The organism is Pseudomonas linyingensis, from assembly GCF_900109175.1.
In the GTDB taxonomy this organism is placed as follows: Bacteria; Pseudomonadota; Gammaproteobacteria; order Pseudomonadales; family Pseudomonadaceae; genus Geopseudomonas; species Geopseudomonas linyingensis.
This window is the reverse complement of the sequence record NZ_FNZE01000011.1, coordinates 1-52528: the sequence shown is the minus strand read 5'-3', so window position 1 is coordinate 52528 and position 52528 is coordinate 1. Positions and strand designations below refer to the sequence as shown.

Below are 52528 nucleotides of genomic sequence, written 5' to 3'. Positions count from 1 at the left end.
GGTGTCGATGCCGCCCATCAGCACGACGGCGCGGCCGGGTACTTCGCCCGGCCAGATTTCGCGGCGTCCGTGGAGGACTTCCCAGTCGAGTTTTTCGCCCTGGTCCTCCGCCCACACTTCGCCGAGGGTGGTGTTGGTGAAGGTGATCAGGCGCTCGCGGTCGCCCTTGACCTTGAGCCACTCGTCGACGATGGCGAGCCAGGTGGTGAACGGGCTGTAGGCAGTCCAGATGTGGAAGCTGAGGCTGCGTGGGGTGGCGATCGGCTCGCGATCGGCGCCGAACCACTCCATACCGTCGCGGGTCCAGATGCCAGTGCGCTCGCAGATCCAGCGGCCTTCTTTCGCCGCCTCGACGGCCTGGTAGTTCTCGATGACGCAGGCGGCGTGCTCGCACAGGTACCAGGCCTTGTCCGCTTCGCCGAGGGCATTGGTTTCGTACTTGATGCCGAACGCGCAGTCCTTGCCGCCCCACCGGAGGGTTTGCTCGCCGCCGCAGTTCGGGCACGGAATGTGGTAGCGCAGCAGGTGCGGCGATTCTTCGGCGGCCTTGCTGATCTGGCACTCGCCGGCCACGCCGAGCGTCGAGCCGCGGATCGATTTCTGGAAGGTCGCGCCTTCGAGTCGTTTGTCGCCTAGGAAGGTCGGCGAGCCCTCGCCCTCAATGTCGGCGTCAAACTTACTCAGCTCGTCATAGATGACTTCGTCGGGCGACTTCTCGCGGTAGTTCCTCGCGGCCTTGCCGCCAAGGCACCAGTACATCTTGCGGTTGGCGAAGCATTTGGCTTCGAGGGTGCTGTCGCGGTGTTTCTTGCCGTGCCAGGGCGCGAGTGCCAGCAGTACGGGCACGTCGCGGATGAAGGTCTCGATGTGCCGCTTCATGAAGCCTTCGGCGTCGCCATCGGTCGGCAGCCAGCTGAGCACATTGCGCTTCTTGTGCTGGAGCTTGTAGCCGATGTTCGCGCAGAGCAGCTTGGTGTAGCCCATTCGCGCGGACTTGAGGACGTTGACGACCCTGATCAGGTCGTTGCCCATGGCGTTGAGGATGGCCCGCTGGAACGGGGCGGTCTCCCACCTGCCTTCCTGGTAGCTCGATTCGCTCGACAGGTAGAAGTGCTTGTCGGCCCATTCGACAGCCGTCAGCGGCGGTTCCTTGTACAGGGCCTGCAGGCCGAGCGAGACCGCCCGGCGAAGTTCATTCATCCAGGTTTTCGAGGTACTCATCGAGCAGGCCCGGCAGTAGGTCGCCCAGTTCTGCGGCGGCGTTACGGGTAACAGCGATCTCGCGCTGCAGCGATTCGATGTGGCGAACATCGAGGTCTGGGTGCTTGCGCCGCAGCTTCAGAGGGATGGTGTCGAGCAGCGAGCCAACTTGCGCGGCCATGCGCGACAGGGCGAACACGGCGAATTCGACCGGAACCAGGCGCGCGCGCTTGACCTCGTTCTTCAGCTCTTGGGAGTCGGCCATGGCCGCTGTCAGGCGCAGCCGCTCCTGCGTGAGCTTCTGCTCGGCGAGCGGATCTATGCCCTCGCCGTCCGCGCCAGCAGGCGTGTACTTCTTGGCGGCCTGGGCGAGGCGGTTGTCGACCACCGAGCGCGCGTCGAACAAGGCCTCCCGACCGATGCGCGCGACCGGCTTCACCCCCCACTTGTCGAAGGCCTGCACGCTGATGCCGAGGCTGGCCGCCATGTCGCTCTTGTTGAGCCAGTGGGGCTGTTTGTCCATGGTCTGCCTCGGATTCAGGTGGCCTGGCTACCTCGCTGGGGCGACTGGTCGCGAAAAGGGGAGCAAGTTGATGTATTAGAAAGGCGAAAGTCCCGCACGGCGCGGCCTCCAACGATTCGACAAAACAACAACCAACCCCCGGAAAAAGTTCATACATAGGGAAGACGCGAGGCTCCAATCACCCTCAGGCCCCTACCCCCCTGGGAGGACCCGCAGACTTTTTCGAGTCTTTCGGCACCCAAAAACGCACCGCATTGGTGCATATCTCACCCAATCGCCTTGACGATGGCCTCGTCGAGGTTGAGCAGCAGGTAGCGGTTGGCGATCTTCTCGACGATCTCGTGGAACCGGAAGCGCTGCGTGTAATCCGTCTTGCGGATGAACACCAGCACGAGCTCCATCGTCTTGCCGCGCCGCTCGGCGATGCCGATGGCCGTCTTGCCGCGGCGGATCACGAAGAACGCCTTGGCGTTACCCTTGACCAGCGATCGCTTGTTCTCACTGGCGTTGGCTGTCAGACCAGCCTTCATCTCTGCGGCACCAAGACCGGAGAGCAGCTGCGACATATGCCCCTTGCTGAAGTTGCCGTAGGCATCGAGGCGCGCCCCCTTGCCAGGCATGACCATATGCCCAGGCGGCAGAATCCCGTAATACCTGAGCGCCTCCTCGAGCCGCTTGGATCTGCGCGGGCCGCCATATACCTCAGACTTCAACCACGCCTCTGGCGCGTTGTCCTTCGACGCCGCGTAGTCGCTGACGTAGATCGCCGCATCCTCGACCGTCTTGCCGCTGCCGACCTTGGCCTGCTTCACCTGCAGGCTCTTCAGCGTCCAGGGCGTCGGCCGGTCGAACACCTCGGTCATCTCCGACTGCAGCACCTTACGCACAGCGAACGCCGTGTGGTTGATCGCATCCACTACCGCACGCGGCCCGAAGTCCTTGGCCAGCAGTTCGTCCAGGTCGAGCGACTGGCGGAGGCGCTCAAGGCCCTTGATCTGGATCTTCACAGGCTCGGCCCCTCTCCAATCGCAGCCCAAAAACCAGTCATGACGCAACAATAAAAAACCCCGCCGAAGCGGGGTTATTGGTATCAATTTCAGGCGGCTGTGCTTTCCGCAATTGCATAAATAATTGATGCCGCTGCTCTACGCAACAAATCAGCCGCCTCATACATGTCCTGCCAACATCCATCATCGCCGAGCATTACTTCCTCTCTCCTTGAGACTCGCAACGCCCACACGGCCTTCCAGACAGTAGCATCGGCCTCGCTCAGATAAGCTTTCTCAACCACATACCGACCACAAACCTCATGTCCGTCAGAGATCAACTCCAGCCGGCAGCGTCCCTCACCGAAGGGCGTGGAGATCTTAAGAGATACTCTGTCATCACCCAGCGCACTCAATATCCCAGACTGTTCATCCTTCGGGTAGCGATCAAGCTCCATCTGAATACAGCGCATTACCTCAACGGCAGTAATTTTAATCTGCTGCGCTGCTCGCTGCATTGAAGAAACACTTGATAGCTGCTGGTCTGTAAAAGCCGAAAATTTCATGAAAAGTCCCTGTATAAACTCCAAGCACAGTCCGCGCCACCTCAGACGTCGAAGGGAGTGCGGAAACCTGGGCTATTGAATCACAGAGATTGAAACGTCTGCATCAGGGCGTGCGCGCCAATCTTGCAGTGGACTGCGCGTCGGCAGCAGGTGCGTCATACGCCCGATCATCTCAATCGAGCGCCAAGACGTCAGCGGCGACAGCGTCTCACCACACTGCTCGCGCCTGGGGCTTGTACTCAACGCCAGGCCGCGGCGGGATCGGCGAGTACCCGCCCCGTAAGACCCCGACCTGCGGAACCAGACGACCGAACAATCCGCGCCGAAAGCCAACGCGCCCTGTGAGCTGGCCGTTCATCAGCCATCCACCTTGCGCTGCGCCCACTTGCCGGCGAGGCTGCGCACCTGGTTGACGCCCATCGTCCCGACGAAGCCCGCCGCGACGTAGCTCCAGCCGCCTGACAGGCCCAGCTTCTCGCAGGCCAGGCCGATAACGAACGCGAGCACGCCGCCGAGGCTGGCCTCTATCAGCTGGCGGGCCGGGTCGGTCTCCTTGGCGTCGAAGCGAATTCGCAGCCAGGACAGCACAAAAGCCAGCAGGCCGGCGAAGCCGTGGTCGCGCAGCATGATCAGCGCAGCCGCCAAAAGCGCAGGGTCTTTCTCGGGCATGGTCTTCATCTCGATAGCCCTGCGGGCAGTGATAGGTGGCCCGCTACACGCGCCCGCCGGGGAGCAAAGGTGCGGAGGGGCCGAACTGGTGCGCTAGACCTTGTGCGTTCCTTCCATGCCGCGCGCCATACGCTGACGGGTGCGCTCAAGGAGGCGCTGCTGGGCGTACTTGATGTGCTCCAGCGCCTTTGAGTTGGCCTCGCAGGCATAGGGGCCAGCCTGGAAGCCCTCCAGGCGGTCGATCAGAATCGCCAGCAGCACCTCATGGGTGACGCCGTTCACGCCGGCCTCGGCGATGGGGCCATCCTGGAACAGGATCAGCGAGGAAGTGTCGCCGTCGGAGGCCTGCGCAAAGGCGGCGTCGACCTGGGCGTCCGATAGGTCAGAGCCCGCAAACTCGCGCACGGCCTGGCGCATGAAAGGGTGGCGGGCCATGTTGGCGCCAGAGACCTGGTATGCGTGGCAGGCGCCACCTCTGCCTGGCCTGTCGAGGACGGCGACGGTCAGGGTGTCATTGGCCGGGTTGACCTGATGACCGACAAGGATGCGGTGCTGATTGCTCATCGAATGCTCCAGAAACGACAAAGCCCCGCACGATGGCGAGGCTCTTTGGTGTGTTGCGCCACGTTTAGGCGAAGATCATTTTCGTGGATCCACGAAAAAGCCCCGGGCTGATCACTCAGCACCGGGGCTGTTGATGAGGCTCAAGCCTCAGATGGAGCGGGGCACTGCACCAGCAGCGATGCAGCTACACCAGATGGCGGAAATGGTCGAAGTTACCGGTTGAAGCAGAATCACACCAATTTCTTTCATCATCAAACTACCCTCGTTCGCAAATTGAGCCGTTGCGGTCAGCAGATCTGGAGTCATTGGAAGCGCGGTCATCAAGACCGCCGAGACGAACAGCACTGCCATTTGGGTAGCCGACATAGCTGCCGGAATCGAACCGTTTACTCCCCGAAGTCATCGCCGATCCTTAACGCGCAAGATCGGCAGGATGGACAAATGATCGCTCATGCGCTCACTGGTTTGCAAGCCCTTCCTGAACCAGCGTGATCGATGTGTGTGCCGGGCCTCTCACCAGGCTGGATTCAGGATAGTGATCGAGCTCTATGCAGCAACACAGCGAGCAGCACAATCCTCCGGCAGCAGGCCGCCATGCTTCCCGCGGAAGTGGTCGAGAATCTGGGGCATCATGTGCTCAATCCTGCGAGCGGAGCGTCTCGCCTCCTGGAAGTGCTCGAAGGCGTCGAGCCAGACCGGATAGTTCATAGCCTTCACGCCGGCAGCGATGCTGCTATCCCAGCGGTAGACGCACCAGATGGCGTGATGGACCAAGTGGCAGACCTCCTGGGCTTCGTAGAAGCCGAGCACGAACTCTTCCTCCTTCACCTTCGGCAGCCACTCCCCTTCCAGGGCGTAGGCGGCGACGAAGTTGCGGGCCGCGTCGAGTTGGGCAGCCGGGATGTCCTCGGCACGGCGCACGCTGAAGGCTGCATGGACCTGCGCCCACAGCTTGGCCTTAGCCTGGCGGCGCACCGGCGCCGGCAGGACGCGGGCCTTGCCTTCCACCACAGCCGCCAGGCAGCGGAAGCCATCGGTGCCGATGGTGGTATTGAGCACGGTATCGATGGTGCGGTCGTCGTTGCGAACCGCCCTACCCTCATTCCAGTAGGACCAGAGCACGTCGTCGCACTCGTTCTGGTAAGCGATGATGCCGTCGCGCAGCTCCGGCTTGACCTTGTTCGGGCTGATCGACATCAGCCAGCCGGTGAGCTTACGCAGCGGCAGGCAGGTCATGGCGCGCTGCTTGCTGTCGCCGGCAACTATCACGATTTCCTTGATGGTTGCCTGAAAGCGGCCCGACGACAGCTTCTCATGCTGCCCAGACCATGCCAGCCCCATACCCTCCACCACCGGCTTCATCGGCACGAACGGCTCGCCGACGTGATCGATCAGCAGGAGTTCGGCCTTGCGGAACGGAATGACTTGGGCTGCCGCTGTGATATTCTTGCTCATGACGTTCATTTCCTCTCCGATTTGACGTTCATCGAAGCCCTGGCGTCTGATCCACGCCGGGGCTTCTTCATTTCAGGCGCCTGCCTGCCTTCCCTGCTCATCCTGAACCCTCGACTGCTCCAGCCTGTAAACCACCTCGGCCGTCTGGCTGCGATGGTTCGCCTTTGCCTGCTCCGCCAGGTAGTCCCTGAGCGAAGCAGGAATCCTCATGTTGATCTGCGGGTCTTTCCTGCTCATCTCGCCTCCAATGCACCACCGTCATACACGGCGCGCAATGTAGAACCGTGATGCATTGCTGTCAATAGCACGGTGATGCATGCTCTGGTTCCGTTTATCGGAACCCGCTGAATGAGCAGGACAGACCCTCAGTTCAACCTCCGCATCCCGCATGAGTTACGCGATCGAGTCATGGAGGCTGCCCAAGCAAACAAGCGATCAGCGACTGCTGAGATTCTTGCTCGCCTGGAGGCCAGCTTTGCCGACACGTCAGAGCCGCGAATAACGACCAGGATTCGACGCGAAGCACTGTCTGGAGAAGATCTTGAAAGCTCACTGCCACTCCAGCTCATCAAGGCAACCGATGCGCTGCGCAAGCAACTCGCTGTGGTGGAAGAGATCAGTGAAAAGCTGAAGGCCGAAAAGGAATAACCCCAGTAGCCAAGGAGCGGCCATGACCTACGAATTCGACCGCAAGCAGGATGAGGTGCGCCTCAACGAACCGCCAATCCATGACTACAGCGACTACTACCACCCACTGGATGAGCTGATCGTCCCTGTCTTTGAGCAAGCTATCGAAGGTGGGTATATCGACCAGCCGCGCGCGGCTGCCCTCGCCGCCTGGCTCGACCAGCAACCGCGGATCTGCGCGCTGTACCCTTTCCGGCAGCTACGCCAGGCGCTGGCCAAGGCGACCGCCGAGGGCGGCTGGTCGGATGATGTAGAGCGCGGCCTGCTGCAGTTCTTCGCGGCACTGCCGGATGCGTTCGAGCTGGTGCAATTGCCAGAGGAGCTGTTCGGGGATATGTACGCGGCGATCTTCGACAATCCCGCGACACCACTGGATATGGCAGGCCGCTATGTCGAGGTGACTGGCCCGTGTGTAGTCGGCTCGCACAACGCTATGTACCGCATCTCCGAGCTGCTGGGTGGCAAGCGGAACAAGGCGCTCCTGCGTTTCGGCTATCTGTTCGTGGCGCGCTCACACGTCGATGCGCGGATTGTTTCAAGCAAAATCGCTGCAGCCGTGGCCTCGCGGATGAAGTTCGGCGGAGTGCAGATCCTCGCGGAAGAATTCTTCCCAGAATCCAAACGTGTCGAAGATGAGCCAGCCATCCCGCAGAAGCACACCCAGCTGCCAAGCACCCCTGGCGCCACCCTTCAAGGCTCTCCGGACACCATTGCCACGCTGCGCATTCGCTACCATGACGGCTTAGGCGAAACTACGGAGCGCGCTATCTCCGTTACGGGGTACAACCCATCAGGGCTGTCCGGCATGTGCCACCTGCGCGGACAGCAGCGCACATTTCGCTTCGACAAAATCATCGAATGCACCGATACGGCAACCGGCCTTGTGGTCGATGCACCTCACGCCTATCTGCGGGACATCTATCTCAAGTCGAGCCGCTACTCCCTGGCCCGTCTGACAGACCCGGAGTTCCCGATACTGGACATCCTGTTGTACGTCGCCAAGGCCGACGGGCAACTGCGGGCACCCGAGCGCAAGGTCATCACCGCTGCCTGCAAGGTATTCACCCATGATCTGCGGATCACCCAAGAACAGGTAGACGACCTGCTGGGCTACACGCCCGTGCCGAGCCTGCACAGCTTCAAGATCGCCGTCGGGCGGATCAACAAGCTCCGCGACGAGGTGAACAAGCGCAAGCTGCTGGCAGCCAGCCGCACCATCATCGCTACGCAGAAAATCGTCACCCCGAGCGAGCTGGAAGCGCTCGACTACATGGTCAAGCGCTTCGCCAAGGCTGAGTAGATTCCTATCCCCGCCAAGGAGCGGCCATGCTAGAAACCGTTCTGTCCCTGGACACGTGGATAACCGCAGCAATTGGTGCGGTTGTCAGCTATCTAATGAGCTGGCTTTACCGCTTGGTACACCGTCATTTCCCAGCGGTCCTCAACACCACTTGGAGCAGCGTTCGCGGATGGGCACGTGCCAGGGAAAAAGCGCATCTGCAGCGAATCAGGGCAATCCGCTTCGACAGCATGAGGATCAACAGGGAGATAGCACGGAGCTATGCCTTTCTCGTTTTGTTCTTGGTTGGAGCCATGCTCTACGCAGTCGGTTTACTGCTTGCACCTAAACCAGCAGCTGCAAACCACGCGTTGCTCGCACTCTGGGGATTCGGCTTTGGTATTCCGATGCTCAGTTTCGAGCTGGCATGGCTCCTCAGCTCGAGCAGGGTCGACGCCATATTGAAGTCGAGGGCAAAAATTACAAGTCGCGGCCGTCGACTTCGCTAGCCCAGGTACCAAAGGAGTAACCCCGCCCTGGGTGGGCCAGGGACGGGATCGGCGCCAAACGGCGCACAGTGACCAAGGAGGTCAGCAGCGATGAAAATCCAGGGCGCAGTCATCAAGGAGCAAGGGGTTATCTTTGCCGTTGCGGTCGTCAAGCATCACGTCACGAGCTCGAACTTAGAAGCCGATAAGGCTCGCGGATCGTTGCAAGGCTATTTTCCAGGACTGCCGCTTGTTCTGGCGTCACAGGACTCCCGAGGTACTTTCCGGTATCACGGTCGAACTGACTTGGCCAAACTCCTTGCAGCACTTCACCCTTCGCAGATTCCTTGGAAGGAATACACCATCTCGTAATCACTTTCATTGCATCGCCCTCTTATCGGCAACGCCCCGCCCCGCGCGGGGCTTTGTGTTTGCTGGTGCGGCGTCCAAGCCAAGGGGCAGCTGCAACTGCTCGCGCCAGTGCTCGACTTCGTGCACCAGCCCAGGCTTTCGCCAGCGCCACTGAGCCAGCTGCTGCCCGCTGATGCTGGCCACCTCCTGCCCGGCGGACAGGGCCTTGCAGGCGCGGTCTAAATGATGCAGCGCCGGCACGTCGCCGTGGATCAGCGCGTCGATCTGCAGGTCGGCCCAGACAGCGAACCTGGGCGAAAGCCAGCGGGCGAAGGCGACAGCCAGCTTGGGATGCAGCCAGGTGCCGCCTCCACGTCCGCGGCGAGCCCTGATCAATTCCCCGGAATCCCGGGCATTTATCGCCACGGCTAGGGCGTCGATGTACTGCCGGGTTTCGGTGTTCGCCAACCAGTGGTCGACGCGCTTGCCGAACTGCCCGGCCGCATCTGTGGCGTTGATCCAGCCATCGGTGTTAAAGCGCACTGGTTGGCCCTGGTAGCGGAACGGGACCACGTTGTCGTTCATCTTGTATGCCTCGCTCGTACATCGAGTTGGAGCGCAGCCTGGTCGGCGGATGAGCGAACACCTGCCGTTCGGGAGCGACGCTAGACTGCGTTGTTGGTTGCTGTGAATCCTGGCGTCAGGACCTGCCAGCTCAAAGCCCTACAGGGAGTAAGTCCTGTTGCCTGACTGTGCACGAACTATCCTCGACCTGTTCGCGAGTGTCTTTTTGCCCAGGCAAGAATTTAGGCCTGCCCTGCTGTTGCAGACCCCGCAAAGCCACGATCCATGGGCCGTGCATCCAGTCCGCGGATACAGTCGTACTGCTGGTGATGTGCGTCATCCGGCTGTCATCATTTGCCCCACTGCCAGGTAGAGGTATTGCCCATCTACGAATAGGGCGAAGCCAGGTAGAGGCATGAGCGGCCGCCCACCGATCGGGCGATCGGTTCTAGGCGGCAGAAACGAAACACCCCGCTCGCTGGCGGGGTCTCAGAAATCTGGATGTGGCTGGCCATCCCTAGCCAGCTCGATCAGGCCGCCTCCCCCACCAACACTCCCTCCGAGCAAAGGATCGTTTCCGCCTCCACCAGCGCCTCGCCGACCATCTCGTTGAGCACCTTGTGGATACCGAGCCTCCAGCGGCGGCGAGTCTGCTCCGGGCGGCCTTCGCTCTCCCAGGTGTTCATGTCGTAGAACGGGGCCGGCAGGATGAGCAAATCCTTGGTACTGCGCTTACCGTCTGCGCCCTTCAGCGCCGGGATAGCCCAGGTGGTGACGGCCTTGTAGAGAAACAGCGGACCAGCCGGTGTGGCCACCAGCGGCACCAACTTCCCGATCGCCTCGACCTTCCGCCCCTTGTGCGTGCTGAACTTCGCCACCAGCGCATGCCAGTGGCGCGGCTTCAGCCCGTGATGCAACCGGGCGAACACCCAGCAGTCGGCCGTCATGCGATCCTCTGGCGACACCGTCTGACCGCACGGTCGCAGCTCTCCGGACTGATACAGCTGCTGCCACTTCTGCTTGCTCGTGTTATCGATGCACTCCGCCGCCAGGGCCGATACCACCGCGCTCAACGTGCTGCTGTAAATCATCCCCACCACTCCTCAATCCCCGGTCCAATGCCCGCGCAGCCCATGCCGCCCGTTATCACCCTGATAGTCCCGCTCGGCGCCGCCTTGTACCGGCCTGGTCGCCGCCTTCTGCCGCTCCAGCCTGAGCGCCCTCCCCAGCTGCAGCACCAGCTCCTCCACCTCCAACCGCTCACCCGTTACCGCATCCACGAACCCCGAGCCGTGGCACCCATCGCAAGACATCTCATAGAACAGCCCCTTCACCACCCCGCGCCCCTGGCACTCCCCGCAAGGCGCCAGAGGCCGCGTCTGCTTCTGCAGATCAGGCCCGTGCCGGCGCTTCACTGCGCGCCCTCCGATCCAGCTCGACCTCCAGCGCCCGCAGCTGCCGCGTGATCTCGCGCATCGCCTCGCCAGCCTTCTCCAGCGCCACCCGATCGCGACGCCCCGGGTTGATGCGCACCTTCGACGGCCGGTGACCGGTCCCCTTGATCACCACCACCCCGCGCGCCCGCTGCTCACGCTTGCGCTCCACCTGGTGCTGCTCGAGCAGCTTTGCCTTCCGCTTCTCCAGCCCGGCAACCGTCATCTCCTGCAGATCAGCCACGCACCACCTCCGTCACTGGCTGAGCCAGGTAGTCATCGATCACCGCCATCGCCTCCTTCATCCCCCTGCAGATCACCGCCTTGTAGCCCTGCTCCACCAACGCCCCGATCCACTCTTTCTGGCTCACCGCCACCTCGGCGTCATGCGGCGGCGTCGCCTTGAACTCGATGTAGAGCCCATGGTGCCCGCCCCGTGGCAGCGCGAGCGTGATGTCCGGAACCCCAGCTTTCACCCCCTGAGCCTTCAGCTTCGCCGCGACTGCCTTGTGCCGGTGCCCACCGTTCGGGACGTGGTACGCCAGTCGCCATGCCAGCGGGTGACGAAGCCGCATCCAGTTGAACAATGCCGCCTGCTCGTTGCCCTCGTAGTCCACCGGCGCGCGCCGGCGGATAGTCCCCACTGCAAACTGCTTCACTCCAACCCCCTCAAGGCCTTCAGCTGTTCCTCGGTATCGCGGGCAAGCGCCCACAGCACCGCCATTCGCTCCTGCTCGCTCATGCCTTCACGGCTCCTTCAGCGATCAGGGTGTTCAAGGTCCGCACCATCCCCTCAAGGTGGTACAACCGAGCGTCCTCCATCGGAATGTGGCGGGTGCGCCGGTCGATTTCGTCGTGGCATGCCGAACAGGCCCAGGCGCCGAGCAGGTCGTGCGGCTTCATGCCGGTGCCGCTGATGCCGGCCATGCGGTAGTGGGCCAGCACAACGGTCTCCGGGTTTCCGTTGCAGATGCCCGGCAGACGTACCTGGCACTCCCGATCGCGGGCTGCCTTGGTCAGCTTGGTCTGCTTCATGCCGCGTCATCACCCAGGCTGCGCAACAGCGACTGCAACTGCTTCAGCTTCTGCAAGTTCGCTGCATTGGCCTCCTGTCCCTGCTCGATATGGATAGCCGCCTCCTCCACTCGGCTGGCCAGCTGCTGGAGCTGCTCGGCCATGCTCTTGCCCAGCGCCACGATGGAACCTGCGATGTCGCCAAGGATCTCAATGGGGCTGTCAGCAGGCTTCTCGCCCTTGGGGTGGGTCGGTTTGAGCTGCAGAGTAGTAACGGCTTTTGCGGCGGGCATTTCGGCTTCCTTCTGCTTGGTCTTTTCCTGCGCCTGGGCGCGGTGGAACTGGTCGTTGCGGCGGCGAATCAGGCCCGAGTCGGCCAGGTCGCGCAGGCAGCCGCGCGTCACCTTCAAATCCGGCGCGCTGCCGGTGACGCGGCGCATCTCGTTGGCGATCTGGAACTCGGTCCACTCCTCAGCAATGGGGACGAACTCGAACAGCTTGCGGGCCATGCTGGTCTGGCCCTGAAGCAGACCGGCGATCTTCGCTGGAGTCATACGACCACCCCGCGCACCCGCGCCCGCAACGCCGCCAGGGTCGAGCGACCAACCTCCGGCGTCGATACGCTCACGCTCGCCGGCAGCGCCTTCGGGATCTCCCGCAGCGGCTCGCCGGCCAGCAGCATGCGCACGGTCACCGCATAGGCCCTGTCGAACAGCGCGCGGCTCTTGGCTTCCGGCAGGTTGCGCAGCTCGCTGAACCCCGTCTCGCAGGCCGCGTGGTGCACGGCTGGGTGGCTCCAGCGCTGCCCGGCTGCCGGGTGGGCATTCGCGCAGGCCTCGCGGTAGGCCGCAGCAGCAGACGGCAGGCCCAGAGCCTCAGCACTCGGCTGGCACAGCTCCAGGAAGTCGCCGATGCTCGGCATGGACTTGAATTGCCGGCCCGCCTGCCACTCGGAACCGATCCGGCGCAGGCCGGCCTCGAACAGCGCTGCGGGAACCTTGTCCAGCTCCGGGCGGAACCAGCCGCGCTTCGCCGCCCGCAGCTTCTCCGGTTGATCGGCCGGGAACTCGAAGCGGAAGGCCGCGGCCAGACCGGTATCGATCTGCAGGGTCGAGAACACGAGATTCACGCGGCGCTCCAGCTCGGCACGATCACAGGACGTCGATGCCGGCCGACCATCCAGCGTCGGTGAGGTTCTCAGCGAGCGGGATGCCGACGGCAGCAGAGCGGACATTGGCTTGGCGGTTTGCATAGGGAACTCCTTGTCCGGCCAGCTGGCGGGCTTTGTGTTTTTTCAAGTTGACGACCAGGCGCTTGCACCAGCCGGCATGAGTGTCGTCGAGGGACTGGGTGGCCCAATGGGCGACGAACTCGGCCACGACCTCCGGGGTCAGCTCGGCAAGGGCAACGCCAGCGGTCACCAGGTGCAGGCGCAGAGTCACCTCGTCCGGCTCCCACTCCTCGAACATCGGGAAGCGGCGGCTGCGCGCATCCCAGGAGGAGCCCTTACGGTTCTTGTCTGAAGATTCATAACCGGCGAAATCTGCCGGTTGGTTTGTGCAGGATTTGCCGGTTGGTGCTACCGGCGAAATTTTCCGGTTGGTATGCTGTTCGCCGCTGGACGAATCCTCAGTGGCGCACGCATCAACCCCAGCAGGAGCGCAGGGTGCCGCCGGCGCAGAGCCACCGGAAGAATCTTCCGGTTGGCCGTTTCCACCTACCGGCGATTTTTTCCGGTTGGTCTTCGGCTCAGGAAAGTGACCAATCTGCAGCTGATACAGGTCAGTCCGGCGCTTCTTTGAATCCGCCCAACGGCGCTCAGTACGCACCAGCAGACCGTCAGCCTCCAGCTGCGCCAGGTGGTCGCGCACGCTACGGGCCGACAGCTCGGTGTGCGTGGCCAGCGTCTCCTGGCCTGGGTAGCAAACGCCATCCTCGTCAGCGAACTGCGCCAGCGCCATCAGCACAGCCTTTCGGCCAGCGTTGCCAGTGCGGACCTTCCAGGCCCAGTCGAGCGCAGCGAAGCTCATGCTGCACGCTCCATCTGGTACGACGCCCACAGCCCCGCCACCCACTGCAGCCCCTTCGGCGTGAAGCGGGCCTGCGTGTAAGCGTGCTGGTTATGCTCGTTGGTGCCGGTCTTCACATGGAAGCGCCCGGCGTCGATGTGGTGCTGGTACGGGGTCAGGGTTCCGCCCAGGTAGTACATCACCCCCTTGTCTAGCAGCAGTTGGCGGAATTGGCGCTCGTTGGCCTTCAGCAGCTTCGCGGCCTGGCGGAAGCTCATCGAGCCGGTGCTCTCGACGTACTGGTCGACGAAGGCCGCCTTCGGTGCGGCGATGGCCAGCGCAGCCTGCTGCTGCTCGATCTTCTCGGCCTGGTCGGCGGCGAGGCGCAAGGCTTCAGAGAGGGTCTGCGGGACGCAGGGCGCCTGCTGAGCCTCAAGCTCGTTCAGTCGACGGATCACCTTCAGGCGCAGCGGAACGCTGTATCCGGTCAGCAGCAGCTCGGTCATCTCGCGGGGCAGGTGGATGCAGGCGACATAGCCGCGGCCATCGATCTCCTCGCGGATTTCATGGCTCAGATCTGAGCCATCTTTCTCCAGCTCACCACGCATGGCGCGGATGTCGCGGATGACGTTCTTGTGCTCCTTCCCGGTAAGCTCCGCAATTTCGCGGCTGCTCATCGTCACGTTGCGCGCCACGTTTTCGGCAATGCTCAAATCGTGGCGCGGGCGGTTGTTCATTGCAGTGGGAGTCATCTACACTTCCTCTCGAATCATCTGCACTTGGCGCCTTGCGCGCCGTTGAAGAACCCGCCCTGGCCGGCGGGTTTTTTATTGCTCGCTGTCAGGCGCGCTTCACCGACTGCTCGACCACATCCAGGCTGCCCCGTACCTCGCTGACAGCGCGGCCGATGATCGACTTCTCGGTTTGGTTGACGTGGTTGTCTGCCATGGCCTCATGGATCGCCAGGGTCAGCTCGGCAACCTCCTTCCCGACACCAACCAGCGCTGCAGTCAGGGTCATCGCCTTGGCCGCATCCTTGTCCACCAGGTCAAAGCCGAACTCTCCAACCAACGCGCAGAGCACGCGGCGTTTTGCGGCGTAGTCGAGGTGCGCCAGAATCTGCCCGAACATCTGCAGGTTCATGCGGTGGTCTTCTCGGTTGGGATTGGCGCAGTCCAGCAGGCGGGTGCGGTTGACTCCCATGCTCTTGGCGAGCTCGGTACCGCCCTTGGCGATCACTTCGTCGTGAAGTGCCTTCTCAAAAACTTCCATCTCGCGAACTCCTCTTTCCTTTCGCGTAGCGCCCTGGTCGTCCCTGGGCGAATCTGTCATCACTGGATCAGCAGTCAGGGATGAACCCCATGCAGCAGCCGACCAAAACTGAAATCCGGGGCGAAATCTCTGCCCTCCCGCTCAGCAACAGCGTTGGTTTGTTATGTGGCCGACTCAGCCGGGTAGAGGTCTGGCCGAAGCTCATGACGAGTGACCTTTCCTCCGGTTGCTGCCTCGATCCGGAGAACTCGCTCAGCGGGCACGCGCCCCGTGGCGCACATGCGCTGAACGGCTTGAGGGGAGCAGCCAAGTTTCCGCGCCAGAGCCGACTGGCTTCCTGCGGCTGCAGCTGCACGCTCGGCGGCGTTTGCTTTCATTGTCGCCTCGACAGGTGAATTACAACCCAAAGTTACAGTCCGGCGAGCGAATTTACAAGGGAGAATTGCAGTGCTTGCTACAACAGCTAGTTGTATCGTTGCCGTCATGGAAACGATCGGATCCCGCATAGCTGCGGCACGCGAAAAGAAAAGGATGAACCAATCCGAACTGGGGAGGCTGCTAGGGGTAAGCCCGCAGTCAGTTCAGGCCTGGGAGTCCGACAGAAACACTCCTCGTCCCAAGCGGATGAGCGAGATCGCAATGGCGCTGGGCGTCTCGATGTCGTCGCTTCTCGAAGGAAGCCGCGGGCCGCGTGAGGCCTCCCAACCAACAGAACGCTCTGTCGCGGAGCCCGATGGGACCGGAACGGCATCCTCTGCAGCCGAACTGGTACGCACCATGCTGGCCACAAAGGCCGGCAAGGCACTCTCTCAGGAGGCTCGCGCGCGACTCATCGTGGCCGCCCAGGAAGAGGCCGAGCAGGCACCAGCCAAACACAGTGGAAACGTGCTCACCGGCAACTTCAATCTATCGGCCAGAGTCGTCGAAGGCGACATCCTGATCCCCCAGTACGACGTGCGCGCCTCCATGGGGCACGGCCAGATGCCTGCCGAGTATGCCGAGTTCGTCCGTAATGTCGTGGTCAGCGGCCCCCAGCTGGAGAAGCTGGGCCTGGAGTTCACCTCCCCCGCAAACCTCTCGATCATCACCGGCTGGGGCCAGTCGATGGAGGGGACGATCAACGACAAGGACCCGGTCATCGTCGACCGCGGTGTCAACGAGTTCGCCGGCGACGGGATCTACGTCCTGACCTGGAACGACATGCTGTACATCAAGCGCCTGCAGATGGCAGACGCAGACAATTTCGAGCTGATCTCCGACAACCAGAAGCACAAAGACCGCACCGTGCCGATCGGCGATGTGACTATTCACGCCAGGGTGCTCTTCGTGTGGAACGGGAAGAAGCTCTAGCGCCTGCGACAGCCTGAGGCTGGCCAGGTGATCGCCTCCATGCCAGATCGCGGGCATGAAGCACCAGAAAGTCTTGAGGTGACGGAACCTCGCTGCAACGGAGCGCGCTACATGGAATTTGAAGACAAACTGGCTACCCTAGCCGCCAAGATCAAGCAGCAAACGGCGGTGATCCAGACGGAAGAGGCAACCAAGACGGCATTCATCATGCCGTTCATTCAGGCTGTGCTCGGCTACGACGTGTTCGATCCAACCGAGGTGGTGCCCGAGTTCACCGCAGACGTTGGAACCAAGAAAGGGGAGAAGGTCGACTACGCCATCTGTAAGGACGGCGCCGTCCAGATCCTCATTGAGTGCAAGAAGCTCGGCGACACTCTGAATCTCAATCACGCATCCCAGCTCTACCGCTACTTTGGCGTCACCAGCGCACGCATAGCCATCCTCACTAATGGCCAGATCTACCAGTTTTTCACCGATCTCGACGCGCCGAACAAGATGGACGACAAGCCATTCTTGGTGCTCGACCTGCTGGATATCGACGACCACGCCGTCCCGGAGCTGAAAAAGCTCACCAAGCCTGCATTTGATGTCGAGTCGATAATCAATGCGGCTGGCGAACTGAAGTACGTCAGCCAGCTCAAGCGCGTCCTAGCATCCCAGTTCAGCGCACCGGACGACGACTTCGTGCGCCTCTTAACCACCCGAGTGTATGACGGGGTGATCACTCAGCGCGTTCGGGAGCAGTTTGCAGCCCTCACGCTCAAAGCCATGCGGCAGTTCTTGAACGACCAGGCCAATGATCGCCTGAAGTCTGCAATCATCGGTGTCAGCTCCCCTCCTCAGCCTGCAAGCATGAATACCTCAGATAGCGATGAGGGGGATCAGGAGGACAACGATGGCAAGGACAAGATCGTAACCTCTCAGGAGGAGCTGGATGCGTTCAACGTCGTGCGCGCCATCGTTCGCGCAGAGGTCGACGTGAGGCGCGTAGCTGCGCGCGACACACAGAGCTACTTCGGTGTGCTACTCGATGACAACAACCGAAAGCCGATCTGTCGCCTCCACTTCAATCGTGCCCAGAAGTACATTGGGGTTTTCGATGCCAGCAAGACTGAGACGCGACACCCAATTGATACTATTGACGACATCTTCGGACTCGCTGAGCAGCTGAAAACCACGGTCCGCGGATACGAGCAGCCGTGACATGCAGGCCCCGCCGCTGCGCGGGGCCAATTCAACACGCAAGGAAGCACCATGCGCTTCAGCTTCATCGCAGCATCTCTGCTGTTCGCTCTCCTCTCGCCAGCCGTCTTCGCCCTCCAAGGCATCGAGGCCCCGCGCACCTTCAACGAAGCCAAGAAGGTGGCGTGGAAGCTCTATGCTGGCCGCGAAACCACGTTCTACTGCGGCTGCGAGTACAAGGGGAACCGAGTCGACCTGGCGAGCTGCGGGTATCAGCCCCGGAAGAACGCCAACCGCGCTGGGCGCATCGAGTGGGAGCACGTGGTTCCCGCCTGGGTGATCGGCCACCAGCGCCAATGCTGGCAAGCCGGCGGGCGTGACAACTGCACTGACAACGACCCGGTGTTCGCCGCGGCCGAAGCCGACCTGCACAACCTGGTGCCGAGCATCGGCGAGGTGAACGAAGACCGCAGCAACTTCGCCCTGGGCATGGTCACCGGCAAGCCGACCCAGTACGGCGCCTGCCCTATGGTGGTGGACTTCAAGGCCAAGACCGCCATGCCACCCGAGCATGCTCGAGGCGCTTCCGCCCGGATCTACCTCTACATGGCCGACCGCTACAAGCTGCGGCTCTCCAACCAGGACCGTCGCACCTATGAAGCCTGGAATCGTCAGTACCCGGTCAGCGAGTGGGAGAAGTGGCGCAACCAGGCAACAGCCTGCGCCATGGGCTGGGGTAACCCCTTTGTTGGCAAAGTCGATCTGAGCAGCTGCTCGGGCAACACGCAGCGCGTGGCCGGGGCGTCTTCCGGTAGTGCATTCGGTGGCAGCGCCGGCGGCACCAGCTACAGCTGCTCCACACGCAAGACCTGCGGCCAGATGAGCAGCTGCTCTGAAGCGAAACACCAACTGGAGCAGTGCGGCAACAGCCGTCTCGACCAAGACAACGACGGCGTGCCGTGCGAGAGTCTCTGCAGACAAACATCTAGATGACCGTGAAGGGGCAACATCATGGCTCAAGGTTCTCTGGTACTCAGCCGCCGTGTCGGCCAGAAGCTCATCCTCACCATTGACCCCTCGGTCGACCCACAAGTTGCGCTGCAACGGATCCTCGAGGAGGGCATCGAGATCTGTGTCACTAAAAGCGATTTCTTGCGCAAGCAGTTTCGCCTGGGCATCAAGGCGCCGCGAGAAGTGCGAGTGCAGAGGGAAGAGCTGGTGTGGCGCGATAATGCCCGCAACAACTTGGAGTCGTGTTCCAACGGCGGACTCGACATCGACAGCGACGGCGGGCCCTGCGAGTTGCCCCGTCGGTAAGAACAACCCTCAACGCAAGGAAGCAAACCATGGCACTCCAACTGACTCGCCGTACCGGCCAGAAGATAATCCTCTCCATCGACCCCGCAGTTGATCCGCAGGAGGCTCTACGCTGGATCCTCGAGGAGGGGATCGAGATCGGCGTGGCCCACATTGCCGCCACACAGGTTTTCCTCGACATCCGCGCACCACTGGAAGTAAAGGTGCGCCGAAAGGAGCTCGTGGAGCGGGACAACGCCAAGCTCGAGCTCTGCAGCCAATAACGAGTCACTGATCGCAAGGAAGCGAACCATGCCCCTCATCCTCGGTCGCCGCGTCGGCGAGAAAATCCACCTGACCATCGATCCCAGCGCAGACCAGGAGGAGGCACTGCGCCGGCTCATCGCGGACGGAATCGAGATAGAGGTCGCCAGCATCAAGAACAACAACCACGTGCGTCTTGCCATCGCGGCGCCGCGCGAGCTGCTGGTGCTGCGGGAGGAGCTGGTGGCAGGTAGCAACGAGCAGTACCACATGGACAACGACGGCATGCAGTGCGAGTCACCTTGCCAATAACACGAGGAAAAAGAGATGGCCATTCTTGGAGGGCTACTCGGCAATGCGAGTCCGATCAGCGAAGCAGACGTCAGGGATGAGCTGGGTAAGCTCCTCGGAGAAGGAGAGCAGGTGCTGCGTGGCTACAAGCTCGTGCGCGACCTGATCGTGATGACCGACCGGCGCCTGCTGCTGGTCGACAAGCAAGGGCTCACCGGCCGGAAAACTGAGTACCGCTCAGTCCCCTACCGCTCGATCACCAACTTCTCCGTTGAGACAGCCGGCCACTTCGATCTCGACGCCGATCTGAAGATCTGGGTGTCCGGCATCGCTGAGCCGATCATCAAGAAGTTCAGCCGCGGCGCCGACGTGTACGAGATGCAGGCGGTCTTGGCGCGGTGCGTTGCGAAGTAGAACGAGTCCCTGACGGCTATACGCTCCATTGGCCGCGAGACTGGCCAGAAGACCGCTATCACGCGCACCCCCGAGACAGCTATCAGGAAATATGCGCCCGATTAGGCAATATAAGCCAATCTACAATAAAGCCAATTCAATCCATAAAGTTCGCACACTTAAGGCGAAACAATTATTAGGCTTTAAATTGCAGGGTCCCTTTAGAGTGCAGTCCAGCCTTCATCATGCCGATCAGCCTTAGCCTTAACGCCCTTAACTCAGCCTTGCCTCGCGGCTTTGCACTCAGGATCAGGGCATGCCCTTCGTTTTCTTCTTTAATGGGATCGGCCTTAACCTCAAGCGCCTGAGATGCCTCTTGGCCCTGAATCGCTCGAACAGCTCCCACAAGCAGAACAGAATAGACCACGCTCTGTCTTGCGTCCGGATTCTTAGCTACTTGAGCTTCGATTCTTTTATCTAACGCTGAAAGCGGCGTGATCCCCTCTCGATCCACACTAACACCTCGAGACGACAGGTCATCCAAGCTTATAGCTGCATTGGAAAACTCAACCCCATCAAAGTGCTCAGGACTGAAAGTTGTCCGAACAATTCGCTCGGAATCACAAATATAATGGAATTCCATTTCTAAGCTACCAAACTACGCTATAATTTTTGCGACTTCTTCAGGGAGAGCTTTTGAGAGAGCCTCTTCATCCGAAAAAAACTCCCTACCATCTTCCGTCACAGCATAGTAAGAATAACTACCATCCCCATAAAATCCGAGATCTATTACACCTCGACCGGTGCTCCAGCTGAAGTTAATTTCACCGTCACCCGCAGGGCTAACCTTTGGCATCACACGTTCAATATCAGCCGCATGAAAAGCCGCAAACAGCTCAGCATCATTCCGGGTAGATGATTCTATTTTAACACCCCCGTACCCATCCCACCCATCTTCCAAAGAGGCGTATGCTCTAACCTTAGCCATGACCTGCACCAAGGCATTAGGAGTGTTTGCAGCCGGAATAGTGATAGCCCCAGGAGTCTTAAGCCGAGTATTACTTTCAATCCCATGCACGATGTGATCAATATAAGCAGACTGACTGCTTGCAATCTCATCCACACTAGCATATCGAGCAGATTCATATCGCGCGCGCAATACCGGGGGTGGCATTTCGGCATGCGCAGATGCAGAAAACAAAGCCATTCCGCTACTCAGAGTAGGCCTACAATCTCCACCAAGGCTAACTGACTTTACGGGAATAAAATCCATTTCAAGCCTCCTGTCGCTTCAGGTTCATCCGATCAGCAACTTCCTTAGACAGCACATCACGAATGATCGACTTATTTACCTCGTGAAGATTATCAAAAACTTTAGAAATCACATCGACAGCCGAAGAACCACCCTCAAGTGCAACCAAGACCCCATTACCCATCTCCACGTTCTTAAGAGCCAGGGTATGATCAAAAGTAACAAAGTTCTGTAGCACCCCATCGGAAATAGCGACAAACGAAGAGTCTAGATTTAGTTGACTAAGCACCTCTACGCCTTCCAAATCAACTGCATCACGCTCGTACCAGCCGGAATAGAAATGCCACCTATGCCCGGAGTCAAAGACGTGCCTACTCACATATTTAGATTCAGGATCGACGAGCCTAGCCAGGTCATACGCCCCTGCGCTTTCGTTATACCTGAACCTATCTATTACTTTCAGGCCAACACCAGAAAACCCATCCTTAATACCCAATGAGTTAAGAGCGCACTCAAGAATAGCTAAAAACTGAGTCTTAACCGGAGCCCAGCGCGAGTAATCGACGCAATGCACGCTTAAGGTTGGACCTACAACCCTAGCAAGCCACTGAAGCTCACCGGCAGGGGATTGTTTAGAAAACTGGATCGCATCCGCACTGTGCTGAACACTTGCAGCCTCATCATCGCCAAGGCTAATCTGAACGCTCTTTTGCTCTTTTGCATCAGGGAGCAGGTCCACCATCCCCGCCTTAAGATCATCCATTTTCTTGCGACTAGATATTAAAAGCTCAGAAAACTCAAAGAAAAATATCACCTCAGCAACAGCGTGCGCCGTCTTAATAGGCTCAAAAATCTCCTTGCGCTCCATATCCCTTCAGACTCCAAGCAAAAATATCATCAAAGAACAATAATTAATAAAAAAAATTATACACCAATTTCGAGCTTTACGCAAGATTGCATATATACAAAATCAAATGGGAAAAACCAAATAAAAATATAAATCACTAAACTTTCGAAGGAAGAAAATTAAATACGAAATCTCAGCCTCACGAACCACCACACCAGAGCAAGATAAATATTAAATTACTGCGCGCATAAAAACATCTACTGACGGCGAACAAGTGAATTACTTGCCACTCGAAAGCTCATGCGGCGCGACGCGGCAGCCCCCCCCCTGTTGCTTGGTTTCGGGGCGTCATCAACTCGGTCTCGGGTGTCTACTTGGTCCAGGTGCGCGTTGCCACCATCGAGAACATGGCCCAGCGCCAGATCGAACGCTCGCAGGCCGCTGTCCAGAAGATCCAGCTGCAACAGCAGGCACGGCAGCAGATCGCTGCACCACAGCCCCAACTCACGATCAGTCCCGAGGAGCGCACTCGACAGCAGGTGGCTGCGCGACTCAGGCAAGCCGAACTCGCAGCGGCTGCGCGGGGGAAACAGCAAGCCTGGGAGCGCTTCTACCAGCCGCCCTCCTCCTGCATCTACCCTGAGTCAGGTAAGCGGGTCGCCGTCTGCGACGCAGCGGAGAACAGGGCTCGCAAGCAGTTCGAGACCGCGTGGGCAGCGGACCTGCTGCAGAGCCAGCGCTGAATTTCACGCGGCATCGACGTCCGCACGACGAAATCTTCACGCTCGCTGCCCTAACCTCCAAGGACTGAGAGTCTCCACCCCCTATTTGCCCCGCCACCGTGCGGGGCTTTTTGTTTCTGCTTCAGGCGTGCGCCGCGCGCTCGAATGCCTCTTCAGCCCACTGGTTCAGGCTCTTGCCGGCGGCTTGCGCAGCGATAGTGGCCGCTGCGTGTACTTCCGGCCGAATACGCAACATCACCTTCCCGGATGCCGGCTTCTCCGGGCTGACTCCTTGCTCGGCACAGTCGGCCAGGTAGTCGTCAACGGCAACCGCAAACTCGGTGCGTAGCTCAGCCACCGAGTCGGCGTGGAAGCTGATGATGTCGCGCACCCCCAGAACCCGCCCCACGAATATGTCGTCACGCTCGTCGAACTCGATGCGAGCCGTATAGCCCTTGTAGGTCATGCTGTTCATGGTTCAACTCCCGCCCGCCGCAGGAACTCGCGGGCCTCTTCGACTTGGTACTTCTTGGCTTCCTTCCCGGGGTGCGGCCGGTGGCAACGCCACTGCACACCCTGCAGCACGAGCTTGACTCGCGACCCTTCGCGCTCCAGCACCTCGCCACCCAGGTGAATGACCAGCGCCTCGATGTCCGCGAACACCAGGGCCGCACTGGTTGGCGTGCGAAAAATGGCTTCGAGGGTCTTTCGGTGTCTGCTCTTCATACCGCAAATGCTATCAAAAAATGATAGCAGACGCTAACTGCCAGGCGAGCACCTGCGCCCTTGTCCGCCGATCACCGGCACAGCCCGCCGCCGTGCGGCTTTCTTTATCTGCCCAGCTCTGGCCGTCGTGACGCCATGCTTCCGCTCGCCACTTTCGGCTAGCACTGTTGGAAGAATCTCATGATCACCGAACACATCACCTGCACTCTCAACCGCTGCCAGGCCATTCTGGATGGACTGGAGTCAGGGCGGGACACGATCCAGGAACCTAGGGGTGCACGACGCTTGCTGCGCATCTCGAAGAGAGCAGCCAGATTTGTCATGGCATCGGCCTATGTCCAGGGGGAGTTCGCCAGAGCGCACCAGACCCTGAGCCGAGTCCACAGGCTCGCGAATGGCGGGCAGTAAAAGTCATCACGAAACCTTCACAGCCCAACCACTAATCTGCATGGACTGAGAGTCTGCTCCTATTTGCCCCGCCACCGAGCGGGGCTTTTTTTCTGTCTCCCTACTCGACGCCCTCCTCTACCACCTCGATCTCCCCATCCCCCACATAGCGGTCATCATCCGACTGCTGGTGCCAGCGCAGCTCGACCACTCCCTCCTCGATGACGGTCATCTCCAAACCGTCGGTCTCCCGCAGCAGCTCCATCACCCCATCCCACGCCTCGTCGGTGTCCGTGTCCAGCCGGTGAATGACCGCCCGGCGCTCCAGCTGCGCCTTGGGCGCGTTGATCATCGACGAGATCCGCAGCCCAAGCCGCTCCAGGTCGGTCAGTTCACGGCGTTGTTGCTGTTTTGCGGGTTTTTGCTTGGCCATCGGCGCCTCTCCTTTTGCTGTATGTACATACAGTGCATTGCGACACTTATCGGCAGCAAGCGCATGGCCTACCCGGCTACCCCTCCGTAGGTGAATGCAACCACCTACAACTTTTCATTGCAGGAAATTACAATTTAGGCTTGCAAGCTACAATTTTACGTTGTAGTTTTGCTTCAACGCCGCACACCGCCGCGGCAGCCCTGAAAAGGGCGGCTCTTTAGCTCCACCACCCGCAGCCAGCGAGCCGGCACCTGCGGAGCAAGCCAAGACCGGTACAGGGGAAGCCTCACCCCGGGTTCGCAGCATGGAGAACCGCACAAAGGAGTGATCACGGCCAGCAGGGCGCGGTGATCTGTCGGAGTCTCAGGCTCCCCGAGATGCGAAAGCAGGCCCAGGCGCAGGTGGCCAGAAACAGCGCCCAGCAAGACCCGCGAAGCACACGAATTCAACTGGTGACGATCTGTCACCGGTTCAGCCGGCAGGCCCGAGTGTTCGGGGCCCTGGCAACACGGCGCCGGACGCTGTACCCGGCGAGCCAGACGATTTCCCGTTGCTGCCCAGGCCATCGGGCAGCAGCAGGGGAAATCCACTGGAGACAGGCCATGTTCAAGAAGATCAAGGCGGCCATCGCTCGCCGCCGCAAGAACGCCGCAGCCAGCAGCGCGCCAACCGCGCGCAGTACCAGCCGGCCTGACGACGCCAGTTGCCCGCTCAACCCGCTGAACCCGGCGGGCATCCACAGCCCGCTCCACCCGATCAACCAGGTCGCCTACGTCAGCGAACCGGAGCCAGCCAGGCGCTGCGACGACATCCACCGCAGCAGTTGGGCCAGCAGTGACAGCGGCGGCTACTCGTCGAGCGATAGCAACGGGAGCAGCAGTGACTCATCGAGTAGTTCGAGCAGTTCGAGCAGTTCGTCGTCCTGCGACTGACAGGTGCCCGGTTCGCCGGGCGCTTCACGGAATGGCCTTCGCCGAGGGCCATGCCGGAAGCACACACCAACCCCACGAGGACACCCCATGTTCGGTATCGGCAAGAAGCTGTTCGGCGCCAAGCGCGCAGTCAAGAAACTGGAAAACCGCGACCTGATGCAAGCCATCGTCGGCGGCTGCCTGCTGGTCGCTGCTGCGGACGGCGAGATCAGCAAGAACGAATCGGCCCAGGTCGACCTGCAGATTCGCGCCAACAAGAACCTCGAGCACTTCGGCGCCGAGATCACCAACCAGGTGAACCTGTTCACCGAGCAGCTGCAGGCCGGCTTCCGCCTTGGCCGCATGAACATCATGCGCGAGATCTCGGACATCAAGAACAACCCGCTGGATGCCGAGGAGGTGTTCGTCAACATGCTTACCGTAGCCGAGGGCGACGGCAGCATCAGCCCAGAAGAGCTGAAGGTGCTTGCCGAGGTCGGCCAGGCCCTCGGCCTGCGAGTGAAAGACTTCGGCATCGAGGCCTGACCGATGGTCTCCGCCTTCACTGATCGCGCTCGCCGCTGGGCAGCCTTCGGGCTTGCCGCCGGCGTGGTGCTGGTCGACTCCACCAGTCGCCTGCTCTCGATGTGCGCCGACCTGGTCATCGTCGGCCTGCTGCTGGCGGTCCTGCTGCTGCGCCGGTAGGCATCCTCAAGCGCCTGGTCACCCGGGCGCTTCGGGATACCACCAACGACCAAGGAGGTCGCAATGCTCATCCTCACCCGCCGCGTAGGCGAAACCATCAACGTCGGCGACGACATCACCGTCACCGTCCTGGGCGTCAAGGGCAACCAGGTGCGCATCGGTGTAACGGCGCCGAAGGAAGTCGCGGTTCACCGCGAGGAGATCTACCAGCGCATCCAGAAGGAGAAGGACGAGGTGGCGGCATGACCCGCATCACTGTCGTCATCGAGGACCGCGCTGAGGGCGTTCACCTGGGCCAGCAGCTGGCCGGCGGACGGGTGGTCGCAGCCATGCAGGGCGACCACAGCGAGCTGCGCGAGGCGCTGGAGACGGCCGAGTACGTGCTGCTTCGCTGGGGGTGCGGATCAACAGCAGCCATGGCTCGCGCAGCGATCACCAAGGCCAGCGCCTGATCACCAGTTCCCGCCCTGCGGGCCAGCCGAGCAGCCGGCTACACAGGGCGGTGCGCTCAACCCGATGCGCAGCAGTCGAGCGCATCAGCATCTTCCGGAACCCTCGAAGGTGCTGATGACAGAAAAATCGGGCAGCCGGGCCTTCACGGGGCCTCACACGCGACTCATCCGGCGCGGGCTGTAGCGGATGCCGATCACCCGAGAGGGCCGGATCGGAGAGTGATCTGAATCGGAACCCGGCAGCGCGGAAAGCGAGCGGAAGGCAGGAGCCGGGGCAAGCCGCGCGACAGGAGTCGCCCACGGCGCTACTGGTCGGCCGGCAGGTGTCAGCAGATCACTCCCCGATGCGGCTCACGCATCACCACGCCGTCGAACTGCGCGCCGGCACACCACTCCCGCAGGAGTGCGCAGTACTGGAAAAAGGCCCGAGCCGGGTGGGTCGCACAACCGGCAATCCTTCCCCAACGGTGACGCCCGTCACCCGCTCAACCACTGCCTGCATCGGCAGGCGCTCTGAAGCCTCAATCCTCCACCGCACCGGCAGCCAACGGTGCACAGCAGAGAGCGCCTGACCCATGCAGACAAGGAGTTCAGCCATGCACGAGTCACGGATCGCCGGCCTGGCCGGAAAGATCATGAGTACCGCCGTCGAGGCATCAGTCGCAGGCCGCTTCGAGGCCAGCGCCCAGTTCCGCGCGGCAGGCCGAGTGATCGAGGTGACCGGGTACCGGCTCCACGCCGGCGCCCGCACCAAGGACGAGCCGTCGCGCATGGCTGTCCAGCTCGACACCCCCTACGCCGAACACATCCTCGAGCAGATGCTCGCCCTCGTGGAGTCCATGCGATGAAGCCCCAAGCCACCCGCATTCACCCTGAGCAGCAGGCCCGAGCCACCTCGCGCAGCGAGCTGATCGGCTGCCTGATGATCGCAGCCACCTTCGCCGCCAGCCTGGCCCTATTCCACCGCATCACCTGGGCGATCTTCTCGTGACCCGCCGCCAGCAGCGCCTGCAGCGCATCGCTCGGCGTCGACTGCTCGGTGCCATCGCCACTACCACTGCATGCGCAGCCTGGCTCTGCATCAGCGGCATGGCCAGCGCTATCACCAACTGACCAAACACCACGGAGGGCCACATGGCTCGAGGCGTCAACAAAGTCATCCTGGTAGGCAACGTCGGGGGCGACCCCGAAACCCGTTACCTGCCCAACGGCAATGCCGTGACCAACATCACCCTGGCCACCAGCGACACCTGGAAGGACAAGCAGACCGGCCAGCCTGTCGAGCGCACCGAGTGGCACCGCGTGGTGCTGTTCGGCAAGGTCGCCGAGATCGCCGGCGAATACCTGAAGAAAGGCGCCCAGGTGTACATCGAAGGCCGCCTGCAGACCCGCAAGTGGCAGGGGCAGGACGGTCAGGACCGCTACACCACCGAGATCGTGGTCGACATCGGCGGGCAGATGCAGCTGCTCGGCACCAAGGGCAGTGGCCAGGCACCGAGGCACGAGCAGCAGGCCGCCGCCCATGGCCGCTCGGACGCCGCCAGGGACTACCAGGCCGCCAGCGGCGGAAGCGCCGGACGCCAGCCGCCCAGCCAACAGGCCGCGCCGCCGGATGACTTCGACGATGACATCCCATTCGCGCCCGCCCACTACCTGGCGGGCGCCTGATGCGCCGAACACTGACCCGCCGCACCGCCGCCCGCCGGCGGGTGGCCTTCCACGACCTCTACCAGACTCCCGGCAAGGAGCAGCCCCATGTACCTGACCGCAGAGATCCAGGCACGCGACCATCTGCGCGCTGAGCTGGATGCCAAGCGCTCCGCATTCCTCCGCCAGGGAGGAGTCGAGCACCGCCTGCCCGGCCCAGGCGAGCCACGCACAACCGACGCCAACCACCTCGGCGCTCCGAAGCACCTTCCAACCGGCGACCAGACCCAGCACATCCACCGCCGCAAAGCGCTGGACAAGGCCAACTGGCAGGTCCGCCAGGCCATGATCGACGCCAACGGTGACCGGCTGCGCGAGGAGGCGAGCAAGGGCGCCGGCGTGGCCGCCATCGCGCTGGCACTGAAGCTCACCCGTGCGGACGTACGCACCATAGCCGCCGCCCTGGGTGTCACCATCCCCAGCAGCAAGCGCAAGCAGGCCGAGCAACCGACCCTCGCGCAGCTGGCCGACCAGGTCGAAACCAAGCCCGCGCTGTCAGCCATCGAGCTGCTCGCAGGACGGGTACTGGCCATGGCCGCCATCGGCAAGAGCAGCCGCGAGGCACGGGAAGCTACTGGCCTGAAGCCGGCCAAGTTCAAGGCGCTGTGCTCGAGCTACGGCATCACCTTCGACGAGGCCAGCGCCGGCTGGACAGCCACCACCCACGGCGGGTGCCAGCGATGAAGTACCACCAAGCCTGCCGAGAGGGCGCCAAGGCCTGGCGCAATGAGCCCTGCCCCTACCCCGAATGGAAGCTCGGCCAGCGCTGTGCATGGTTGGCCGGGTACCACGAAGCGAGGAAGCGCCGATGACCGCCAAGACCCAATCCGAACGCTCGGCCAAAACGGCAACCAAGCGTGACGCCGCCGGCGAGGTCGAGCTGCGCCACCGGGTGCGCCCAGGCGTCAAGGCCGCACTGGCCGAGCTGATGGCCTGGCACGGCATCGAGGAGCAGGCCGAGGCGATCCAGCTGCTCGCTCTCAACGCGGAAAGCGTGCAACTGCTGCCAGCGGCAACTGAAATGGAGCCGCTACCTCTCAGGCACCGTGTGCGACCAGGCCTGATCGCCAAGCTCGATGAGCTGGCCGGCGGCGCACCAATCGGCCTGGTCGTCGAATCGCTGATCGGCGCAGCCCACGCCGCCGGAACAGACGGCTCAGCGCCGATGCTCGCCGTTCCGCGCCACGATTCCACGCCATCCGAAAACGTGGCGCGCAGGCTGTACCAAGCAGGCGCCACCGAGGCCGCGCGGCTCGACCGCTCCGACGCCTGACCACCACATTGCCCGCCAGCTGCAGGCCAAGCCTGCGGCATGGACCTGTATTGCCCGGAGGGAACCATGAGCACATTCGCTGTATTCGGCATGACCGAGCACTTCGCTCGAGAGGAAGCTAGGAAGAAAACACCGACCACCATCGGAAAAACTGAGCTGACACCTTCGCAGTGGCTTGCGGCCGTCGAGAGTCGCGCCGAAAAGACCATGCTCAGCTCGCGCGTCGTGCAGCTGAGCAGCTTGTTCGATGCCCCGCAGTTCGCTGAGCAGTACATCGCATTGCTGCGGAAGGCTGGAAAGTCTCGTGACCTCAAGATCCGCGCGAAGGTGAAGGTAGAAGCACCTGCGACAGGGGGCGGCAAAAAGAAGGCACCCAGCACTACGTGGAGGGATGTGGCATGACCGCTCCATTCCGCGGCAGCCATGCTGCGCTGACCGCCATCGCCCTGGGCCTGTCCAGCGTCACCGTCGTATCGGTAGGCCTGGCCATGTTCGCCCTGATCGAGGATCGCCAGCTCGCGGCGCTGTTCGCGCTCGCCGCGGTGCTGCTCGACGTCTTCAAATACCTCGCCTGGCCGACTGCCCTGCAGCTGGCCGGGGACGGCCGACGCGCCTGCGCAGCCATGATGATCGCCTGCGCCCTGGTGCTGGCCGGCGTCTCCGGCTGGGCCACCTTCGACCGGATGATGAGTTCCATCATCGGCAGCCGCGCACAGCAGCAGGCCGTGCAGCAGCAACGCATCGCCGACCTCGAGCAGGCCCGGGCCGCAGATCTGCAGCTGACCGCCCAGCTCGCCGCTGAGGTCGCATCGATCCGTGCCCAGGCGGAAGCCATGCGCAACCGCGGCATGGTCACCCGCGCTCTGGAGCTGGAGGACGCCGCCCTCCCCCGCATCGCTGATCAGCGCGAGCAAGCCCGCCAACGCCTCGATACCGCATCCATCGAGCTCACCGCCCTGCGCGCAGCCGCGCCCAAGGCCGCCGGCCTACCGCTGGAGCTGGCAACCCTGCTCTGCATCGGCTTCGCACTGGCCCTCGAGGTCGTGCCGGCCCTGATCCTCTCCGCCGTTCGCCGCAAGCCGCAGGAAGACGAGCTGGGAAAGTCAGCCCCGGCCGCGCGCCGGGACCGCAGAACCCTCCGCATCATCAGCCGGGCCAGCGCGCCCCGCACCGTCTCCGTCACCGCATGAGCCAAGGAACGACACGCATGACCTCCCTGAAATCAGCTCCGATGAACTTCCGCACCCAGTACACCCTGCCACTGCTTGAGCAGGATGAAGAGATCAACGTCGACCTGTTCGCCGGTGGCGGTGGCGCGTCAACAGGCCTGGAGATGGGCCTCGGCCGGCCGGTGCACATCGCCGTCAACCACAACCCGGCAGCGATCAGCATGCATGAGGCGAACCACCCGGGCACCCTGCACCTGCAGACAGACGTCTGGGAGGTAGATCCCGTCCAGGTGCTGGCCGGTCGCCGCGTTGGCTGGTTCCACGCCTCGCCTGATTGCACCCACCACAGCCAGGCAGCCGGCGGCCAGCCGCGCAAGAAGGAAATCCGCGACCTGTCGTGGGTGGTGATCAAGTGGGCCGGCATCGCCACGCCGCGGATCATCAGCCTGGAGAACGTGAAGCAGATCCGTCAGTGGGGCCCGCTGATCGCCAAGCGCTGCAAGAACACCGGCCGGGTCATGCGCCTGGACGGTACCGTGGCCGCCCCGGGCGAGCGAGTGCCGCGCGGCGAGCAGTTCCTTGTGCCAGATCCCAAGCGCAAGGGCAGCACCTGGCGCCGCTTCCTGCAGCAGCTCGAAGGCCTCGGCTACACCGTAGAGCACCGCGTGCTCCGCGCCTGCGACTACGGCGCGCCGACCAGCCGGGAGCGGTTATTCCTGGTGGCTCGCCGAGACGGTGAGCCCATCGCCTGGCCGGAGCCTACCCACGCGGCGATCCCGGCCAAGGGCCAGAAGCCCTACCGCACCGCCGCCGAGTGCATCGACTGGAGCATCCACAGCCAGAGCATCTTCGACCGCAAGAAGCCGCTGGCCGATGCCACCATGCGCCGGATCGCCAAGGGCATACAGCGCGAGGTGCTGCAAAAGGCCAAGCCATTCATCGTGCCGATCGCCAACTGGTCGCGAGACGCAGTGCTGCCGGTCGATCAGCCGCTGAACACGGTGACGGCATGGCCACGCGGCGGGTCATTCGCGCTCGCCTCGCCGCACCTGGTGAAGTTTCGGTTCGACGAGGGCGGCCTGCCGTTGAATCAGCCGCTGCCCACCATCACCAGCGGCGGGAACTGCAAGCGCCCTGCCGGGGCAGCGCATGCCATGGGCGTGGCCACCGCCTTCCTCGCCCAAGCCAACGGAGGGTTCAACACCACTCACTCCAAGGGGCTGGATGAGCCGATGACCACTGTGACCAACACCGGCAGCCAGCAGCAGCTGGTGACGGCCAACATGGTGACACTGAGGAAGAATGCCGCTGGCCGAGGTATGAATGAGCCGGTGCCAACCCTGACGGCCGGCGCCGAGCATCATGCCCTGGTCACCGCTCACCTGACGGCCATGGCCCAGAACGTGAGCAGCATCGACCCGGAGCAGCCGCTTCCGACAGTACTGGCCGGCGCTGCCCGGTTCGGCGTGGTCGAGTGCACGCTGTCACCGGAGGTCGAGGCCGGCGCCCTGCGCTGCGCCGCTTTCCTGGTGAACTATTACGGGAACGGCGACGCCCGAGAAATCGAGCAGCCACTCGACACCATCACCACCCGCGACCGTCTTGCACTGGTCACCGTCTGGATCGGCGGAGACCCTTACCTGATCGTCGACATCTGCCTGCGCATGCTGCAACCGCACGAGCTGTACCAGGCCCAGGGATTCCCGCCGAACTACATCATCACCCACGGGCACGATGGGAGGCGGTTCACCAAGAGCGAGCAGGTACACATGTGCGGCAACAGCGTCAGCCCGCCGCCGATGGCTGCGATCGCGCGAGCGAATGATCCGTGGAGGGGGCGTCAGGCCATGGCGGCCTGATGGGATGACAGCCGAATGGATAACGTGCGCGACACGCCACAGCCGCCATTTGTCACCTTTTTTATTGCCTCTTGGGAGGTGGAGGTGCTGCCGGGGCCCGCGGTCTAACACCGGTTGGGCTAGGTGGATTTGCATTGTTAATCTGAACCCCATTCGGAGAACGGATAACCGGAGAAGGAATGGGGGTTGGTGCTTTGCTAGACATGTGTACCTACCAAGTTTTCTCTGAGAATTCGACCCACTGTACCCTTGATGCATCGATTGTGAGGCAGTCCGCCGCAAGCGGAATCTCAGTGCCATCGTCGTTAAGCCAACTTGGCTCCTGAATAACGAACTGCCCGCTCGACGGCTCGGATGGCCACACCGATGGCCAGCCATACAACCGTCGCTCATCTACCAAGTGCAAGACAACAAAGCGCTGGTAGTTAGTGAATGCGCTAAACCACTCGGACGGATAGGAGGTCTGCTTTGTAATTCCCCTAGCCCTCAGCCAAACATGTAGCCCGTCGTTGTTTGCCAGGTAACACGCCAGCAGGCCAAGCGCGATTGCGACAAAAGCTGACCAAGCGGCCTCCGCCGCTGCATCCCACACGCCAAGAACCCACCCCCACGTGCCAATCCACAGCATGCCTTTTTTTACAGCGACCACTGCTCCGTGGATGACGAAGGTGAATATCAGCGCCTGGACGATCTGCCCAAACGTATCAGGCCTTTTGAACGCTGTCAGGGTGTAGAAGATCCAGGCAGAGAAAAAGCCTGGAATCAAATACTGCAGCAGCGGAATCACTTCCTTAACTAAATCATCCATCTACTCATCTCGGTTAACGGCCGGGCTCCTGGTCGGACCACCATCAATACCACCAACTCGACGAATCACGCCACCCCGGCGAGGTATTCACATGCCCACAGAAAACCAGCCCGCCCCGCGGGAGCGCCCGATCCTGTTCAGCGGCCCGATGGTCCGCGCGATCCTCGAAGGCCGGAAGACGGTGACGCGACGACCGGTGAAGGATGGACAGATACCCACTGAGGACAAGTCCATACCAGCAGAAGGCCCGCGCTGGAGCGCGATCGGCCAGCGGCACCCGCGTTACGGGTTCTGTGTGTTCGGCGAGACCGAGGCGGAGTGCGCCCAGGCGCTGGCCGAGCACGGACGCTGCCCCTACGGCCAGCTTGGCGACAGGCTGTGGGTGCGGGAGACGTTCACTGACCTGCGCGGCACAGGAGTGGAGCACCGCCCCGCGCCGACCAGCCCGCTGCAGCGTTACGCCTATGCAGCAGATTGCCCGTCAGGGTCGTATGCCGACTCGACGCGCAAGGACTTCGGCTTGAAGTGGCGCCCCAGCATCCACATGCCGCGCGCAGCATCCCGCATCCTGCTGGAGATCACCGCCGTGCGCGTCGAGCGCCTGCAGGACGGCGAGGGTGAAACGACGTTCGAAAGCCGCTACCTGGCCGAGGGCATCAACCGCATCCACCATGGCGATGGGGAGTACTACTACCACGCCTTCGAGAGCGAGCCTGGCCCAAGCAACTGGATTGATCCATTCGACGCATGGCGCGAACTGTGGACATCGGTCAACGGCTCGACGTCCTGGGCCGCCAACCCCTGGGTCTGGGTCGTCGAGTTTAAGGTGGTGACGCCCTAGCCTTTCCCGCCCTTGCTTGGCGGTGCATTTCCTCGCCCGCTGCCAGAATTATTCCCCGTCGTACTCGGCCAGTTCCCTCCTGGCCCCGGATGACTGGACGGCCCGCGTCCACCGCCACCACTGCCGCCCTTTCCACCGCCGGAATGACCGGCACTACCGCCGCCTTTTGCCATCGCTCTGCCCTCCACCTGCAACTGCCTGATGGTCAGTTCAGCGTAGACCTCTGAGCATCTCGGAAAAGACCGGCTATCGCCAAGGAATCGAAAGAATGACCACCGCACCCGTACTGAGCATCAACGATGAGTTGCTGGACGAGGCAAGGAAAAAAGGCCTGAGCATCGACGGCGACAACGCCTACAAGCGCGATCTGATCGACTGCATTGTCGGCGCCATGGCGCTCGGCTACCAGAACGCCAATCCACCTCCGACTGGGCATTGGCTCGGGCAGTTCTGGGATATCGGCCAGGCCGAAGGTCGGCGCGCCGAGCAGGATCAGGCGCAAATCCGCCAGCAGCGCGCGGAGCTGGAGCGGCTGCGGACTGCGCCGATGGGCGTGCCGGACGGGTTCCTGTTCGTGACGCATGAGCAACTGGAACGGCATGCCACTACGGCGTGGGAATGCCCACCGCAAAGCCGGGTTGTGCTGGTCAGCAGCATCAGTCGCCTGCACGACAAGAACGCCGCAGCCCCTTCCCCCATCGCCCAAGAGGGCGCAGACCATGAGTGACAAGATCCGCGAGGCCCGCATCATCCGAGCGGCCTATGAGGTGCTGCTCGGCTGCGTGAGCAGCCAGCAAATCGCCGCGCTGCTCGATGTGCCGACCGTTGAGCGAGTGGCGAAGCAGCTCAATGACCTACTGCCTGGCCGCGACACGCCGGCACCGGCAGCGCAGGAGGCGATCACCGAACACGCAGCGCACCAGATGGGAGCGACGGGAGCAGAGCCTACCGAAGCCGAGCGACTGCTTTTCGAGGCATGGATGCGCGGCCACTGCTGGGCAGTCGTCGGTGAGTGGGACGGGAGAACCTATACGGCGGTCAGCGAGCGCGGCGGGCTGGTAGATCTCGCCGCGATGCGGACTCGTCAGCTGTGGGCGGCATGGAGGGACAGGGCTGCGCTGGCTGGCCACGCCGCCCCGCCTGCCGCCGATCAGCTGACCTGGATATGCCGCGCATGCCGCGTGGAGCAGCCAACGGATCGCCCGTGCGATGTATGCGGCGGTAGCACTAAGCCCGTAGAGCAGCCGGGCATCCGGGCCGCCCGGGACGTGCTCGCCGAGCGCCTCCGGCAAGTCGACGCCGAGGGCTTCGATGCAGGGCATGACGACATGGCCACCAGAGGGCAGTTGGCAGTTGCCGCTGGCTACTACGCCCTATCGTGCGGCTACCCGCATGAGCGCGACATCGGTTGCGGGCGCGTGCCGGCCTACTGGCCATGGGATAAGTCGTGGTGGAAGCCATTGGATGCCCGCAGCAACCTGGTACGCGCCGGCGCCCTGATCCTGGCTGAGATCGAGCGGCTGGACCGCGCCCTGCTGGCTGGAGGTAAGGCATGATCCGCTGCCGCTTCGAGGCCGCGCTGATCCGCTTGGCCGCCTGGATACTGATGGGCCGCAACGTCCAGCGCGCCATGGTCGTGTCTCGCCGCGACAACAATGACATGTGGGGCATGGGCGAGCGGCTAGGGAGCATCGCCGGCCGGATTGCCAATGGGTACAAGGGAGGTGCGGAATGAGCGATGTGAAGCGGTACAGCCTGCGCCCTGGGATGACGATGCCGGCCACTGCAGCGCTATTCCTGCCGGATGTGGTTGTTTCAGCCTCCGACTTCGACGCCCTGCAGCAGCGGTGCCGCAACCTCGAAACCGTGCAGCAGGCCAGCATGGAGCGCAGCGGCAGGATCAAGGCCGCCGCCGGCGCGCTGGGGTGGACGGCAGACCGCGATGATGCGGCGCTGGAGTTCCTGATCGAGCAGGCGCAGCGGTGCCGGGAGATGGAGGAAGTTGCTGCAAGATGGAAGGAGGGATACTCCGATCTGGCAGCAAAGATCGGCGCGGTAGCCGTAGCAAAAGGCGGGTTCTGCCCGAATGATCCGCTGATCCTGGCCATCGAATGGATAAGCGACATGGCTGATGAGCGCGACGCCTTGCGCGCCGAGAACCTCAGGCTTGCCGAATGGTACTCAGAGGCCGGCGTAAGAGAAGACGACCTGCGCGCCGAGGTCGAGGAGCTGCGCAAGGACAAGGATCTACTCGACGCCATCGAGGTGAATTGCTGGGGTGTGCGGTTCAGCAGCAGCCCGAACGCTGATGCGGGCGACAGCAGCATCAGCATTGAGATCGTCGGCCACTACATGGCGGAACCGCATGAGCGCGTCGTGGGAGAGAACTACCACGAAAACCTGAGGGCGGCGTTATGCCAGGCGATGACGGCCGACAACTATCCTCCGGCCAGGCCTGAGTACGACGAGGATGAAGCCATCGACGCCGCCATGGAGGTCGCACCATGAACTACTACCCCAAGGGAGGCCGCTGTATGTCCTGCGCGAAGGCCGCGGCCGACTGCAGCAAGCTTCCTTTCGAGCAGATGCCAGTACACCGTCGCGATGGTTGCGATGTTGTGGTGATCTGCAATCAGTTCCGGCGCGCGCCTGACGATCAGCGCTCGAAGTAATCCGCCTAACCGAATCACTACCGTCGCCCGGCTGCGGGCGGCGCGGAGGAGTATTGCCCCATGGAACCATTGTTCCTGTCACACCGCGAGGTCTGCGAGATGACCGGCGCCGGCACCAAGGCCGGGCAAGTCCGTGTCCTCGTGAAGAACGGCATCCGCCACACGATCAAGGCCAACGGCTGGCCATGCGTCGCGCGCGCCGCCATCCTTGGCACTCAAGAAAAGCACGAAAAGCCGGCATGGCAGCCGCGCAAGGCAGGGTGAGATGGGCAGAAGGCCAAGCAAGCCGGGCGCCATTGCCCGGTTGCGGGAGCGCAAGCGCGGCAAGGTCATTTACTACTACTACGATGCTGGCGGATCACCACGGCGGGAGATCCCGCTCGGCAAAGACTACGGTCTGGCCATCATGAAATACGCCGAGTTCGAGCGCGACCGCACGGCCGACAACCTCAAGCAAAGTGTCATCACCTTCGGCTATGTGGCTGAAAGATATATGGTCGAGGTCGTGCCAGGGAAGGCGACCGCAAGCCAGCACAAGAACCGGCAGCAGATGGTCAAGCTGAAGGAATTTTTCAACGACCCGCCCGCCCCGCTCGATGCAATCCAGCCCCAGCACGTAAAGCAGTACCTGCGTTGGCGAAAGGAAGCGCCGGTATCGGCCAACCGCGAAAAGGCGTTGCTGTCGAGCGTGTGGAACTTCGCCAGGGAGATGGGCTACACCGCCCTGGCCAACCCGTGCGCAGGGGTGAAAGGGTATCGGGAGGACGGCCGTGACGTGTACGTTGAGGACGCCCTCTACAAAAAGGTCCACGACAAAGCCTGCGCCGGCCTGCGCGACGCCATGGACCTGGCCTATCTCACCGGCCAGCGGGTGGGCGACACGCTCAGGATGGATGAGCGCGACATCCGCGAGGGCTTCCTGTTCGTCACTCAGTCGAAGACCAAGGCAAAGCGGCGGATTGCGATTGAGGGGGAATTGGCCGAGCTGATCCAGCGGATCATGGCCAGGAAGGCGGGTCACAAGGTCCGCGCAACGCGGCTGATTGTGACGGAGGAAGGGCGACCGATGACGGCGCACATGCTGAGGGGGAGATTCGACAAGGCCCGCGAGGCGGCAAGCATCCCCAAGGACGCCTTCCAGTTTCGCGACCTGCGAGCCAAGGCCGGCACCGACAAGGCGGAATCCAGCGGCGACATCATGCAGGCGCGCGACCAGCTTGGGCACACCACGGTCGTGATGACCGAGCAGTACATCCGCGACCGGAAGGGCAAGAAAGTCAGCCCGACCAAGTGAATTGCGGAAAAGATCAGGAATTGCGGAAAAGGTGCGGGAGACAGTGCAACGCTGAAACCCGCATGAATAATGGTGCCCGAAGCCGGACTCGAACCGGCATGACCTTGCGGCCGAGAGATTTTAAGTCTCCTGCGTCTACCGATTTCGCCATTCGGGCGGTAGCGCTGCGCTGACCAGTAACGGGGGCGGACTATAAACAGTCGGTTGCACCCTTCGCAAGTTGCTCTGCTCCATGCGTCTGAAAAGAAAAAGCCCTGTAGGTCAGATACCTACAGGGCTTTTCTATAGTGGAGGCCGAGGTCGGAATCGAACCGGCGTACACGGATTTGCAATCCGCTGCATGACCACTCTGCCACCCGGCCTCAAATGAACACCCAAACATCAGCATTCATCATGAAAATTGGAGCGGGAAACGAGACTCGAACTCGCGACCCCGACCTTGGCAAGGTCGTGCTCTACCAACTGAGCTATTCCCGCTTCGTGGTGACGGGCGCCATTCTATATCATCACGAACCACTGTCAACCCTTTGATTCAAAAAAGTTATTTCCCGTTTGCACCACTGCTGAGATGGGGCCAGGCAGCCCGCAGGTACTGCACCATCGACCACAGGGTCAGACCGGCGGCGATGATGAGCAGGGCGAAGCCGAGGCCGACCCAGAAGTCCATCCGCGGCGGGTTGCCGAGCAGGATGACCAGCGAGAGCATCTGCGCGGCCGTCTTCCACTTGCCCAGTTGGGATACCGCCACCTGGGCGCGGGCGCCCAGCTCGGCCATCCACTCGCGCAGAGCGGAGACGACGATCTCGCGGCCGATGATGATCATCGCCGGCAGGGTCAGCCACAGGTTGCCGTGCTCTTCCACCAGCAGCACCAGCGCCACGGCGACCATCAGCTTGTCGGCCACCGGATCGAGGAAGGCGCCAAACGGGGTGCTCTGCCCCAGGCGGCGGGCCAGGTAGCCATCCAGCCAGTCGGTGGCGCTGGCCAGGGCGAACACGCCACTGGCGGCCCAGTAGCTCCAACTGAATGGCAGATAGAACAGCCCGATGAACACCGGGATGAGCAGCACGCGCAGGATCGTCAGCAGATTCGGGATATTCATCGGCACGCTTTATATTCAAAGGGTTGCGACATTCTACTCACTGTGCAGAGTGGTATAAATCGACTCCGCAAGCTTTTTGCTGATGCCTGGCGCCTTGGCGATTTCCTCGACGCTGGCCCGCGTCAGTTCCTGCAGGCCGCCAAAGTGCTTGAGCAGGTCGCGCCGGCGCTTGGGGCCTACACCCGGCACCTCCTCCAGGCTCGAGGTGCGCCGTGCCTTGCCGCGCCGCGCGCGATGTCCGGTGATGGCGAAACGGTGCGCCTCGTCACGGATCTGCTGGATCAGGTGCAGTGCCGGCGAGTCGCCCGGCAGGGTGAACTCGTGCTCGGCGTCGTTGAGGTAGAGGGTTTCCAGGCCCGGCTTGCGGGTCACCCCCTTGGCCACGCCGAGCAGGAGCAGATCGCCCACCGCCAGATCCTGCAGCACTTCGCGGGCCATGTTCAGCTGGCCCTTGCCACCATCCACCAGCAGGATGTCGGGCATCTTGCCCTCCCCGTCCTTGAGGCGGCGGAAGCGCCGGGTCAGCGCCTGGTGCATGGCGGCATAGTCGTCACCGGCAGTGACGCCCTCGATGTTGAAGCGCCGGTAGTCCGACTTCAGCGGACCCTCGGGGCCGAACACCACGCAGGAAGCCACCGTGGCCTCGCCGCTGGAGTGACTGATGTCGAAGCACTCCAGGCGCTGCGGTGGCTCGTCCATGCCCAGCGCCTCGCCGAGCGCCTCCATCCGCGCCGCAACATGCTGGCGATTGGCCAGGCGGGCGAGCAGTGCCTGCTCGGCGTTGGTCACCGCCAGCTGCTGCCAGCGCGCACGGGTGCCGCGCACCCGATGGCTGATGGCCAGCTCGCGGCCTCGCACCTCGGCAATCGCCGCAGCCAGGGTCGGGAAATCCTCGTGCACGCAGTTGACGATCAACTCGTTGGGCAAGTCGCGCTCACTGCTGCCCAGATAGTACTGCGCCAGGAAGGCGGCCAGTACATCGGCAGGCTCCTCCTCGATCGCCACCTGGGGAAAGAAGTTCTTGCTGCCCAGCACCCGTCCGCCGCGCACGCTGATCAGGTGCACGCAGGCGCCGCCGGGGCTGACCATGGCCGCCACCACGTCGACGTCGCCGCTGCCGCCCTCCATGCTCTGCTGGTCCTGTACCCGGCGCAGCAAGGCAATCTGGTCACGCAGTTGAGCAGCGCGCTCGAAGTCCAGTTCGGCGGCGGCCTTTTCCATCGCTGCACTCAGCTCGTCGGCCAACAGGTTGCTGCGCCCCTCGAGGAACATCGCCGAGTGGCGCACGTCCTCGGCATACTCCTCGGGACTTACCAGTCCGACGCAGGGAGCCTTGCAGCGCTTGATCTGGTACTGCAGGCAGGGCCGGGTGCGATTCTTGAAGTAGCTGTCCTCGCACTGGCGCACCTGGAAGGTCTTCTGCAGCAAGCTGAGGCTCTCGCGAATCGCCAGGCCGCTGGGATAGGGGCCGAAATAGCGGCCCTTGGCCTTCTTCGCCCCGCGATGAATCCCCAGGCGCGGATATTCGTCCTCGCTGCTGAGCAACACGTAGGGGTAGGATTTATCGTCGCGCAGCAGGATGTTGTAGGGCGGCCGCCATTCCTTGATCAGCGTCTGCTCAAGTAGCAGCGCCTCGGTCTCGTTGGCGGTGATGGTGATCTCGATCTGCGCGATGCGCGCCACCAGCGCGGCAGTCTTCGGCGCCAGCCCGCTCTTGCGAAAGTAGCTGGCCAGGCGCTTCTTCAGGTTGCTGGCCTTGCCAACATAGAGCAGCCGGGCGTCGGCGTCGAACATGCGATAGACGCCGGGGCGGGCACTGCACCCGGCGAGAAAATCGCTGCTGTCGAACGTGGCGCCCATCTCAGCTGACGACATCGACCATGCGATGGCGCACGGCCATCATGGCCAGCTCGACATCACTGGTGATCTCGAGCTTTTCGAAAATGCGGTAGCGGTAGGTGTTCACCGTCTTCGGCGACAGACACAGCTTGTCAGAGATGCTCTGCACCTTCTGGCACTCGGCGATCATCAGCGCGATCTGCATCTCGCGCTCGGAGAGCAGATCGAAGGGCGAGACGTCGCCATGCGGCTGGAACGGCTTGAGCGCCAGTTGCTGGGCGATATCCGCGCTGATGTAGCGCTGCCCGGCGAACACCTGGCGAATCGCCTTGATCATCTCCTCCAGCCCGGCACCCTTGGTCAAGTAGCCGGCCGCCCCCGCCTGCAGCAGCCGCGAGGGAAATGGTTCCTCGTCGCAGGCAGTCACGGCGATGACCTTGATGTCCGAGTGGCTGCGAATGATCTTGCGGGTCGCCTCGAGGCCACCGATGCCGGGCATCTTCACATCCATCAACACCAGATCGGGGTGCAGTTCGCGCACGCGCAGCAGGGCCTCTTCGCCCGAAGCGGCCTCGCCCACCACGCTGACTCCAGCCACATCGGCGAGCATCCGGCGAATGCCAGTGCGCACCAGATCATGGTCATCCACAACGAGCACGTTGATCACGCAGTACCTCGATAGCACCAAATAGACTCAAGACTGAGCCTCAAATTCAGCGCGGACCTTAACAAATGCGCTCGACAAAGGACAGAAGCGCCAATCCTGCCGAAATGACGGCTCATGAAGCGGCAACTATCTGACGCATCAGCAGAATATTCCCGTCAATGAAGAACTTGGCATCGGCAGGACTTTCTCCCCCTCGCCTGCCCTGCTCTCCTTAACAAGCAGCATGGCCCACGCTCGGCCAAGCTGCCAGAGCGCTTCGCCGGTCCAGCCACCTTGTTGCGGGTCAACGCGGATTGTCGTTGAACTATGCAAACTGCGTCACATAAAATTGGCCAAATAATGACGCCACAAACCGGTGCGCCCTCGGCACCTGTACCGCTCGTGCAGCCCCGCGGAGTTCCGCCATGCGCATCGACACCAGCAGCAAGCTGATCACCCTGATGATCGCTACGCTGCCACTCATCAGCCTCGCCTCCACCCTGGTGCATTCACACTTGCTGCAAAAGCGGGACCAGGTAGTCGCCCAGCTCGACGAGTCGCTGGCGGCCACTCGGTTGCTCGGCGACAGCAGCGACGTGCTGACTCACGCGGCACGCGCCTATGCGGCCACCGGTGACGAGCGCCACCGGCAGGTCTTCCAGAGCGAACTGGACATTCTGCGTACCCGCGAAAAAGCCTTGGAACAGCTGCACGCGCTGGGCACGCTTCCCGAGGAGCTGGCCCTGATCGCACAGGCCAAGCAGAACTCCGACAGTCTGCTCGAGGTCGAGCGGCGTGCCTTTGTCGCTGCCCGCGATGGCGACCGCCAGAGCGCTCTGGCATTGCTCTACGACGTCGACTACACGCAAGCCAAGGGCGGCATCAGGGCGCCCCTCGATCAGGCGCAGCACCTGATCAAGACGCGTCTACAGGAGCGCATCGAGCAACTGACAACCCAGGCGCAGCGGGTCGACACCCTCGCCCTCACCCTGCTGGTCGGCAATGTGCTGGCGGTGCTGAGCGCTCTGCAGCTGTTCTATCGGCGCAAGCTGATCATCCCCATCGCCTCCATGACCACCAAGGCCCGCCGCCTGTTCGTCGATGGCAGCAGCCTCCGCTTCGACGAAGGCGCCCCCGGTTCGGAGATTGCCGAACTGGCGCAGGCGCTGGAAGGCGCGCGACAAGCCGGACTGGCCATCCGGGCGCAGGCACAGCAGCTGGAAAGCCAGGCCCGCGAACTGAGCACCGGACAGGAGCGCCTACGCCAGACCGAGGCCTGGTACCGCAGCATCATCGAATCGGCCCCCGATGGCATCCTGATTGCCGACGAACAGGAAGTGATCCTGCTGGCCAACCCCAAGGCCGAAAGCCTGTTCGGCTACGGTCCAGGCGAACTGACTGGCCGCCCCCTGACGAGTCTGGCGCCGAGCAACGCACAATCCCCCTACAAGGCGCTGCGCAACCAGCTCATCGCGTGCCCGGAGCGATTGGTCTTCACGCACCTGGATGGTGCGCGCAAGGACGGCTCGGCGTTCCTGGTCGAGGCAGGACTCGCCAGGCTGCCGGCAGTCGACGACCACGACTTCAGCCTGTGCGTCATCGTTCGCGACATCAGCGCGCGCCAGCAGGCGGAGCTCGAGATGCAGCGAGCCCGTACGCTCGCCGAGCACACTGCTAAAGCGAAGTCGGACTTCCTGGCCAACATGAGTCACGAAATACGCACACCGCTGAACACCATCATCGGCATGGGCCACCTCATCACCACGACGAACCTGGATACCCAGCAGCACGATTACCTGCGCCAACTCCAGAATGCCAGCGAGCACCTGTTGACGCTGATCGATGACGTGCTCGACTTCTCGCGCCTCGAGAACGGCACCCTGGCGCTGCAGCGCACCAGCTTCTCGGTGCAGGAGCTGCTCGAGACATTGCGCGTCCAGTTCGCCGACCGGGCACGGGCCAATGGCCTGAAACTGACCTGCAGCGCCGCGCCCGACCTGCCCGCGCAACTGGAGGGCGACAGCCTGCGCATCGGCCAGATCCTCAGTCATTACCTCGACAACGCCATCAAGTTCACCAGCCAGGGCGAGATCGAGGTCAGCGTGCGCGGCCAGCCGTCGGGCGGCACGGCATTCACCCTCAACGTCTTCGTCCGCGACACCGGCATCGGTCTGACCGAGCAGCAGCAAGGCGCCCTGTTCACTGCCTTCCATCAAGCCGACACCTCGAGCACGCGCAAATACGGCGGCACCGGCCTCGGCCTGGCTATCGCCCGCAAGCTCGCCGAGCTTATGGGTGGCTCGGTCGGCGTTGACAGTCACTACGGCAAGGGCAGCACCTTCTGGCTCAGCGTGCCGCTGCGCGTCGCCCCGGGCAACCTGCAACAACTGCTGCCGAGCCTCGACCTGCGCGGCTGTCGGGTGCTGCTGGCCGAGGATCATGAAGTCAATCAGCGCCTGGTCAGCAAGCTTCTGCAGCATGTCGGCGTGCAAGTGGAAGTCGTCGAGAACGGGCAACTGGCCGTGGAGCGGGTCCGCGAGGAGGACTACGACCTGGTGCTGATGGACATGCAGATGCCGGTATTCGACGGCGGCGGCGCGACCCTGGCCATCCGCGCGCTGGGCCCACGCGGCCAGTTGCCGATCATCGCCATCAGCGCCAGCGCCATGCCTGAGGATCGCCAGCGCTGCCGCGAACTGGGCATGAACGGTTTCCTGGCCAAACCGCTCAAAGTCGAGCAGCTCTATGCCACCCTGCGCCAATGGTTCAAACGCCAGCCAGACGCCGCGCCCACGCTGACGCCGCCGCCTGCCCCGCAAGCGGAAAACGCCCTGCCGGTAATCGCCGAACTGGAAACCGGTGAAGGGCTGCAGCGGGTACTGGGTGATCAAGGCCTGTATGTCGAGCTGTTGGGCCGGCTGGTGCTCAGCGAGCAGAACACGCCCCGCGACATTCGTCAGGCGCTGGCGCGGGGCGATGCGCCGACCGCACAACGCCTGGCGCATACCCTGAAGGGGCTGGCGGGCACCGTGGGAGCCAACACCGTGATGGCCCGCGCCGCCGAGCTGGAAATGGCCATCCGCAACGCCATGCCCGCGGCAGATATCGAGCAGGCCCTGGCACAACTGGAAACCCGCTTGAGCCCACTACTCGCCGCGCTGCAGCAGTTTCTCGGCAGCACCCCCGTTCGACAGAGCGTAGCGGTGGACCCCGTCCAACTGGCGCAGATCTGCCATAAACTGGCGGGCTTGCTGAGCGAGGACGATGCCGAGGCGGCCAGCTGGTTCAACGAGCAGTCAGGGTTGTTGCGCGCCGCCTTCCCGGACGATTATCCGCAACTCGAAGGTGCGATCCGGCGCTTCGAATTCGGCAAGGCGCTGGCCACCCTGCAAACACTGATGACACTGCAGCAACCCGAACCCCCCAGGTCGAGAAACGCATGACGATGGACGCAGACAAGAAACCGACCATTCTGGTAGTCGATGACACCCCGGACAACCTGATCCTGGTCAGCAGCCTGCTCAAGCACGAGTACCGCATCAAGGTCGCCAGCGATGGCCAGGCAGCCCTGCGCATCGCCGCCGGCCAGGAGCAGCCCGACCTGATCCTGCTCGACATCATGATGCCGGACATGGACGGCTATGAAGTCTGCCGTCAGCTCAAGGCCGACCTGCAGTTGCGCGACATTCCGGTGATCTTTCTCACCGCCCGCACCAGTATCGAGGACGAGCAGCACGGCCTGGAGCTGGGCGCGGTGGACTACATCACCAAACCGATCAGCCCGCCGGTGATGCTTGCCCGGATCAGGACCCACCTGAAGCTCAAGGCCTCCGCCGATTTCCTGCGCAACAAGAGCGTCTACCTCGAGCAGGAGGTCCAGCGCCGCATGCGCCAGGTGCTCGAGGTGCAGGATGTGACCATCGAGATGATGGCGTCCCTGGCGGAAACCCGCGACAACGAAACCGGCAACCACATCCGCCGCACGCAGAACTATGTGCGCACCCTGGCGCAGCACCTGCAGCAGCACCCGCGCTTCCGCTCTTTCCTCACCGACACCCACATCGAGCTGCTGTTCAAGTCGGCGCCGCTGCACGACATCGGCAAGATCGGCATCCCCGACAGCATCCTGCTCAAGCCCGGGCGGCTGGATCAGTACGAGTTCGATGTGATGAAGACCCATGCCACCCTGGGAGGCGAGGCCATCGCCCGAGCCGAACGCCATGCCGGCGGGGAAATCCCCTTCCTGCGCATCGCCAAGGAAATCGCTTTCAGCCACCACGAGAAGTGGGACGGCAGCGGTTACCCGCAAGGTCTGATCGGCGACGAGATTCCGATCGCCGCCCGCCTGATGGCCATCGCCGACGTCTACGACGCGCTGATCAGCAGCCGCGTCTACAAGGCGCCGATGTCCCATGAGGAGGCGACCAAGATCATCAGCGCCGGCAAGAGCAGTCACTTCGATCCGGACATGGTGGATGCCTTCCTGGAACTGCAGGAGGCTTTCCGGGCGATCGCCGCCCGCTATGCCGACCATCCCGAGCCCGCTGAACTCGAAACCAGCGAGGCCTGATCGTGACGCACCCCGCATCCTCGGCGCTGCCGGTCACGACCAGAGCACAGCCACCCCTGCCGCCAGCGTTCAACCCGGGCGGCAGCTGGCGCGAAGGCAGGCTCGCCTATGTGCTGCTCCTCGGCCTCACCCTTCTCCTCGTGACCGCCCTGTGGAGCGGCGTGATCCTCAAGACCAGCAGCGAGCAGGTCCGCACCGAGGATGACCTCAAGCGCGACACCCTGAACCTGGCGCGTGCCTTCGAGGCCCACGCCGCGCGCACCATCACCAGCGCCGATCAGTCGCTGCGCTTTCTCCAGCAGCAGTATGAGCTGCATGGTCGGCAGGTCGACATCCGCGCCCTCGTCCGCGACGGCCTGATCATCAGCAACATCTTCAACCAGCTGGGTATCATCGACGAAAACGGCATCTATATCCTGTCTAACCTGCCTCAGCACACTCCGATCGACCTCTCCGACCGCGAGCATTTCCGTATCCATCGGGACAACGACACCGACGAACTGTGGGTCAGCAAGCCGGTGCTCGGCCGCGCCAGCGGCAAGTGGTCGATCCAGATGACCCGGCGGATCGACAAGCCGGACGGCAGCTTCGGGGGTGTGGCGGTGATCTCCATCGACCCCTTCTACTTCACCAGCCTGTACAACGACGTGGAAATCGGCCGCGACGGCATCATCACCGTGGTCGGCTTCGACGGCATCGTGCGCGCCCGCCGCTCCAGCACCGAGGAGGAACTCAACGGCAATATCGGCCGGGACATTTCCGGCTCGCCGCTGTTCAAACTGCTCAAGCAGGAAAGCCAGGGCCACTACATCAGCGCCAGTCGGGTCGACGGCGTCGAGCGGATATTCAGCTTTCGCAAGGTGCTCGGCCTGCCGCTGGCGGTGGTGGTCGGCGTCGGCCGCGAGGAGGCCATGGCCGACTACCTGCAGCGGCGCAATGGCTACTTCCTGTTCGCCGGCCTGATGTCGGCGGTCATCCTGCTGTTCGGCCTACTCTCCGCCGGCCTGCTGCGCCGCCAACACGCCATCTCCGCCCGCCTGCGCCAGAGCCAGGCCAGGGCCGAGTCGGCCAACCGCCTCAAGTCGGAATTCCTCGCCTCGATGTCGCACGAACTGCGCACACCGCTCAACGGCATCGTCGGCTATGCCGAATACCTGCGCGAAACTGGCGCTGACGCCACCAGCCGCGAATTCGCCGGGATCATCCACAAGAGCAGCCGCCATCTGCTGAACCTGCTCAACGACATCCTCGACCAGGCCAGCATCGAGGCCGGACGCATGCAGCTGTTCCTCCGCGAGGAGGATCTGCGCAACCTGATCAAGGATGCCCTCGACATGCACCGGGCCTTCGCGACAAGCAAGGGCCTGAGCCTTGAGGCCGACCTGCCGGACGACCTGCCAGCCAACCTGCGCTCTGACCGTACTCGCCTGCTCCAGGTACTGAGCAACCTGCTGCACAACGCGATCAAGTTCACCGCCACGGGACAGGTCAGACTGCGCGTCTCCCGCCACGGCGACGAACTGTGCTTCGCGGTGGAGGATTCCGGGCCGGGGATTGCCGCCGGCCAGCACGGGCTGATCTTCGAACGCTTCCGCCAGGCGGATGTCTTCGTGACCCGCCAGCACGCCGGCACCGGCCTGGGTCTGGCCCTGTCCCGCGAGCTGGCCGCCATCATGGGCGGCAGCATCAGCCTGAACTCCGTACCGGGCCAAGGCAGCACCTTCACCCTGCACCTGCCGCTATCCCCGCAGGAGAATCGATGAACGTTCTGCTGGTCGACGACACCGAGTTCAATCGCACTCTTCCTCGGGTCCTGCTGGAGCGCTATGGCTGCCGGGTGAGCGAGTGCAGCAACGGCGCGGATGCCCTGCGCATGGCCAGCGAGGACGACTTCGATTGCGTCCTGCTCGACATCATGATGCCGGGCATGTCCGGCATCGAGGTCTGCCAGCAACTGCGCCGCAACCCGACCCTGGCGCAGCTGCGCATCATCGCCTACACCGCCCACGCCTTGCCGGCGGAAACTTGCGAGATCATGGCCGCCGGCTTCGACGACATCCTGATCAAGCCGATCGACATCCACAACCTGCTGGCAATGGTGGGAATCACTGCGAAGTGAGCGGTACGTCACAGCCCCAGGTCGCATTGTGCACTGCGACAACTATATTTAAGCCCTGTCGCAAGTATGCGAAGCAGCATGAACTGCTGGCGCGTGTCTTGCCGAATACCTTGCTGAATGGCATGCCGATGAAAGAGGAGCGCTCAAGCAGACATCCTCAAAGCCGACACTGCCTTGCGTGCACAAATACGAGACAGGGAGAACACCGCATGGATGCCCCGCCCCCGGCCGATATCGACTTCGAGGCCGCCTTCACGCTGGCCGAGCTCAAGGATATCGAGACGAACGACCGCTTCACCTTTGGGCGCCGTGTGATGCTCTTGGCGTTGAGCAAGAGCAAACCGGAGCTGGCCAGCACGGTACGCAGCATCGGCGCCGAACCCTTCGGTGCCTGGCTGGACCATATCGAGGCATTCCAGCGAGAACTCAAGCATCTGCAGGACCTCTCCGAAAGCGCCCATACACGGTTGCTGGTGGCCGGGCAGATAGTGCTCGAACAGGACCGGCCAGCGAACTGATCAGCCCGTCCTCGCGACTGAATCGCAGGTACAAACAGGGCCACTGCCAGAGACGGCGGGGCACTTTCGTTTGCGCAGATTGCGCAGCACGCTTCAACCAGGCTGGGTCTACGCCAGGCGCTGTAAGCAGGCGGAGGTGACCCTGTGCGAGTCCCTGACGGAGGTCGAATGTGAAGAGTGAGGGGGCTGGGCTTATTGCGCCCTGGATCGCCGTATGCGCATGCGTCAGCGCTCGGCACCTGCTATTTCAAGCTGAGGATCCACTCTACGAGCTGAGCGGCCTCCGATTGGGTAATGCGAACCCGGGCGCCGGGTGTCGGCATTTTCGTGGTGCCCCAATGGTAGCCACCGTAAGTGGGTGACCCCCACATGACTGTGCTGACCAGCCTGCTCTCCTCCCTGGGCAGCTCCCGGTATTTGTTGGCAATGCTCTTGAAGGACGGTGCCTGCGAGATGCCTTCCACCGAATGACAGACAAGACAAGCTTTGCCCTGCGCCAACTCCAGGGCCGAATCGGCCAGTGCAGGACCGGAAGCAATCAAGGTCACAACCGCGAAAACAAGCGAAGTCCTCATGCGTTCTCCTTCCACCTCTCCACAGAGGCTGCCACTCGGTTGTGCGCCGACTGTCCTGTTGAAGCAGTGTAGCCTCCCGAACCGGACCGTCCTATTCGGCCACCACGAGCACTTTAGGATGCCGGACGCTTACCACTCGCGGAGGATGAGTTGCGTAAACGGTCGGTAAAATTGCGGAAATGATCAGAGACTGGCCGTTCCCAAACCAACCGCCCAGAAACGCAAAAGCCCCGACTGGCGGGGCTTTCAACTGAATTGGGTGGCGGAAGCGTAGTCCGCCAAAATAAAATCCACGGAAAGTTCCAGAAGTCTTTCAAACCCCTTACCTTACGGGGCTTTCAGCCTATCTTGGTCCACGAGCGTCCACAAAGACTCTCCAGCATCCAGCGCCAAAGTGTACACTCAGGTGTACACTCAAAAGTGTGCACTGGAGGAGTTTGGAGTTGGGCAAGCTGACAGCAAAAACTACTGAAAAGCTGGTCAAGGCCGGCGTCGCTGGACTGACCAATGACGGTGAAGGTCTGTATCTGAAGGTCGCTGATGGAGGGACGGGGGCCAGCTGGGTCTTCCGCTACAAGATCGACGGCAAGAGCCGAAAAATTGGGCTGGGCAAATATCCGGAAACCAGCCTGAGCGAGGCCCGAGAGAAAGCGGCCGAAGCACGCAAGCTTTCAAAGTCCGGCGTGGACCCATTGGCGGCCCGCGATAGCGAGCGGGAGGCGAAACGTCTGGAACAGCAGGCGGCGCTCGCCAAAGCGACTCCCTTCAAGGTGATCGCGGCCTCCTATATCGCAGCCCACCGAAGCGGCTGGAAGAACGCCAAGCATGCGCAGCAGTGGGAGAACACCCTGGCCACCTATGCGGAGCCGATCATCGGTCATCTTCCTGCATCCGAGATTACTACCGCGCATATCCTAGAGATCCTGCAACCGGTCTGGACGGAAAAAACCGAGACGGCCAATCGGCTGCGCAATCGCATTGAACTGGTGCTGGACGCCGCCAAGGCACGCGGCCTGCGCGACGGCGAGAATCCGGCCCGCTGGCGTGGGCACCTGGACAAATTGCTGCCGAAACGCTCCAAGGTGCGAGCCATCGAGCACCACCCGGCCCTCCCGTGGCCGGAGCTGCCGGCATTCATGAGGGAGCTGGCTAAGCATGAGGAGCTGACCTACAAGGCCATGCGACTGTCCATTCTGACCGCTTGCCGCACCTCAGAAGCACTGGGTGCCACCTGGGCGGAAATCGATCTGGAAACACGCACCTGGACGATCCCAGCCGCCCGCATGAAGGCTAGGAAAGAACACCGTATCCCGCTATCCGATGCCGCAATCGAAGTTCTGAACAGACTGCCGCGCATTGCGGGCAGTCCTTACCTGTTCCCGAGCACCCGCCAAGGCAAACACCTGTCGAACATGGCCATGTTGATGGGGTTGCGTCGGATGGGACGCGAGGACCTGACCATGCATGGATTCCGCAGCACGTTCCGCGACTGGGCCGGTGAACACACCAATTACCCTCGCGAAGTCTGCGAGATGGCGCTGGCCCACAAGATCGCGGACGGAGCTGAAGCGGCGTACTGGCGCGGGGACATCTTCGAGAAACGCCGTGCGCTGATGGCCGACTGGGGGCAATACGCTACAACAGTACCAGCCGAGAACGTCATCCAGGCCGACTTCAGACGTGCCTGACTCATGAAAAGCCGCAGAACGCGCATCAACAAGCGCTTAAGCGCTATTATTCAAAATCAATAATTATTGAAAACTCATAATTTTAGGTAAGCACGATGAGCAGCATCTACCGACGCCCCGAGCTGGCCGCTCAGATGTCCCGCCAGCTACTCAACCCTGGCGTACTCGACGAGGGCCTGCGCTCTGGGCTGTTCATCTCGGGGCTACGGCGCACGGGCAAGACCACCTTCCTGCGCAACGACCTCATCCCCGCCCTGGAGCAGGCAGGCGCCCTGGTCATCTACGTCGATCTGTGGAGCGATACGCTGACTAGCCCGAGCAAGCTGCTGCATGCTGCGATCCGCCAAACGCTCCAGGAGCTGCAGACCCCCTCCTCGGCCCTGCTGGATCGGCTCAAGCGAATCGGCGGCTTGGATATCGAGGCGCTAGGCTTCAAGTTCGGCTTCACCGTGGACAGCATCGGTAAGGAAGATGGACCAACGCTGGCTCAGGCGCTGACCGAAGTGGTCGACAAGGCCAAGACCGATATCGTACTGATCATTGACGAAGTCCAGCACGCCATCACCTCGGAGGAAGGACAGCAGCTGCTCCTGGCTCTCAAGGCCGCGCGCGATGCCATCAACCCGCGACCCGACACCTCCGGCCACTTCATTTTCATAGGTACGGGCTCACATCGAGCCCTGGTCAGCGAACTGACTGCACGCCGCAATCAGGCCTTCGCGGGCGCAGCTTCGATCCCGTTCCCTCTGCTGGAGGAGGATTACGTCGAATACCTGCTGCAGCGGCTGGCACAGCAGGAAACAAGCCGGCTGCCTTCTCTTGACGTGGCGACCCAGGCCTTTAATACCTTGGGTAACCGACCAGAAGAAATGATCAAGGCGCTTCGCCAGCTGCTGACAGGATTGCCGGTAGGTGCTGATCCAGACACACAGCTGCCGGTCATCGCTGCGACCTTGCGCTCCATGGCTGCCGATATCGAGCTGATGAAAGTCGATCAGCTCGGCGGTCTCGCAAAGGCCATATTCAGACGCATTGCGGCTGCCGAAGGCGATACACGGGGACTGTTTTCAGCTGAAGCCGCTGCAGAATATTCCAAGGTTGTGGGGCGCGAGGTGCGAATCGAGGAGATCCAACCCGTCGTGAACCAGCTGGTTGATGACAACATCATCATGCGCCGAGGACATGGACTGTACTGCGTTAGCGATCCCTTCGTTCAGGAGATCTGGCGCGAGAGGCAGGATTTTCTCGATCAGATGAACCAAGAGTGATTGCAGTAGCCCCCATGACAAGTCAACTTGCTTTTTTCAGCATATGAGCCGGTCATCGGCTGTAGCCCCGCTACTGATGAGCGGCAGGTATCGGACCAGCAGATACTCAAGAAAGGCAGGAACCAGCTAATAGCAGCCGCTCACATCGGACTGCTTTCGCACCATGGCTGCGGCTCTCGTACGGCAGCTATCGGCCCAGACTGTGTAAAAACGTTGGCATCGAACTTGCTGTGATTTGATGAATTCGAAATCAGTGGGGGCGGCCAATGAAGCGCTTTATCCAGGGAGAGCACCGAGGGCAAAGCACGC

The 52528-nt window shown here is 62.3% G+C and carries 71 protein-coding genes, 3 tRNA genes and 1 pseudogene (1 of these 75 cut by a window edge); 41 read left to right on the top strand and 34 right to left on the bottom strand.

The features are described from left to right. The 9 genes from BMZ19_RS14365 to BMZ19_RS14330 form a co-directional block, all read right to left on the bottom strand. A protein-coding gene (locus BMZ19_RS14365) for a phage terminase large subunit family protein (RefSeq protein WP_090312027.1) crosses the window boundary here: on the bottom strand, positions 1-1221 show its 5' portion. 816 nt of this gene lie to the left of the window's left edge; 1221 of the gene's 2037 nt are visible here — the first part of the coding sequence; it begins with the start codon at positions 1219-1221; its stop codon lies beyond the left edge, outside the window. Continuing rightward, positions 1193-1723, bottom strand: coding sequence for a terminase small subunit (locus tag BMZ19_RS14360; protein ID WP_244517237.1), 531 nt, complete (start codon positions 1721-1723; stop codon positions 1193-1195). The genes BMZ19_RS14365 and BMZ19_RS14360 overlap by 29 nt, the downstream gene beginning before the upstream one ends. A gap of 266 nt (positions 1724-1989) precedes the next feature. Continuing rightward, positions 1990-2730: a hypothetical protein gene (locus BMZ19_RS14355; RefSeq protein ID WP_090312025.1), complete on the bottom strand. Its 741-nt coding sequence runs from the start codon at positions 2728-2730 to the stop codon at positions 1990-1992. Between the two features lie 89 nt (positions 2731-2819). After that, positions 2820-3275: a hypothetical protein gene (locus tag BMZ19_RS14350; RefSeq protein ID WP_139214686.1), complete on the bottom strand. Its 456-nt coding sequence runs from the start codon at positions 3273-3275 to the stop codon at positions 2820-2822. Between the two features lie 357 nt (positions 3276-3632). Further along, positions 3633-3944, bottom strand: coding sequence for a phage holin, lambda family (locus BMZ19_RS14345; protein ID WP_244517236.1), 312 nt, complete (start codon positions 3942-3944; stop codon positions 3633-3635). Between the two features lie 93 nt (positions 3945-4037). Continuing rightward, positions 4038-4508 carry an Acb2/Tad1 domain-containing protein gene (locus BMZ19_RS14340; RefSeq protein WP_090312020.1) on the bottom strand — a complete coding sequence of 157 codons (471 nt, stop codon included), beginning with the start codon at positions 4506-4508 and terminating at the stop codon, positions 4038-4040. 147 nt (positions 4509-4655) lie between these two features. Further along, positions 4656-4859 carry a hypothetical protein gene (locus tag BMZ19_RS22200; protein WP_139214685.1) on the bottom strand — a complete coding sequence of 68 codons (204 nt, stop codon included), beginning with the start codon at positions 4857-4859 and terminating at the stop codon, positions 4656-4658. Positions 4860-5054: 195 nt separating this feature from the next. Then, the gene (locus BMZ19_RS14335; RefSeq protein ID WP_244517235.1) at positions 5055-5963 is read right to left on the bottom strand and encodes a phage antirepressor N-terminal domain-containing protein; all 909 of its coding nucleotides are present in this window, start codon (positions 5961-5963) and stop codon (positions 5055-5057) included. Between the two features lie 72 nt (positions 5964-6035). Beyond that, a complete protein-coding gene (locus BMZ19_RS14330; protein ID WP_090312017.1) occupies positions 6036-6200 on the bottom strand; it encodes an Arc family DNA-binding protein in 165 nt (54 codons plus the stop codon). Positions 6201-6311: 111 nt separating this feature from the next. On the opposite strand from BMZ19_RS14330, the gene BMZ19_RS14325 reads away from it, so the two are divergent. From BMZ19_RS14325 to BMZ19_RS14310, 4 genes are all read left to right on the top strand, one after another. Beyond that, positions 6312-6611, top strand: coding sequence for an Arc family DNA-binding protein (locus BMZ19_RS14325; protein WP_090312016.1), 300 nt, complete (start codon positions 6312-6314; stop codon positions 6609-6611). Between the two features lie 22 nt (positions 6612-6633). Continuing rightward, complete coding sequence (locus BMZ19_RS14320; protein WP_090312014.1) at positions 6634-7950, top strand: hypothetical protein; 1317 nt, start codon at positions 6634-6636, stop codon at positions 7948-7950. A 26-nt stretch (positions 7951-7976) separates the two neighbouring features. Continuing rightward, entirely contained in the window at positions 7977-8438 is a 462-nt protein-coding gene (locus BMZ19_RS14315; RefSeq protein WP_090312013.1) for a hypothetical protein, read from the top strand. 90 nt (positions 8439-8528) lie between these two features. Next, the gene (locus tag BMZ19_RS14310; protein WP_090312011.1) at positions 8529-8789 is read left to right on the top strand and encodes a hypothetical protein; all 261 of its coding nucleotides are present in this window, start codon (positions 8529-8531) and stop codon (positions 8787-8789) included. Positions 8790-8795: 6 nt separating this feature from the next. Here the strand turns inward: BMZ19_RS14310 and BMZ19_RS14305 are convergent, their stop codons facing one another. From BMZ19_RS14305 to BMZ19_RS14250, 11 genes are all read right to left on the bottom strand, one after another. Continuing rightward, positions 8796-9353, bottom strand: coding sequence for a KilA-N domain-containing protein (locus BMZ19_RS14305; protein WP_090312009.1), 558 nt, complete (start codon positions 9351-9353; stop codon positions 8796-8798). 509 nt (positions 9354-9862) lie between these two features. After that, the gene (locus BMZ19_RS14300; protein WP_090312008.1) at positions 9863-10423 is read right to left on the bottom strand and encodes a hypothetical protein; all 561 of its coding nucleotides are present in this window, start codon (positions 10421-10423) and stop codon (positions 9863-9865) included. A gap of 301 nt (positions 10424-10724) precedes the next feature. Continuing rightward, positions 10725-11009 (bottom strand): hypothetical protein, encoded by a 285-nt coding sequence (locus BMZ19_RS14290; protein WP_090312004.1) that lies wholly within the window; start codon positions 11007-11009, stop codon positions 10725-10727. After that, positions 11002-11424 carry a VRR-NUC domain-containing protein gene (locus tag BMZ19_RS14285; protein ID WP_244517233.1) on the bottom strand — a complete coding sequence of 141 codons (423 nt, stop codon included), beginning with the start codon at positions 11422-11424 and terminating at the stop codon, positions 11002-11004. The genes BMZ19_RS14290 and BMZ19_RS14285 overlap by 8 nt, the downstream gene beginning before the upstream one ends. A gap of 79 nt (positions 11425-11503) precedes the next feature. Then, complete coding sequence (locus BMZ19_RS14280) at positions 11504-11800, bottom strand: DUF1364 domain-containing protein (protein ID WP_090312002.1); 297 nt, start codon at positions 11798-11800, stop codon at positions 11504-11506. Next, on the bottom strand, positions 11797-12288 hold the full coding sequence (locus tag BMZ19_RS14275; RefSeq protein ID WP_170847774.1) for a hypothetical protein: 492 nt from the start codon (positions 12286-12288) through the stop codon (positions 11797-11799). Before BMZ19_RS14275 ends, BMZ19_RS14280 begins: the two co-directional genes overlap by 4 nt. A 41-nt stretch (positions 12289-12329) precedes the next feature. Next, positions 12330-12908 (bottom strand): replication protein P, encoded by a 579-nt coding sequence (locus tag BMZ19_RS14270; protein WP_090311999.1) that lies wholly within the window; start codon positions 12906-12908, stop codon positions 12330-12332. Positions 12909-12930: 22 nt separating this feature from the next. Next, positions 12931-13809 (bottom strand): DnaT-like ssDNA-binding domain-containing protein, encoded by an 879-nt coding sequence (locus tag BMZ19_RS14265; RefSeq protein WP_090311998.1) that lies wholly within the window; start codon positions 13807-13809, stop codon positions 12931-12933. Further along, positions 13806-14540 (bottom strand): phage antirepressor KilAC domain-containing protein, encoded by a 735-nt coding sequence (locus BMZ19_RS14260; RefSeq protein WP_212633241.1) that lies wholly within the window; start codon positions 14538-14540, stop codon positions 13806-13808. The genes BMZ19_RS14265 and BMZ19_RS14260 overlap by 4 nt, the downstream gene beginning before the upstream one ends. An 88-nt stretch (positions 14541-14628) precedes the next feature. Beyond that, positions 14629-15060, bottom strand: coding sequence for a phage regulatory CII family protein (locus tag BMZ19_RS14255; RefSeq protein WP_090311995.1), 432 nt, complete (start codon positions 15058-15060; stop codon positions 14629-14631). Positions 15061-15221: 161 nt separating this feature from the next. Then, positions 15222-15437: a transcriptional regulator gene (locus tag BMZ19_RS14250; RefSeq protein WP_090311993.1), complete on the bottom strand. Its 216-nt coding sequence runs from the start codon at positions 15435-15437 to the stop codon at positions 15222-15224. 106 nt (positions 15438-15543) lie between these two features. Between BMZ19_RS14250 and BMZ19_RS14245 the strand changes: the two genes are divergently transcribed. The 8 genes and pseudogenes from BMZ19_RS14245 to BMZ19_RS14215 all read left to right on the top strand — a co-directional run bounded on the left by BMZ19_RS14245 (position 15544) and on the right by BMZ19_RS14215 (position 19857). Then, a complete protein-coding gene (locus tag BMZ19_RS14245; RefSeq protein ID WP_280142165.1) occupies positions 15544-16410 on the top strand; it encodes an XRE family transcriptional regulator in 867 nt (288 codons plus the stop codon). Positions 16411-16521: 111 nt separating this feature from the next. After that, positions 16522-17613 carry a type I restriction endonuclease gene (locus BMZ19_RS14240; RefSeq protein ID WP_090311992.1) on the top strand — a complete coding sequence of 364 codons (1092 nt, stop codon included), beginning with the start codon at positions 16522-16524 and terminating at the stop codon, positions 17611-17613. A 51-nt stretch (positions 17614-17664) separates the two neighbouring features. Next, a pseudogene (locus BMZ19_RS14235) lies at positions 17665-18384 on the top strand (endonuclease); the annotation flags it as partial. Further along, entirely contained in the window at positions 18385-18585 is a 201-nt protein-coding gene (locus tag BMZ19_RS22830) for an excalibur calcium-binding domain-containing protein (RefSeq protein ID WP_280142167.1), read from the top strand. A gap of 18 nt (positions 18586-18603) precedes the next feature. Continuing rightward, a complete protein-coding gene (locus BMZ19_RS14230) occupies positions 18604-18909 on the top strand; it encodes a carbon storage regulator (protein WP_090311988.1) in 306 nt (101 codons plus the stop codon). 29 nt (positions 18910-18938) lie between these two features. Continuing rightward, a complete protein-coding gene (locus BMZ19_RS14225; protein ID WP_090311986.1) occupies positions 18939-19172 on the top strand; it encodes a carbon storage regulator in 234 nt (77 codons plus the stop codon). 28 nt (positions 19173-19200) lie between these two features. Then, the gene (locus tag BMZ19_RS14220; RefSeq protein WP_090311984.1) at positions 19201-19464 is read left to right on the top strand and encodes a carbon storage regulator; all 264 of its coding nucleotides are present in this window, start codon (positions 19201-19203) and stop codon (positions 19462-19464) included. 15 nt (positions 19465-19479) lie between these two features. Beyond that, on the top strand, positions 19480-19857 hold the full coding sequence (locus tag BMZ19_RS14215; protein WP_090311983.1) for a PH domain-containing protein: 378 nt from the start codon (positions 19480-19482) through the stop codon (positions 19855-19857). 175 nt (positions 19858-20032) lie between these two features. Here BMZ19_RS14215 and BMZ19_RS22195 read toward each other — a convergent pair whose 3' ends face one another. From BMZ19_RS22195 to BMZ19_RS14210, 3 genes are read right to left on the bottom strand one after another with little or no spacing between them, the layout of a single operon-like run. Next, complete coding sequence (locus tag BMZ19_RS22195; RefSeq protein ID WP_139214684.1) at positions 20033-20479, bottom strand: hypothetical protein; 447 nt, start codon at positions 20477-20479, stop codon at positions 20033-20035. 15 nt (positions 20480-20494) lie between these two features. Beyond that, positions 20495-21109, bottom strand: coding sequence for a hypothetical protein (locus BMZ19_RS22190; protein WP_139214683.1), 615 nt, complete (start codon positions 21107-21109; stop codon positions 20495-20497). A gap of 1 nt (position 21110) precedes the next feature. Next, entirely contained in the window at positions 21111-21956 is an 846-nt protein-coding gene (locus BMZ19_RS14210) for a TIGR04255 family protein (RefSeq protein WP_090311981.1), read from the bottom strand. Positions 21957-22309: 353 nt separating this feature from the next. On the opposite strand from BMZ19_RS14210, the gene BMZ19_RS14205 reads away from it, so the two are divergent. Next, entirely contained in the window at positions 22310-22678 is a 369-nt protein-coding gene (locus tag BMZ19_RS14205; protein WP_090311979.1) for a hypothetical protein, read from the top strand. A 121-nt stretch (positions 22679-22799) separates the two neighbouring features. Here the strand turns inward: BMZ19_RS14205 and BMZ19_RS14200 are convergent, their stop codons facing one another. The 3 genes from BMZ19_RS14200 to BMZ19_RS14185 form a co-directional block, all read right to left on the bottom strand. After that, positions 22800-23132 carry a type II toxin-antitoxin system HicB family antitoxin gene (locus tag BMZ19_RS14200; RefSeq protein WP_090311977.1) on the bottom strand — a complete coding sequence of 111 codons (333 nt, stop codon included), beginning with the start codon at positions 23130-23132 and terminating at the stop codon, positions 22800-22802. Continuing rightward, positions 23129-23383 carry a type II toxin-antitoxin system HicA family toxin gene (locus tag BMZ19_RS14195; RefSeq protein ID WP_090311975.1) on the bottom strand — a complete coding sequence of 85 codons (255 nt, stop codon included), beginning with the start codon at positions 23381-23383 and terminating at the stop codon, positions 23129-23131. The genes BMZ19_RS14200 and BMZ19_RS14195 overlap by 4 nt, the downstream gene beginning before the upstream one ends. Before the next feature lie 508 nt (positions 23384-23891). Beyond that, positions 23892-24203 carry a DUF1654 domain-containing protein gene (locus BMZ19_RS14185; RefSeq protein ID WP_090311971.1) on the bottom strand — a complete coding sequence of 104 codons (312 nt, stop codon included), beginning with the start codon at positions 24201-24203 and terminating at the stop codon, positions 23892-23894. 602 nt (positions 24204-24805) lie between these two features. Between BMZ19_RS14185 and BMZ19_RS14180 the strand changes: the two genes are divergently transcribed. From BMZ19_RS14180 to BMZ19_RS14130, 13 genes are all read left to right on the top strand, one after another. Further along, a complete protein-coding gene (locus BMZ19_RS14180) occupies positions 24806-25135 on the top strand; it encodes a hypothetical protein (RefSeq protein ID WP_090311969.1) in 330 nt (109 codons plus the stop codon). Between the two features lie 87 nt (positions 25136-25222). Further along, positions 25223-25660: a tellurite resistance TerB family protein gene (locus BMZ19_RS14175; RefSeq protein WP_090311968.1), complete on the top strand. Its 438-nt coding sequence runs from the start codon at positions 25223-25225 to the stop codon at positions 25658-25660. A gap of 3 nt (positions 25661-25663) precedes the next feature. Then, a complete protein-coding gene (locus BMZ19_RS22450) occupies positions 25664-25819 on the top strand; it encodes a hypothetical protein (RefSeq protein WP_170847773.1) in 156 nt (51 codons plus the stop codon). 63 nt (positions 25820-25882) lie between these two features. After that, positions 25883-26065 (top strand): carbon storage regulator CsrA, encoded by a 183-nt coding sequence (gene csrA / locus BMZ19_RS14170; protein WP_090311966.1) that lies wholly within the window; start codon positions 25883-25885, stop codon positions 26063-26065. Then, positions 26062-26271, top strand: coding sequence for a hypothetical protein (locus BMZ19_RS14165; protein ID WP_090311965.1), 210 nt, complete (start codon positions 26062-26064; stop codon positions 26269-26271). The genes csrA and BMZ19_RS14165 overlap by 4 nt, the downstream gene beginning before the upstream one ends. Before the next feature lie 596 nt (positions 26272-26867). Further along, the gene (locus BMZ19_RS14160; protein WP_090311963.1) at positions 26868-27119 is read left to right on the top strand and encodes a hypothetical protein; all 252 of its coding nucleotides are present in this window, start codon (positions 26868-26870) and stop codon (positions 27117-27119) included. Next, positions 27116-27262 (top strand): hypothetical protein, encoded by a 147-nt coding sequence (locus tag BMZ19_RS22445; RefSeq protein ID WP_170847772.1) that lies wholly within the window; start codon positions 27116-27118, stop codon positions 27260-27262. The genes BMZ19_RS14160 and BMZ19_RS22445 overlap by 4 nt, the downstream gene beginning before the upstream one ends. Before the next feature lie 143 nt (positions 27263-27405). Next, positions 27406-27939, top strand: a complete 534-nt coding sequence (ssb, locus tag BMZ19_RS14155) for a single-stranded DNA-binding protein (protein ID WP_090311961.1) — start codon at positions 27406-27408, stop codon at positions 27937-27939. Positions 27940-28026: 87 nt separating this feature from the next. Further along, the gene (locus tag BMZ19_RS14150; RefSeq protein ID WP_090311959.1) at positions 28027-28662 is read left to right on the top strand and encodes a hypothetical protein; all 636 of its coding nucleotides are present in this window, start codon (positions 28027-28029) and stop codon (positions 28660-28662) included. A 124-nt stretch (positions 28663-28786) separates the two neighbouring features. After that, the gene (locus BMZ19_RS14145) at positions 28787-29251 is read left to right on the top strand and encodes a hypothetical protein (RefSeq protein ID WP_090311958.1); all 465 of its coding nucleotides are present in this window, start codon (positions 28787-28789) and stop codon (positions 29249-29251) included. Between the two features lie 66 nt (positions 29252-29317). After that, positions 29318-29653, top strand: coding sequence for a hypothetical protein (locus BMZ19_RS14140; protein WP_090311956.1), 336 nt, complete (start codon positions 29318-29320; stop codon positions 29651-29653). Beyond that, positions 29650-30441, top strand: a complete 792-nt coding sequence (locus BMZ19_RS22440) for a hypothetical protein (RefSeq protein WP_170847771.1) — start codon at positions 29650-29652, stop codon at positions 30439-30441. The genes BMZ19_RS14140 and BMZ19_RS22440 overlap by 4 nt, the downstream gene beginning before the upstream one ends. Positions 30442-30458: 17 nt before the next feature. Then, a complete protein-coding gene (locus BMZ19_RS14130; RefSeq protein ID WP_090311954.1) occupies positions 30459-32279 on the top strand; it encodes a DNA cytosine methyltransferase in 1821 nt (606 codons plus the stop codon). Positions 32280-32490: 211 nt separating this feature from the next. Here the strand turns inward: BMZ19_RS14130 and BMZ19_RS14125 are convergent, their stop codons facing one another. After that, the gene (locus tag BMZ19_RS14125; protein WP_090311952.1) at positions 32491-33087 is read right to left on the bottom strand and encodes a DUF6338 family protein; all 597 of its coding nucleotides are present in this window, start codon (positions 33085-33087) and stop codon (positions 32491-32493) included. Positions 33088-33178: 91 nt separating this feature from the next. On the opposite strand from BMZ19_RS14125, the gene BMZ19_RS14120 reads away from it, so the two are divergent. From BMZ19_RS14120 to BMZ19_RS14090, 8 genes are all read left to right on the top strand, one after another. Beyond that, the gene (locus BMZ19_RS14120) at positions 33179-33928 is read left to right on the top strand and encodes a hypothetical protein (RefSeq protein WP_090311950.1); all 750 of its coding nucleotides are present in this window, start codon (positions 33179-33181) and stop codon (positions 33926-33928) included. A gap of 268 nt (positions 33929-34196) precedes the next feature. After that, positions 34197-34655, top strand: a complete 459-nt coding sequence (locus tag BMZ19_RS14115) for a hypothetical protein (RefSeq protein WP_090311948.1) — start codon at positions 34197-34199, stop codon at positions 34653-34655. Next, positions 34648-35484 carry a hypothetical protein gene (locus BMZ19_RS22685; RefSeq protein ID WP_090311946.1) on the top strand — a complete coding sequence of 279 codons (837 nt, stop codon included), beginning with the start codon at positions 34648-34650 and terminating at the stop codon, positions 35482-35484. The genes BMZ19_RS14115 and BMZ19_RS22685 overlap by 8 nt, the downstream gene beginning before the upstream one ends. Further along, complete coding sequence (locus BMZ19_RS14105; RefSeq protein ID WP_090311944.1) at positions 35481-35663, top strand: hypothetical protein; 183 nt, start codon at positions 35481-35483, stop codon at positions 35661-35663. The genes BMZ19_RS22685 and BMZ19_RS14105 overlap by 4 nt, the downstream gene beginning before the upstream one ends. Next, the gene (locus tag BMZ19_RS22430) at positions 35660-36436 is read left to right on the top strand and encodes a hypothetical protein (RefSeq protein ID WP_170847770.1); all 777 of its coding nucleotides are present in this window, start codon (positions 35660-35662) and stop codon (positions 36434-36436) included. The genes BMZ19_RS14105 and BMZ19_RS22430 overlap by 4 nt, the downstream gene beginning before the upstream one ends. Further along, complete coding sequence (locus BMZ19_RS22425) at positions 36433-36600, top strand: hypothetical protein (RefSeq protein WP_170847769.1); 168 nt, start codon at positions 36433-36435, stop codon at positions 36598-36600. The genes BMZ19_RS22430 and BMZ19_RS22425 overlap by 4 nt, the downstream gene beginning before the upstream one ends. A 60-nt stretch (positions 36601-36660) precedes the next feature. Further along, positions 36661-36864 carry a DUF4224 domain-containing protein gene (locus BMZ19_RS14095; protein WP_090311942.1) on the top strand — a complete coding sequence of 68 codons (204 nt, stop codon included), beginning with the start codon at positions 36661-36663 and terminating at the stop codon, positions 36862-36864. A gap of 1 nt (position 36865) precedes the next feature. Continuing rightward, positions 36866-37894 (top strand): tyrosine-type recombinase/integrase, encoded by a 1029-nt coding sequence (locus BMZ19_RS14090; protein WP_090311940.1) that lies wholly within the window; start codon positions 36866-36868, stop codon positions 37892-37894. A gap of 70 nt (positions 37895-37964) precedes the next feature. On the opposite strand, the gene BMZ19_RS14085 is transcribed toward BMZ19_RS14090, so the two are convergent. The 6 genes from BMZ19_RS14085 to gacA all read right to left on the bottom strand — a co-directional run bounded on the left by BMZ19_RS14085 (position 37965) and on the right by gacA (position 41502). After that, positions 37965-38051, bottom strand: a tRNA-Leu gene (locus tag BMZ19_RS14085). Between the two features lie 131 nt (positions 38052-38182). After that, positions 38183-38256: transfer RNA gene (locus BMZ19_RS14080), tRNA-Cys, on the bottom strand. A gap of 39 nt (positions 38257-38295) precedes the next feature. Further along, positions 38296-38371: transfer RNA gene (locus BMZ19_RS14075), tRNA-Gly, on the bottom strand. 64 nt (positions 38372-38435) lie between these two features. Beyond that, positions 38436-38996 carry a CDP-diacylglycerol--glycerol-3-phosphate 3-phosphatidyltransferase gene (gene pgsA, locus BMZ19_RS14070; RefSeq protein ID WP_090311938.1) on the bottom strand — a complete coding sequence of 187 codons (561 nt, stop codon included), beginning with the start codon at positions 38994-38996 and terminating at the stop codon, positions 38436-38438. A 33-nt stretch (positions 38997-39029) separates the two neighbouring features. Further along, positions 39030-40856, bottom strand: coding sequence for an excinuclease ABC subunit UvrC (uvrC, locus tag BMZ19_RS14065; protein ID WP_090311937.1), 1827 nt, complete (start codon positions 40854-40856; stop codon positions 39030-39032). Between the two features lies 1 nt (position 40857). After that, on the bottom strand, positions 40858-41502 hold the full coding sequence (gene gacA, locus BMZ19_RS14060) for a response regulator transcription factor GacA (RefSeq protein ID WP_090311935.1): 645 nt from the start codon (positions 41500-41502) through the stop codon (positions 40858-40860). A gap of 404 nt (positions 41503-41906) precedes the next feature. Here gacA and BMZ19_RS14055 point away from each other — a divergent pair, with 404 nt between their 5' ends. The 5 genes from BMZ19_RS14055 (at position 41907) to BMZ19_RS14035 (ending at position 48688) form a co-directional block, all read left to right on the top strand. Next, on the top strand, positions 41907-44924 hold the full coding sequence (locus BMZ19_RS14055) for an ATP-binding protein (RefSeq protein WP_090311932.1): 3018 nt from the start codon (positions 41907-41909) through the stop codon (positions 44922-44924). Next, on the top strand, positions 44921-46051 hold the full coding sequence (locus BMZ19_RS14050) for a response regulator (protein WP_090311929.1): 1131 nt from the start codon (positions 44921-44923) through the stop codon (positions 46049-46051). The genes BMZ19_RS14055 and BMZ19_RS14050 overlap by 4 nt, the downstream gene beginning before the upstream one ends. A gap of 2 nt (positions 46052-46053) precedes the next feature. After that, on the top strand, positions 46054-47814 hold the full coding sequence (locus BMZ19_RS14045) for a sensor histidine kinase (protein ID WP_212633240.1): 1761 nt from the start codon (positions 46054-46056) through the stop codon (positions 47812-47814). After that, positions 47811-48170 carry a response regulator gene (locus BMZ19_RS14040; protein ID WP_090311926.1) on the top strand — a complete coding sequence of 120 codons (360 nt, stop codon included), beginning with the start codon at positions 47811-47813 and terminating at the stop codon, positions 48168-48170. Before BMZ19_RS14045 ends, BMZ19_RS14040 begins: the two co-directional genes overlap by 4 nt. A gap of 209 nt (positions 48171-48379) precedes the next feature. Next, the gene (locus BMZ19_RS14035) at positions 48380-48688 is read left to right on the top strand and encodes a hypothetical protein (RefSeq protein WP_090311924.1); all 309 of its coding nucleotides are present in this window, start codon (positions 48380-48382) and stop codon (positions 48686-48688) included. Between the two features lie 242 nt (positions 48689-48930). Here the strand turns inward: BMZ19_RS14035 and BMZ19_RS14030 are convergent, their stop codons facing one another. Continuing rightward, positions 48931-49263 carry a c-type cytochrome gene (locus BMZ19_RS14030; RefSeq protein WP_090311923.1) on the bottom strand — a complete coding sequence of 111 codons (333 nt, stop codon included), beginning with the start codon at positions 49261-49263 and terminating at the stop codon, positions 48931-48933. A 443-nt stretch (positions 49264-49706) separates the two neighbouring features. Between BMZ19_RS14030 and BMZ19_RS14025 the strand changes: the two genes are divergently transcribed. Then, positions 49707-50951, top strand: coding sequence for a tyrosine-type recombinase/integrase (locus BMZ19_RS14025; RefSeq protein ID WP_090311921.1), 1245 nt, complete (start codon positions 49707-49709; stop codon positions 50949-50951). Between the two features lie 95 nt (positions 50952-51046). Further along, positions 51047-52219: an AAA family ATPase gene (locus BMZ19_RS14020; protein ID WP_090311919.1), complete on the top strand. Its 1173-nt coding sequence runs from the start codon at positions 51047-51049 to the stop codon at positions 52217-52219. Positions 52220-52528: the final 309 nt, after the last annotated feature.

Coding starts and splice junctions, on each gene's coding strand:
- BMZ19_RS14030 (WP_090311923.1), bottom strand. CDS start 49,263: ATGAGGACTTCGCTTGTTTTCGCGGTTGTGACCTTGATTGCTTCCGGT.
- BMZ19_RS22425 (WP_170847769.1), top strand. CDS start 36,433: ATGAACTACTACCCCAAGGGAGGCCGCTGTATGTCCTGCGCGAAGGCC.
- BMZ19_RS14220 (WP_090311984.1), top strand. CDS start 19,201: ATGCCCCTCATCCTCGGTCGCCGCGTCGGCGAGAAAATCCACCTGACC.
- BMZ19_RS14245 (WP_280142165.1), top strand. CDS start 15,544: ATGGAAACGATCGGATCCCGCATAGCTGCGGCACGCGAAAAGAAAAGG.
- BMZ19_RS14305 (WP_090312009.1), bottom strand. CDS start 9,353: ATGAACGACAACGTGGTCCCGTTCCGCTACCAGGGCCAACCAGTGCGC.
- pgsA (WP_090311938.1), bottom strand. CDS start 38,996: ATGAATATCCCGAATCTGCTGACGATCCTGCGCGTGCTGCTCATCCCG.
- BMZ19_RS14150 (WP_090311959.1), top strand. CDS start 28,027: ATGTACCTGACCGCAGAGATCCAGGCACGCGACCATCTGCGCGCTGAG.
- BMZ19_RS14165 (WP_090311965.1), top strand. CDS start 26,062: ATGACCCGCATCACTGTCGTCATCGAGGACCGCGCTGAGGGCGTTCAC.
- BMZ19_RS14340 (WP_090312020.1), bottom strand. CDS start 4,508: ATGAGCAATCAGCACCGCATCCTTGTCGGTCATCAGGTCAACCCGGCC.
- BMZ19_RS14210 (WP_090311981.1), bottom strand. CDS start 21,956: ATGGAGCGCAAGGAGATTTTTGAGCCTATTAAGACGGCGCACGCTGTT.
- BMZ19_RS14225 (WP_090311986.1), top strand. CDS start 18,939: ATGGCACTCCAACTGACTCGCCGTACCGGCCAGAAGATAATCCTCTCC.
- BMZ19_RS14310 (WP_090312011.1), top strand. CDS start 8,529: ATGAAAATCCAGGGCGCAGTCATCAAGGAGCAAGGGGTTATCTTTGCC.
- BMZ19_RS14230 (WP_090311988.1), top strand. CDS start 18,604: ATGGCTCAAGGTTCTCTGGTACTCAGCCGCCGTGTCGGCCAGAAGCTC.
- BMZ19_RS14090 (WP_090311940.1), top strand. CDS start 36,866: ATGGGCAGAAGGCCAAGCAAGCCGGGCGCCATTGCCCGGTTGCGGGAG.
- BMZ19_RS22195 (WP_139214684.1), bottom strand. CDS start 20,479: ATGGAATTCCATTATATTTGTGATTCCGAGCGAATTGTTCGGACAACT.
- BMZ19_RS14140 (WP_090311956.1), top strand. CDS start 29,318: ATGAGCACATTCGCTGTATTCGGCATGACCGAGCACTTCGCTCGAGAG.
- BMZ19_RS22430 (WP_170847770.1), top strand. CDS start 35,660: ATGAGCGATGTGAAGCGGTACAGCCTGCGCCCTGGGATGACGATGCCG.
- BMZ19_RS14325 (WP_090312016.1), top strand. CDS start 6,312: ATGAGCAGGACAGACCCTCAGTTCAACCTCCGCATCCCGCATGAGTTA.
- BMZ19_RS22450 (WP_170847773.1), top strand. CDS start 25,664: ATGGTCTCCGCCTTCACTGATCGCGCTCGCCGCTGGGCAGCCTTCGGG.
- BMZ19_RS14275 (WP_170847774.1), bottom strand. CDS start 12,288: ATGGCCCGCAAGCTGTTCGAGTTCGTCCCCATTGCTGAGGAGTGGACC.
- BMZ19_RS14260 (WP_212633241.1), bottom strand. CDS start 14,540: ATGACTCCCACTGCAATGAACAACCGCCCGCGCCACGATTTGAGCATT.
- BMZ19_RS22685 (WP_090311946.1), top strand. CDS start 34,648: ATGAGTGACAAGATCCGCGAGGCCCGCATCATCCGAGCGGCCTATGAG.
- BMZ19_RS14160 (WP_090311963.1), top strand. CDS start 26,868: ATGCACGAGTCACGGATCGCCGGCCTGGCCGGAAAGATCATGAGTACC.
- BMZ19_RS14020 (WP_090311919.1), top strand. CDS start 51,047: ATGAGCAGCATCTACCGACGCCCCGAGCTGGCCGCTCAGATGTCCCGC.
- BMZ19_RS14185 (WP_090311971.1), bottom strand. CDS start 24,203: ATGGCCAAGCAAAAACCCGCAAAACAGCAACAACGCCGTGAACTGACC.
- BMZ19_RS14180 (WP_090311969.1), top strand. CDS start 24,806: ATGTTCAAGAAGATCAAGGCGGCCATCGCTCGCCGCCGCAAGAACGCC.
- ssb (WP_090311961.1), top strand. CDS start 27,406: ATGGCTCGAGGCGTCAACAAAGTCATCCTGGTAGGCAACGTCGGGGGC.
- BMZ19_RS22440 (WP_170847771.1), top strand. CDS start 29,650: ATGACCGCTCCATTCCGCGGCAGCCATGCTGCGCTGACCGCCATCGCC.
- BMZ19_RS14350 (WP_139214686.1), bottom strand. CDS start 3,275: ATGAAATTTTCGGCTTTTACAGACCAGCAGCTATCAAGTGTTTCTTCA.
- BMZ19_RS14105 (WP_090311944.1), top strand. CDS start 35,481: ATGATCCGCTGCCGCTTCGAGGCCGCGCTGATCCGCTTGGCCGCCTGG.
- BMZ19_RS14095 (WP_090311942.1), top strand. CDS start 36,661: ATGGAACCATTGTTCCTGTCACACCGCGAGGTCTGCGAGATGACCGGC.
- BMZ19_RS14330 (WP_090312017.1), bottom strand. CDS start 6,200: ATGAGCAGGAAAGACCCGCAGATCAACATGAGGATTCCTGCTTCGCTC.
- BMZ19_RS14315 (WP_090312013.1), top strand. CDS start 7,977: ATGCTAGAAACCGTTCTGTCCCTGGACACGTGGATAACCGCAGCAATT.
- BMZ19_RS14120 (WP_090311950.1), top strand. CDS start 33,179: ATGCCCACAGAAAACCAGCCCGCCCCGCGGGAGCGCCCGATCCTGTTC.
- BMZ19_RS14345 (WP_244517236.1), bottom strand. CDS start 3,944: ATGCCCGAGAAAGACCCTGCGCTTTTGGCGGCTGCGCTGATCATGCTG.
- BMZ19_RS14055 (WP_090311932.1), top strand. CDS start 41,907: ATGCGCATCGACACCAGCAGCAAGCTGATCACCCTGATGATCGCTACG.
- BMZ19_RS22445 (WP_170847772.1), top strand. CDS start 27,116: ATGAAGCCCCAAGCCACCCGCATTCACCCTGAGCAGCAGGCCCGAGCC.
- BMZ19_RS14300 (WP_090312008.1), bottom strand. CDS start 10,423: ATGATTTACAGCAGCACGTTGAGCGCGGTGGTATCGGCCCTGGCGGCG.
- BMZ19_RS22190 (WP_139214683.1), bottom strand. CDS start 21,109: ATGGATTTTATTCCCGTAAAGTCAGTTAGCCTTGGTGGAGATTGTAGG.
- BMZ19_RS14115 (WP_090311948.1), top strand. CDS start 34,197: ATGACCACCGCACCCGTACTGAGCATCAACGATGAGTTGCTGGACGAG.
- uvrC (WP_090311937.1), bottom strand. CDS start 40,856: ATGGGCGCCACGTTCGACAGCAGCGATTTTCTCGCCGGGTGCAGTGCC.
- BMZ19_RS14215 (WP_090311983.1), top strand. CDS start 19,480: ATGGCCATTCTTGGAGGGCTACTCGGCAATGCGAGTCCGATCAGCGAA.
- BMZ19_RS14125 (WP_090311952.1), bottom strand. CDS start 33,087: ATGGATGATTTAGTTAAGGAAGTGATTCCGCTGCTGCAGTATTTGATT.
- BMZ19_RS14360 (WP_244517237.1), bottom strand. CDS start 1,723: ATGGACAAACAGCCCCACTGGCTCAACAAGAGCGACATGGCGGCCAGC.
- BMZ19_RS14255 (WP_090311995.1), bottom strand. CDS start 15,060: ATGGAAGTTTTTGAGAAGGCACTTCACGACGAAGTGATCGCCAAGGGC.
- BMZ19_RS14320 (WP_090312014.1), top strand. CDS start 6,634: ATGACCTACGAATTCGACCGCAAGCAGGATGAGGTGCGCCTCAACGAA.
- BMZ19_RS14265 (WP_090311998.1), bottom strand. CDS start 13,809: ATGAGCTTCGCTGCGCTCGACTGGGCCTGGAAGGTCCGCACTGGCAAC.
- BMZ19_RS14130 (WP_090311954.1), top strand. CDS start 30,459: ATGACCTCCCTGAAATCAGCTCCGATGAACTTCCGCACCCAGTACACC.
- BMZ19_RS14175 (WP_090311968.1), top strand. CDS start 25,223: ATGTTCGGTATCGGCAAGAAGCTGTTCGGCGCCAAGCGCGCAGTCAAG.
- BMZ19_RS14035 (WP_090311924.1), top strand. CDS start 48,380: ATGGATGCCCCGCCCCCGGCCGATATCGACTTCGAGGCCGCCTTCACG.
- BMZ19_RS14040 (WP_090311926.1), top strand. CDS start 47,811: ATGAACGTTCTGCTGGTCGACGACACCGAGTTCAATCGCACTCTTCCT.
- BMZ19_RS14280 (WP_090312002.1), bottom strand. CDS start 11,800: ATGAAGCAGACCAAGCTGACCAAGGCAGCCCGCGATCGGGAGTGCCAG.
- BMZ19_RS14250 (WP_090311993.1), bottom strand. CDS start 15,437: ATGAAAGCAAACGCCGCCGAGCGTGCAGCTGCAGCCGCAGGAAGCCAG.
- BMZ19_RS14200 (WP_090311977.1), bottom strand. CDS start 23,132: ATGAACAGCATGACCTACAAGGGCTATACGGCTCGCATCGAGTTCGAC.
- BMZ19_RS14145 (WP_090311958.1), top strand. CDS start 28,787: ATGACCGCCAAGACCCAATCCGAACGCTCGGCCAAAACGGCAACCAAG.
- csrA (WP_090311966.1), top strand. CDS start 25,883: ATGCTCATCCTCACCCGCCGCGTAGGCGAAACCATCAACGTCGGCGAC.
- BMZ19_RS22200 (WP_139214685.1), bottom strand. CDS start 4,859: ATGGCAGTGCTGTTCGTCTCGGCGGTCTTGATGACCGCGCTTCCAATG.
- BMZ19_RS14240 (WP_090311992.1), top strand. CDS start 16,522: ATGGAATTTGAAGACAAACTGGCTACCCTAGCCGCCAAGATCAAGCAG.
- BMZ19_RS14195 (WP_090311975.1), bottom strand. CDS start 23,383: ATGAAGAGCAGACACCGAAAGACCCTCGAAGCCATTTTTCGCACGCCA.
- BMZ19_RS14335 (WP_244517235.1), bottom strand. CDS start 5,963: ATGAGCAAGAATATCACAGCGGCAGCCCAAGTCATTCCGTTCCGCAAG.
- BMZ19_RS14050 (WP_090311929.1), top strand. CDS start 44,921: ATGACGATGGACGCAGACAAGAAACCGACCATTCTGGTAGTCGATGAC.